Raw genomic sequence first — 42,883 nt, 5'->3', positions numbered from 1 at the left:
TCGGCATCGTGCTGCTCGCCGTCATCCTCGACCGCGTCACCAAGGCCGCGCTCGCCCGCATCAACGCGGCACAGAAAAGTTAAGGAGACCGGCATGACGACCAAGGAAAAACCCCCGGTCAAGGTACAGATCCGGAACCTCTACAAGATCTTCGGCAGCAATCCCGCCTCGGTTCTGCCTCATGTCGAGAAGGGTCTCGGCAAGACCGAACTGCTGGAACAGCACCAGCACGTGCTGGGCCTCAACGACATCAACGTGGATGTCCGCGAGAGCGAGATCACCGTGATGATGGGCCTGTCGGGGTCCGGCAAGTCGACGCTGATCCGGCATCTCAACCGGCTGATCGACCCCACGGCCGGCAAGGTGCTGGTCGAAGACGAGAACATCCTCGACTTCAACGAGGCGCAGCTGCGCCGGCTCCGCCAGGAGAAGATGTCGATGGTGTTCCAGAACTTCGCCCTGCTGCCGCACCGCACGGTGCTGGAAAACGCCGGCATGGCGCTGGCCGTGCGCGGGTATACCCAGGCCGATTTCGAGGACGAGGCCAACAAGTGGCTCGACCGCGTCGGTCTCGGCGGCTACGGCAGCCAGTATCCCCACCAGCTCTCGGGCGGGCAGCAGCAGCGCGTGGGCCTGGCCCGCGCGCTGACCTCGAATTCCGAGATCATGCTGATGGACGAGGCGTTCTCGGCGCTCGACCCGCTGATCCGGACGGACATGCAGGATCTGCTGCTGGAACTCCAGGCGGAACTGCGCAAGACCGTGATCTTCATCAGCCACGATCTCGACGAGGCGCTGAAACTGGCCGATCACCTGGTGATCCTGAAGGATGGCTACGTGGTTCAGCAGGGCGAGCCGCAGGAAATCCTGCTGCACCCGAACGATCCCTACATCGTGGACTTCATCAGCGACATCAACCGCGCCCGGGTGCTGCGCGTGCGCTCGATCATGGAACGGACGACCGAGCCGCCCGCCGATGCCGCGGGCGAGGTCGACCATGACGCGACGCTCGAATCGGTGATCGCGATCTCGGGCGGCGACACCTCGCATGCCTACCGCGTGATGCGCGAGGGCGAACAGGTGGGGATGCTGGACATGCAGGCCCTCGTCCGCGCCCTCGTCCCGGCCCAGGCGGCCGAGGACGGCATCCGCGCCGGCAGCTGAGCCATGGCGGGCGGCGGGCGATCAGGCGCCCGGCCGTCCGCCCGCGCGCCGCGCCAGCCAGGTCTTCAGGATTTCCGGCACCACGACGAGCGGCAGCGCCAGCGCCGCGATGGCCAGCCAGTGACCTGCCGCGAGCGGCGCGGTCGAGAGCAGCAGCTGAAGCGGCGCCCAGTAGACCGCCGCCGCCTGCACGCCCAGCATCGCCAGGAAGGCCGCGATCAGCACCGGGTTGGACGTCCAGCCGATCCGCCAGCACGGCTGGGTAAAGGAGCGGAACGCGAAGACGCTCACCTTCTCGAAGACGACCATGCCGGTGAAGGCCGCGGTGCGCGCCAGCGTCGTATCCCCGCCCCCGGCGAGGACCGCGTAGAAGATCGAGAGGCTCGCCGCCGCGGTATAGAGCCCGAAGCCCAGGATCATCAACAGCCCCGCACGCCCGAGGATCGGGCCTTCGGCCGGGCGTGGCGGGCGATCCATCTGGTCGCGCCGCGCCGGCTCCAGCCCCAGCGCGACCGCCGTCACGCCGTCGGTGACGAGGTTCATCCAGAGTATCTGCGTGGCGAGGAACACCAGCGGCCCGCCCAGCATCAGGTTCACCATGATGGCCAGCACCTCGCCGGCGTTGGACGACAACAGGTAGCGGACGAATTTCTGCACGTTGCTGAACTGGCGCCGCCCCTCGCGCACGGCGCGGACGATGGTGGCGAAATTGTCGTCGAGCAGCACCAGGTCGGCGGCGTCCCGCGCCACGTCCGTGCCGCGCTGGCCCATCGCCACGCCGATATCGGCGCGCTTCAGGGCCGGCGCGTCGTTGACGCCGTCGCCGGTCATGGCGACGATCTGTCCCTGCGCCTGCAGGATCTCGACGATCCGCATCTTGTGGGCGGGGGCGCTGCGCGCGAAGAGCGGCGCGCCCGCGAGAATCTCGCCAAGCTCCGCATCGCCGATCTCCTCCAGCTCGGCGCCGGTCAGGACCCGGTCCACCGGCATACCGAGCCGTCGCGCGATCGCGGCCGCGGTCACGGGCGAGTCGCCGGTGATCATGACGGTGCGGATGCCGGCACTGCGGCAGAGCCGGACCGCCTCGGCGACCTCTGGGCGGGGCGGGTCGATCAGCCCCGCAAGACCCAGGAACTCGAGGTTTTCCTCGGCGGTGTCGTCAGGCCCCGCGGCGCCACGGCGCGCGAAGGCGATCACGCGCAGCCCCTGCTCCGCCATCTCCGCGTAGGCATGCTCGATCCGCACCCGCGCCTCGGGGTCCAGCGGCGCGGTCCCGCCCGCCCCGCGATAGCGCCGCGAGACCGCCAGCACCTGCTCGGGCGCGCCCTTGACCAGCAGCGCGTGGCCGCCCTCGCCGTCGCGCATCACGACGCTCATGCGCTTGCGGTCGCTGCTGAAGGGGATTTCCGCGACGATCGCGCCCGCGCGGGGCAGCGGGGTCCAGCCCTTGTAGGCCAGCGTCATCAGCGCCCCTTCTGTCGGCTCGCCCAGCATGCGCCAGTCGTCGCCGGCACGCTCCAGCCGGGCGTTGTTGCAGCCGGCGGCGACCTCGAGCAGCCCGCCCAGGTCGGCGTCGTCCCCATGCCGGACATGGCGGCCGTCGCGCTCGATATGGCCCGCGGGATCATAGCCGGTTCCGGTCACCCGGTAGCGTCCGCCCGGCAGCCATATCTCGGCCACAGTCATCTTGTTCTCGGTCAGCGTTCCGGTCTTGTCGGTGCAGATGACGGAGGCCGCGCCCAGCGTCTCCACCGCTTGCAGGCGCCGCGCCAGCGCCTTGCGCCGCACCATCGCCGAGGCGCCGAGCGCCAGGGTGATCGTCACCACCGCCGGCAGACCCTCGGGCACCACCGCCACCGCGAGCGACAGCCCGGTGAGCACCATGTCGATCGGGGGACGGCCGCCCAGGAAACCGAGCGCGGCGATCAGCCCGCCCAGGGCAAGCGCGGCCAGCCCCATCTGGCGGGCCAGCCGCGAGAGCTGGCGCTGCAGATGCGTGGGCTGCGTGCCGACCGACCCGGTCAGCACGGCGATCTCGCCGAACCCGGTCCGGCTGCCGGTGGCGGTGACCACGCCCTCGCCCCGGCCCGCCACGATGGAGGTGCCCATGAAGACCTCGGCCGCCGCGCCGTCCTCGGCGGTCTTGGGGACAGGCAGGGATTCGCCGGTGAGCGCACTCTCGTCGGCCTGCAGGGTCATCGCGGTCGAAAGCCGGATATCGGCCGGCACGCGATCGCCCGCCTCGAGGATGACGACGTCGCCGGGCACCAGCGCGCGGGTCTCGACATAGGTCTCCTGCCCGTCGCGCACGACACGGGCCCGCGGGCTGAGCATGCCGCGCAACGCGGCCAGCGCCGTTTCCGCCCGCCATTCCTGCACGAAGCCCAGAACGCCGTTCAGCAGCACCACAAGCGTGATCGCCACGGTGTCGATCACCTCGCCGAGAAAGAAGGCGACCGCGGCCGCGACGATCAGGATCAGCACCAGGAAGCCGGTGAACTGGCGGGCCAGGATGGCCAGCGCCGAGACAGGCTGCGCCTCGGCCAGCGTGTTCGGGCCATACTCCGCCAGCCGTCGCGCGGCCTCGGCGCTGGTCAGCCCCGCGCGGTCCGCCGCCGCGCCGCCTGCCGTTTCGGTCTCGCCCTGCATCGCCCGACCCGTCTGCCCCTCGCCGCGCATCTTACCCGGATTCGGCGAGGAGTAACGCCCCCTCGCCGCATTTCGGGGCCGGGGATGGTCTCAGCGCCGGAACCGGCCGAAAACGATGGGCGCGAGCAGGATCACCACCATGATCCGCAACAGGTGATGGGTCACCACGAAGGCGAGATCGGCCCCGGCGAGGATCGCGATGATCACCATCTCGGCCTGCCCGCCCGGCAGGAACGCCAGCAAGACCTCCAGCGGTTCGGCCGGGCTGAACTGCAGCACGATTTCCACGATGGTCAGGCTGACCAGCGCCAGGATCACGGCATAGCCCAGCCCGGCGGTCACGTCGCGGCGCAATTCGCGCGCGGTGATGCCGGCATATTTCGCGCCCACCGCGATCCCGATGAAGAACTGCGCGGCCCAGATGATTTCCGCCGGCGGGCGGTGCTCGATCACGCCGGCAAGGCTCAGCAGCGCGGTCAGGATCAGCGGGCCGAGGATCGAGGCCCCGAAGAGCCCCACGCGTTCGCCGATCTTCCAGCCGGCGACGCCGGCGGCGGTCATCACGGCGATTTCCCAAAGCGGGATGGCGCTGGCGGGTTCCCCCGGTGGACGGGTCAGGTCCAGGTCATAGGCCAGCGTCAGGACGAAGGGTGCGGCGGTCACGATCACCAGCACCCGCGTCGCGTGCACCAGCGACAGCGCGCGCGGATCGCCGCCCGCCTCCTCGCCGAAGACCAGCATGTCCTGCAGGCCGCCCGGCATCGCCGAATAGAAGGCCGTGGGCGGGTCGAACCCGGCCACCCGCCGGAAGAAGACATAGCCGGGCAGACCCGTGGCGACGACCAGGACCGGGATCACCGCCAGCGACGCCGCCATGCCGGGCACCTGCCCCAGAACCTCGGGCGTGATCGAGGCGCCGATGGCGACCCCCAGGAAGGTCCGCATGAAGACGCCCGCCACGCCCATGCCGGCCATCCGCGCGCCCGACAGGGCGAAAACGAGGCAGCCCGCCATGGGGCCCAGCAAGAGCGGCAGCGGCAAGCCGGCCAGCAGGAAGGCCGCGGCCCCGAGGACCGCGGCCAGCAGCGCCGTTCCGCGTTTGCGCCAGAGCGCGCGGGTGGTCTCAGTCACCGTCGGCCACGCCTTTCGCCCGGGCCCGTGCACGGCGGGCGCGATAGGCCGGCACCACCACCAGCAGCAGCGCCAGCACCAGCAGCGCCAGCGTCATCGGCCGCTCCATGATGAACCCCGCCCCGTCATAAAGCTGCATGGACCGGGCGAAGTTGTCCTCGAGCATGCGGCCGAGGATGAAGCCGATCAGCAACGGCGCCAGCGGGTAATCGGCAAAGCGCAGGATGGTGGCGACGACGCCGATGCCCACCAGCAACAGCAGTTCGGTCGCGTTGTTCTGCCCGATATAGCTGCCCATCATCGTGAAGAAGAGCACGAAGGGAATGAGGAAGTTCCGCGGTACCGAGAGCAGCTTGGCGATGTAGGGGATCAGCGGCAGGTTCAGGATCAGCAGGATCACGTTGCCGAGATACATCGAGATGATGACCGCCCAGAAGATCTCGGGGCTGTCCACCATCAGCCGCGGCCCCGGCGTGACGTTGAGCGCGATCAGCGCCCCGAGCAGGATCGCCGTGGTCCCCGAGCCGGGAATGCCGAGCGTGAGAAGCGGCACGAAAGAGCCGGTGGAGGCCGCGTTGTTGGCCGATTCCGGCGCAGCTAGCCCCTTGATCGAGCCCTTGCCGAACTCCTTCTGCTCTTCGGTGGAGGCGATGTTGCGCTCCACCGCGTAGCCGAGGAAGGAGGCGATCGTCGCGCCCGCCCCCGGCAGAACCCCGATCAGGAACCCCTGCACCGACTGGCGCCCGACGACCGGCGCGATCTGGCGGGCCTCGTCGCCGGTGATCCGGAGCCCGGTGATCTTGCCGCCCTTCTCGCCTTGGGGCGTCTTCGACCGGGACGGGTCGAGCACGAGGAAAATCGCCTCGGGCAGCGCGAAGATGGCCATGGCCAGGGTGATGAAGTTGAAGCCCGACTGCAGGTCCATCAGCCCCATGGTGAAGCGCGGCATGTTGAACAGCGCGCCCTCGCCCACCGTCGACATGATCAGCCCGGCCACGGTCATCAGCAGCGCCTTGCCAACCTGCCCGGTCCCGGCGAAAGCCGCGATGGCCGAGAGCCCGACAACCATCAGCGCGAAGTATTCGGCCGAGTGGAACAACAGCGCGACCGAGGCGAGCGCCGGCGCGAAGATCATCAGGAGCACGGCGCCGATGGTGCCGCCCGCGAAGCTGGAAATCGCGGCGATGGTCAGCGCCTTGCCGGCCTTGCCGGCACGCGCCATCGGGTAGCCGTCGAAGCTGGTGGCCACGGTGCCGGCCACCCCCGGCGCGTTCAGCAGGATCGACGAGGTCGAGCCGCCGAAGATCGCGCCGTAATAGACGCCCGCCAGCAGGATCAGCGCCGCGGAGGGGTCGCCGATCCCGATCGCGACCGGGATCATGATGGCGATGATCGACATCGGCCCGAGCCCCGGCAGCATCCCGATGAAGGTGCCGATGAGGCAGCCGCCGATGACCATGAGGATGTTCGTGACGGAGAAGGCCGTGGACAGGCCGATCAGGATGCCTTCGAGCATGTCTCTCTCCTCAGAGGAAGGCGGGGAACGGGCTCAGGAAGATGCCCAGCACCTCCTGGACCAGGTACCAGACGCCGCCGGACGCGACGGCGGAGGCGACCAGCATGGTGATCCAGCGCCGTTCGCCCAGAAGCGCGCTGGCCAGCACCAGGAAGAGGAAGGTCGCGGCCAGGAAGCCGATGGGGCGCAACAGCAGCGCGTAGGCCACCATCATCACCATCAGCCAGATCGCCTGCCCGAGCTCGTATTCGTGGAGGCGCCGCCAGTTGATGTCGGTCGGGCTGTCCTCCTTGGCGCCGCCGGGCTTCTCGATCCCGGTCAGGATCACCAGCGACACGACCACGCCCAGCACGGAAAGCACCTTGGGAAAGGTGGAGGGCCAGACGGGGTTGCGCTGCATGAAGGGCGGCAGGAAGGCGTCCATCAGCATGAAGGCCGAGTAGCCGTAGACGAGGCAGATGATCAGGAATATCAGCGCGATCCAGCGATCGAGGGCCATCGCGACGCTCCTTTTGCGGGTCGGGTTGGCAGCGGCCCTCCCCCGCATCCGCGGGGAAGGGTCCATTGGCAGTCAGCCGGCGGGATCGATCAGAGGAAGCCGAGCTTCTTCATCAGGTCGCCGATCTGCTTTTCCTGCTTTTCGAGGAAGCTGCGGAACTCGTCGCCGGGGTTGTGGATGTTCACCCAGCCGTTCCGGGCGCGCACTTCTTCCCAGGCGTCGGTCTCGTACATGGCGTCGATCGTCTCGAGATAGGCGTCGAGCTTTTCCTGCGGTAGGTCCGGCGCCGCGAAGAAGCCGCGCCAGTTGACGAAGCTTGCGTCGATGCCCTGCTCCATCATGGTCGGCGCGTCCCCGTAGGTCGGCACGCGCTCCTCGGCGGTCACGCCCAGGATCTTGACCTCGTCCTGCCGCGCCAGGTCGACGGCCTCCGAGAAGCCGGTCGAGAGCGCGTCGATCTCGCCCGACAGGAGCCCGGCCATGGCCTTGCCGCCGGCGTCATAGGCGATGTAGTTGAACCCGGTCGGATCCTCGCCCGCGGCTTCCATGACCATCGCCGCGACCAGGTGATCCATGCCGCCCGGCACCGACCCGCCGCCGATCGCCATGTCGGCCGGGTTCTCACGGTAGAGCGCCAGCAGGTCGTCCATCGAGTCAAGGTCGCTGTTCTTCGGCACGACCAGGGCGGCGTAGTCGCCGATGGTCCCGGAGACCAGCGTCAGGTCGCGGAAGTTGTAGGGAAAGACCCCGGTGAGCGAGCGGATCACGATGGGCGTGGAGTTCACCATCAACGTGTCCTCGAGGCTCTCGGCGTTCTCGATCATGTAGTTGATCGCCTTGCCGCCGCCGCCGCCGGACATGTTCTCGTAGGTCGCGGTGCCCACGAGCCCGGATTCGGTCAGCGCCTCGCCGGTGCCGCGCGCCGTGCCGTCCCAGCCGCCGCCGGCCCCGCCGGGGATCAGGAAGTGGACGCTGTCCATCATCTGGTGGCCGTCGGCGAAGGACGGGGTTGCGAAGGTGAAGGCCGCAGCCGCGGCCAGCACGACCCTGCGGGTCACGCTTTGATGTTTCATCGGTATTCCTCCCATTTTGCGCGGGGCCGCATGGCCCTTGCATTCGCCACACTGGTCCGGGAATCTGACATCAACCTGTCAAACGGGAAAATCCGATGCGGTTCCTGCTGATCGAGGACAACGACGAACTGGCCCGCGCCGTGGCCGACCGGCTGGCGCTGGACGGCCACGCCGTCGACATCGCCCGCGATCTGGCGACGGTCGAGGACTGCATGGCCGGCGCGAGCTACGACCTGGTGCTGCTCGACATCATGCTGCCCGACGGCGACGGGCGCAGCTTCCTCGACCGTCACCGCGCCAGCGGGCGCGAGACTCCGGTCATCGTGCTGACCGCGCGCAGCCAGGTGTCCGACCGCGTCTCGATGCTGGATCTGGGCGCGGACGACTACATCACCAAGCCCTTCGACTTCACCGAGCTGGAGGCGCGCTGCCGCGCCGTGCTGCGCCGGCGCCAGGGCACCGCGCGCAACGAACTGAGCTTCGGCGACCTGGTCTTCGACCCGCTGAACGCCGTGGTCACCGTGGCGGGCGAACGCCAGGACCTGCGCAACCGCGAACTGCGCCTGCTGGAAGTGTTCCTGTCCGCGCCCGGGCGGGTATTCTCCAAGAGCCAGCTCGTCGACCGGCTGTTTTCCTTCTCCGACGACGTGTCGGAGAACGCGATCGAGGTCTATGTCGGACGGCTTCGCAAGAAGCTGCGGGCCTCCTCGGTGCAGATCGAGACCATGCGCGGGATCGGCTACCGGATGACGGGCCCGTGACGGAGCCCCTGCGCGCCAGCGTCTCGCTGCGTCGCCGGCTGGTCCTGCAGCTTCTGCTGGTGGCGGCGATCCTGTCGCTGCTGCTGTATCTGACCGTCAGGACCTTCGCCCAGCAGACCGCGCAGGAGACGCAGGACAACGTGCTCGGCGCCTCGGCCACCTCCATCGCCGAGGAGGTGCGCGCCGAGGACGGCGAGGTGCTGGTCGATATCCCCTACGCCGCGCTGGCCATGCTCGGCACGATTTCCGAGGACCGGGTCTTCTACCGGATCGTCGCCGACGGAACCACCCTGACGGGCTATGGCGACCTGCCGCTGCCGGAGGCTGCCCCCCGGCCCGGCGCGCTCGGCTTCGAGACGCTGGATTATCGCGGGGAACCCGTGCGCATCGCGCGCATGACCCGCCGCATCTCGGTCGAGACCCGCCCGGTCGACGTGGACGTCCTGGTCGCCCAGACCCGCAACCGGCAGGAAGAGATCTCGGCCAATATCTCCAACTCGGCCGCGGTGCTGGGCGTCGGCTTCTTCCTGCTGGCCGGCGGGCTCAGCTGGGCGGCGGCGCAAAGCGCGCTCCGCCCGCTGAACCGGCTGGCCGGATCCGTGCGCCGCCGCGGCCCGCACGACCTGCGCCCGGTGCGCAGCGAGGCGCCGAAGGAACTCCTGCCGCTGCTCGTCGCGCTCAACAGTTTCATGGATCGCCTGCGCGGCGCGCTCCGGCGGACGGAGGATTTCATCGCCGAGGCCGCGCACCGGGTCCGCACCCCGCTGGCCACGGTGCGCGCCAAGGCCGAGATCGCGCTCCGCCAGTCGGAAAGCGAGCCCCAGCGCCAGGCGCTTCGCGACGTGATCCGGGCCGTGGACGAAAGCTCGCGCTCCGCCGGGCAGCTGCTCGATCATGCGATGGTCACCTTCCGCAGCGACCAGATGGCGCGCGAGCCCGTCGACCTGGAAGCTCTGGTGCGCGAGGTGATCCGCGGCCTCGCGCCCACGGCCGACATGCGCGACATCGAGATGCGCTTCGAGGCGCCGCCCGGCACCGTGACCGTCGAGGGCGATCCGATCCTGTTGCAGGGCGCGCTGAGGAACCTGCTGGACAACGCGATCAAGTACTCGCCGGCCGACAGCGCGATCAGCCTGCGCATGGTGGTGTCGCCCGCCGAGGCCGGGGTCGAGATCCGCGACCGTGGCCGGGGCTTCGGCGACGTGCCGCTGGACGCGCTGCGCCGGCGCTTCGGGCGCGGCGCCAATGTCGCGGACGTGGTCGGCTCGGGGCTGGGTCTGACCATCGCCGAAGAGGTTGCCGCCGCCCATGGCGGCCGGCTCGACCTTGCCCACAACGAGGAGGGACAGGGCGCATGCGTTTCGCTCATCTTGCCGCGGGCCTGATCCTGGCCTGCCTGCCGAGCTTGGCCACCGCCTTCGAGATCGAGGAAGAGCGCCGCTTCGCCGCCGGCGACGAGGCGGTGGAGCTGCGAATCCTCTCCACCGCCGATCTCGCGGTCTTCGCGCCGGTGGTCGAGGCGTTCCGCACCCGCCGCCCGGAAATCGCGGTGCATTACCGGACCGTTTCCTCGGCGGTGCTCTACGAGGTGATCCGCGGCGGCACCGCCGAAGCCGACATCGCCATCTCGTCGGCCATGGACCTGCAGACGAAGCTGGCCAATGACGGCTTCGCCCGGCGCTACCGCTCGTCGCTGACGGATGCCCTGCCCGGCTGGGCCACCTGGCGCAACCAGCTCTTCGCCTTCACCCAGGAGCCGGCGGTGCTGATCGCCGCGCCCGCCGCCTTCGAGGGGCTGGAGATGCCGGGCAACCGGCAGGAACTGATCGCGCTCTTGCGCGACAATGCCGAGCGGTTCCGCGGGCGTGTCGGCACCTACGACCCGCGCGAAAGCGGGCTGGGCTATCTCTTCGCGACCCAGGATGCCCGGCAGTCCGAGGCCTTCTGGCGCATGGCCGAGGTCATGGGCAGCCTCGACGCGCAGCTCTACGGCAGCTCGGGCGACATGATCCGCGATGTCGAGTCCGGCCGCCTCGCGCTGGCCTACAACGTGCTGGGCTCCTATGTGGGCCTTGGTCCCGGCGTCGAGGTGGTGGAACTGGCCGACTACACCCACGTGATGCTGCGGACCGCGCTCATTCCCGCCAATGCGCAGCGCCCGGCGCTGGCCGGGGAATTCGTCGATTTCCTGATCTCTCCGGCGGCGCGGGAGGTGATCGCGGACCGCACCGGCCTGCCGCCGCTCGATACCGACGACCTGCTGCGAAACCCCGCTTTCCGCCCGATCCGGCTGGGACCCGGGCTAATGGTCTTCCTCGACCAGCTGAAGCGCCGCAGCTTTCTCAGTGCCTGGGTCTCGGCGGTCGTTCAGCCCTGATCCTCGGCAGCCGGACCGGTATAGGTCCAGCGGTATCGCGGCGGGGTCGGCCCCTTGTTCCGACCGCCCTCGCCCTGCTGTTCCCAGGCATGGGCCAGGATGCCGACGGACCGCGACAGGCAGAAGATTCCGCGCGCCAGCGGCGCGGCGAAGCCCAGCTCGGCGAAGATCACCGCCGTCGCCCCGTCGATGTTCATCGGCACGGGCTTGCCCTTGCGCGCGGCCAGTTCAGCCTCCACCGCGCGGCCGATCGCCGCGAAACGCCCCGCGCAGACGCCGTCGGCCGTCGCGTCATCCACGAGCCCCAGCAGCCGCGGCGCGCGCGGATCCGCGGGCTTGTGGAAGCGGTGGCCGAAGCCGGGAACGAACCGGCCCCGCTCTGCCTGCCAGCGGTCGATCTCGGCCCCGGCCGCCCCCGGGCCGCCGGCCGCGTCGATGGCGGTGTAGAGCTCCACCGCCTGCTCGCCGGCCCCGCCATGCACGTCGTCGAGCATGTTGACCGCGCTGGCCATCGCGCCGTTCAGCGGCAGCCCGCAGGTCACGGCCATGCGCGCGGCGGCGATCGACGGGGCCTGCGGCCCGTGATCCACCGCCGCGACGAGCGCGGCTTCCAGCAGCCGGGCCTGCCCGGCGGTCGGGATCTCGCCGCGCAGCATCAGCCAGATCATCTGCGGGAAGCTGAGCCGCCCGATCAGGGTCTGGATCTCGTGGCCCCGGATCGAGATGCGTCCGGGTTCCATGTCGATGATGGCGGTCTGCCACCAGTCCGCGACGTCGCTCATATCACCCCCTCGTCCTTGAGCCGCGCCAGTTCCGCGGCCGCGATGCCAAGCTCACCGTAGACGCTTTCGTTGTCCTGCCCCAGCTCCGGCGGCGGGCTGTCGACCGCTGGCGGCGCGCCGTCCAGCTTCACGCCGGTCCGCACCACGTCGATGCCGCGCCCGACGCCCGGCACGTCGTCGAAATGCCCGAGCATGCCGCGCCCGGCCACCTGCGCGGATGCCAGCACCTCGGGCACCGACAGCACCGCGCCCGCCGGTACGCCGATCCGGTTGAGCGCACGCGCCCAGTCCCGCGCGCCCCGGGCGGCCAGCGCCTCTTCGAGATCGGCGCGCAGCGCGTGGCGGTTGCGCTTGCGATCCTCGCGCGTGGCATACTCGGCCCGCTCGAGCAGGTCTTCGCGGTCAAGATGACGGGCCAGCAGCTCCCACTGCTCGTCCTTGTTGGCAGAGATGTTCAGCAGCCCGTCGCCCGTGCGAAAGGTTCCGGAAGGGGCCGAGGTGGGATTCTCGTTGCCGTTGGGCTGCGGCGTCTGCCCGGCGATCAGGTGGTTGGACACCACCCAGCCCATCGTGGCGATGGTGGACTCCAGCATCGAGGTATCGATGACGCAGCCGCGTTCCGGCGCGTTCAGCGCCGCGGCAACGGCGAAGGCCGCTGTCATCCCGCCGATTGTGTCGGCGATGGGATAGCCCACCCGCAGCGGCGCGCTCTCGGCGTCGCCGGTGATCGACATCACCCCCGACGCGCCCTGGATGATCTGGTCATAGGCGGGGCGATCGCGCCAGGGCCCGTCCTGCCCGAAGCCCGAGATCGCGCAATAGACAAGCCGCGGGTTCACGGCGCGCAGCGTTTCGTAGCCCAGCTCCAGCCGGTCCATCACGCCCGGGCGGAAGTTTTCCACCAGCACGTCGGCGCCTGCCACCAGCCGCTTCAACAATGCCTTGCCCCCGGGCGCCTTGAGGTTCAGCGTCACCGATTTCTTGCCGGCGTTCTGCGCGAGGAACGACACGCCCATGCCGCGCGCGTTCAGCGCCGGGTCGGCCCCGAGCTGGCGGGCGAGGTCGCCGCGGCCCGGGGCCTCCACCTTGATGACCTCCGCGCCCATATGGGCCAGCTGGTGACAGCAGAACGGCCCGGCCAGGACGTTCGTTAGGTCGAGAACCCGGATCCCCTGCAACGGTGTCGGCGCGCCCATGATCCCCCCTCTGCCGGCTATGCGGCCGCACCATCCGGCGTCAAGCTGACACGGACCTGTCGCCGCGGGCCTTCTGCGCCCCGCGATGGACGCCCCGGCGCCGAACGACTACCAAGGGATGGTCGGGCGCGCTTGGGGATCGCGGCATGCGGATCGTCAGTTTCAACGTTCAGAACCTCCGGCTCCGCCAGCGCGCGGAGGGGCCGCACCTGGACGGGGCGCGCGACAGCGACGTGCCCGGGGATGCCGGCGCCGCGGCCGAGGCGCTGGACCCGGTCGACCGGCGGCTGACGGCCGAGATCCTACGGGCCGCCGACGCCGACCTGGTCGCGCTGCAGGAGGTCTTCGACCGCGAGACGCTCGATTTCTTCCACGATCGCTATCTCGTCCCGTCCGGCGCGGCGCCCTATCCGCACCGCGTCTGCCTGCCCGGCAATGACGGCCGCGGGCTCGACGTCGCGGTGATGAGCCGCCGCCCGCTCGACGCCGTCGAGAGCCACGCGGCGCTGCGGCCGGCCGATCTCGGGCTCGCGCCCCCGCCCGGCACGGCCCCCGACCTGCCGCTGTTTCGCCGCGACTGCCTGCGGGTGCGGGCCGGGCGGCTCGATCTCTACGTCTGCCACTTCAAGGCGCCGACCCCGGACGCGGCCGCCGCCTGGGCCGTGCGCCGAATGGAGGCCGAGGCCGTGCGCCGGCTCATCACGCGCCGGTTCGAAGACCCGGCCGAGGCGTTCTGGCTGATCGCCGGCGACCTTAACGAGCCAGAGGCGCCGCTGCCGGGCCACGGTCCCGCGACGGCGCCGTTGACGCGGGATTTCGGCGTGGATCTCATCGACCGTCTTCCAGACGCCGAGCGCTGGTCGTTCCGCGGGCCGGAAACCGGGCATTACGGACGGCCCGACGCGCTGCTGGCCGCACCCGCGCTGGCGCGCGCCTGGCCCGACGCCATGCCCCGCATCCTGCGCCAGGGGCTGGGCCGCGAGGTCACCCGCCACGACGGCCCCAGGCTCGAAGGCGTCGGCGACCACCGACCGCATGCCAGCGATCACGCGGCGGTTCTGGTGGATTTCCCGGGGCTCTGAAGGATCAGCCGGCGGCCTCGACCACGCGGCTTTCCAGCGCGATCAGCGCCGCGTGGGTGCGGTTCTTGGCGCCCAGCTTCTGCATGAGGTTGCGCATGTGCATCTTGACGGTCACCTCGCTCAGCTCGAGATGACGCGCGATTTCCTTGTTGCTCATGCCTTCGCAGAGCCCGGCGAGCACCCGGCGTTCCTGGCCTGTCAGCCCGCTGGCCGCCTTGCCGGTGGCCTGCACGGTGCCGTCGTCCTCGTGGATGCTGGACGGCAGGAAGACCTCTCCGGCCAGCACGAAATTGACGGCATTGATCAGCGCGCGGGGCGACAGCGATTTCGGCAGGAACCCCTTGGCCCCGGCCGAAAGCGCCGCGAAAACGACCTCGCGCGACGCGTTGCCGGACAACAGAACCACCGGTTCGGGATGGTTCAGCTCGACCGTGCGCGCCACGTCGGGCACGCCGCGGACGCCCGGCATGGCGAAGTCCAGCAACACCGCGTCGAAGGGGCCGTCGCGCTCGATGGCGGTATGCACCTCTTCCAGCGTGCTGCAGGTCGATGTCACGAAACCGGACTGGCGGTTGAGATAGAGCGCGAGGATGTCCCGCACGAGCGTCTCGTCGTCGGCGATCAGGATACGCCGGCGCTGCGCCGTATCCGCGGCATCGATATCGGAAAAAATGTCACCCAAGGAACCTGAGCCTCCACGCTCTTATAGCCTTAGGGCAGTTAGCCCGATTTGCCGCATGGCAGCCAGCCTGCATTTCGTGGGCAGCCGGAAACTCTTTAGGGTGTATTCGACACTAATTTGATTTCTTGAGGCAGGTATGTATATCGCCGCAAATGGGGGCGATAGATGCTAAGGAACACAGCGGGGAGATACCTCTTGGAAACCGATACATTGCGGCCGACCAGCCGTGGCCTGGCCGCGCTGGCCGCGCTGGCCCTTGCGACAGCGGTGGTGTGCGGCGGACAGGCCCGCGCCGAGGAGCCGTTGCTGACGATCACCGCCGCGGACGGCGCGGCGGGGGCGGCGGATTTGACCCGCGCCGACCTCGTGGCGCTCCGGCAGGTGACGTTCGAGACCGGGACGATCTGGACCGAGGAGCCGCGCAGCTTCACCGGACCGCCGCTCTCGGCCGTTCTGGACGCGGCCGGGGCGGCGGGCGGCGAGATCCGGCTCGTGGCGCTCAACGATTACGCGATCTCGATCCCGATGTCCGAGATCGGCGCGGATTACCCCATCGTCGCGCACGAGATCGACGGCGCGCCCTTCCCGGTGCGGCAGAAGGGTCCGCTCTGGGTGGTCTACCCCTACGACCAGGACCCCGCCTACCAGAGCGAGGTCGTCTACGGCCGCAGCATCTGGCAGCTCCGCGAGATCACGGTCCAGCCCTGAGCCATGACCGGCGCCCCGGATAACGCGCCGGCCCGCCCCGGTGCCGGGGCGCGCCCCGTCCCGCGCCGGGCGATCCTGGCCGGGACGGTCCTGCTTTTCGTCGCGGGGCTCGCGGTCCTGGTCTACGCCCTGGTGCGGATCGACGAGCAGCTGGAGCGTGCCGCGACGGCCCAGTCCGACAACGCCACCTGGGTGCTCGCCCAGCTCGAGGTCGATTACCTCAACTTCCTGCGCGCGATGGACACGGCCGAAGAGGCCGGCGATCTCGGCGAGGTGCGGCTGGCCTTCGACATTCTCTACAGCCGCGTCGCGCTGATCCGGAACAGCGATGCGCTCGACCGGCTCATCGGCGAGGTCGGCATCCTGAGCCAGCTGGACAGCGTCATGGCCTTCCTGGACAGCCAGACCGCCGCCATCGACGGCCCCGACGCGGGGCTCGCCGCGGCGTTGCCGGAACTCCAGCGCCGCACGCTGGCCTTCGACACGGTGATGCGCGAGGTTCCGGTCGCGGCCATGAACGCCATCGTGGCCGTCTCCGAGACCCGGCGCGCCCAGCTTTCGACCCTGCTCAAGACGTTTTCGGTCTTCGCCTTCATCCTTCTGGTGACGATGGCGCTCTTTGCGCTCTGGACGCTGCACCAGCGCCGGATCGCCAATGAGCGCGCGATCCAGAGCGAACGGACATCGTCCAATTTCCGCACCATGATCGAGGCCTCGCTCGACGCCGTGATCGTCAGCGATGCCGACGGGCGGGTGACCCATTACAACAGCGCCGCCGCCAAGATCTTCGGCTACCCGGCATCGCAGGCGATCGGCGGGCAGATGTCCGAGATGATCATTCCCGAGGCCACGCGCCCGATGCACGACGCCGGCATGCGTCGCTTTCTCGCCGGCGGGCCGTCGCGGGTCATCAATGCCGGGCGGCTGACCCTGACGGCGATGCGCGCGGGCGGCACGGAGTTTCCCGCCGAGGTCACCGTCGCCTCGGACACCGACGAGGTCGGCGCGCCGATTTTCATCGGCTATGTCCGCGACATCTCCGAGCGCGTCGCCACCGAGCGCCAGCTGACCGAGGCCCGCGACGCCGCCCAGCGCAGCGAACAGGTCAAGTCGCGCTTTCTCGCCGTCATGAGCCACGAACTGCGCACGCCTCTCACCGGGCTGACCGCGGCGCTCGACCTCGCGCTCGACACCGCCCCGTACGACCCGGTGCTGCAGAACTACCTCTCTACCGCGCGGCTCTGCAGCGACTCCGCGCTGGAACAGATCTCGGACATTCTCGAGCTGATCCGCCTCGAGGACGCCGGTCGCGACGAGCCGCGCGCGAGCTTCGACGCCGTGGCGGTCCTCGAGCAACTGCTCGCGCAGATGCGCCCGCTGGCACAGGAAAGGAACACCCGGATCAGGCTGAGCCATCCGGCCGGGACGGTTCCCGTCTTCGGCGTGCGGCGGCTCTATTCCAACGCGCTGCGGAACCTGCTCAGCAACGCGGTGAAGTTCACGACGGACGGCGAGATCCACGTCGCCCTGCATATCGACCGCGAGGGCGACACGCCCCGTCTCCGCGTCGAGGTGGCCGATACCGGGATCGGTATCCCGGCCGACCAGGTGCACCGGATCTTCGAGAATTTCGAACGGATCGACACCGGCTACAGCCGCGCGACCGAAGGCAGCGGCCTGGGCCTGTCCATCGCACGCCGCGCGGTCGAGCGCATGGGCGGCGCGATCCAGGTCGAAAGCGCCGAGGGCCAGGGCAGCCGGTTCTGGTTCGACCTGCCCCTCGGCGACCCTGCCCCGGACCTGCCGGAGACCGACCTCGCCCCCGTGGCCGATGGCGCCGCCGCGCCGCGGGTCACCGGGCCGCGGCGGGTTCTCGTGGCCGAGGACAACGACATCACGCGCCGGCTTCTGGCCGATATGCTGACCGGCATGGGCCACGTCGTGCTGCAGGCCCGGAACGGCGCCGAGGCGGTCGACAAGGCCGTGGCCGACCCCCCGGATGTCGCGTTGCTCGATATCTCGATGCCGGTGGTCGACGGGCTCACGGCCCGCGCCGAGATCGCGGCGCGTTTCGGCCCGGCGGCGCCGCCGATGATCGCCCTGACCGCCCACGGCATGCCCGAGGACCTGGCGCGCTTCCGCGCCGCCGGTTTCGACGATGTCGCGGTCAAGCCGATCAAAAGGGCGGCGCTGGCGGGCCTCGTCGCCGGCGCCGCATCCCGGACCGGGACCGCGGCCGCCGCGGCCGGGACCGGGACAGACGACACGTCCCGGCCGATCCTCGACGAGGAGATGGTGGCGGATATGCGCGCCCACCTGGACGCGGCCACCTTCGCCGGCTTCGTCCGGCGTTTCGTGGCGCATGCCGACGGGGCGCTGCCGGGCGCGCTGGCCCCGGATGCCGGAACCCCGGCCGAAACGCTGCATGCGCTGGCGGGCGAGGCCGCCATGCTCGGGGCCGCGGCCTTCGCGGACGCGCTCCGCGCCGCCGAGACGGACACCCGGGCCGACGCCTCCGCGGTCAGGCAGGCACATGCCGAGACCCTGCGTGCGGTCTGGGCAGAGACCCGGCGCGTCTATTCCGAACGCTTCCCCGGCTCCGAGGAACCGGCCGAAACGTCCTGAGCCATCGCGCGGGCCTGCTGGCGCCGCTCCCGGTGGAAGACGTAGAAGCCCGACGCCAGGATGATCGCGGCCCCGAGCCAGGTCAGCCGGTCGGGAAACTCGCCGAACACCAGGTAGCCCATCAGCGTGGCGCCGATGATCTCGAGATACTGGAACGGCGCGAGGATACTGGCCGGCACGCGCCGGAAGGCCTCGGCGATCATCAGGAAGCTGATCCCCGAGAGCGCCCCCATCAGCGTGAAGTAGGGCCAGATCCCCGGATGCGCGGCCAGCGCCGCCCAGGAGAACCACCCCAGCCCCGCGCCGACCGTCAGCCCCGCGCCCAGGATCAGCGTGGCGTAAAACGACATGCCGCACTGGATCTCGAGCCCCGAGAGGCGCGGCGCGAGCCGTCGGATCAGGATCATGTTCAGCGCGAAGGCCAGCGCCGCGCCGAGCGGCAGGATCGCGTAGACCCCGAATGTCGACCAGCTCGGCCGGATCACGACCACCGCGCCGGCCAGCCCCACGGCAACCGCGAGGTAGCGCCGCCAGCCTGTTTTCTCTCCGAGGATCCAGGCCGAGAGCAGCGTCAGGATCAGCGGCTCGACGAAGAAGATCGAGATCGCCGTTGCGATCGGCATCACCGTGAAGGCCGAGATCAGGAAGACCAGCGTCGCCGCGCTGGTGATCCCGCCCAACGCGAGACCCGGCGCCAGCGCGCGGCGCGGCAGCGCGCCGGTCAGGGCCACGGTCACCGCAAGAAGGATCACGCCCTGGAACAGGAACCGCCAGAACGCGATTTCCACGGGTTGAATCCGGTCGGTCAGCAGCTTGGACATGACGTCGTTCATCGGGACCAGCAGCATGGCCAGTGCCATCAGCACGAAGCCGGCTTCCTTGGTCTGCGGAATGACGCCGATCCAACGCCGCCGCGTCCCGGACGCTGACATGCGAACCTCCCCCGGTTTCACCTGGGCCGCGCCGTTCCCCCGCGCAGGCCCCCGGCAGAGTGGCCGCTGGGCCGACCGGGTGCAAGGGCGCTCAGAGCAGGACGTCGATCACCAGCTTGGCCGCCGTCGCCGCCAGCAGCAGCAGCACGATCCGGTCGAAGGTTCGTGCCGACATGAAGCGCGCCAGCGCATTGCCGAGCGGCATCGCGCCCGCCAGCGGCACCAGCGCGAGCAGGCCGTAGAGAAACATCTCGCCGGTCATCAGCCCGAGCCTGGCCAGAACCGGCACCTGGATCGCCGCCATCACGGCGAAGAAGACCGAGATCGTGACGATGAACTGGGGCCGTGCCAGCCGCATGGCGTTGAGGAAGGTGATCGCCACGGGCGCCGAGATCCCCGTCGCCCCCTGCAGGATGCCGGCCGTCAGGCCCGCCGGCGCCGCAAGCCGCCTGGCGATCGGGAAGGCCAGCGCCCAGCCCGGGTGCAGGAACCGCACCAGGATATAGATCACCACCGCCACGGCGACCGTGATCGCCAGCACGTCCGGCGACAGCGCAACCAGCGCCAGCGACCCGAGCCCGACCCCGACGCCGCCGGCCAGCGCGAAGGCCAGCGTGAACCGGTCCGGCAGGCGATCGGCCCGGTAGCGCCAGATCTGCACCAGGTTGGTCATCAGGTTCGGCACCACCATCAGCGTCACGGCGAAGCGCACGTCATAGGCGGCGGCCAGCACGGGGATCGCGACCACCGGCGCCCCGGCGCCGGTCGCGCCCTTGACCATGCCGCCCAGCGCCAGCGCGAGGAAAACGAAGATCATGATGTCCGCCCTGGCCCCGCTGGCGGGGCGGCGGATCCGGTCTGCACGGCGCGGTTCATGCTGCGCCGCGGGTCGAAAGATGCTGTATCATGCGCGCACTGTCTTACGATGCGGCGCGGAAGTCCACGCCCTGCCGGGTCATTCCGCCGGCCGCCCGGATCGGCCGGCATCATGTCGATGGCCGCGGCCCGGCTCAGAGGCCGAGCACCAGCCTGCCCCCGGCCGCGCGCGAGCAACAGGTCATCATCCGGTCGCCCGCCGCCCGTTCCGCGCGGCTGAGCACCTTGTCGCGGTGATCGACCGCACCGTCGAGCACGGCAACTTCGCAGGTTCCGCACAAACCCTCGCAACAGTCCGACGGCACGTCGATCCCGGCCGCGCGCAGGGCATCGAGCGCGGTCTCGCCCGGCCCGACGCGGACCGTGAGATCCGAGTCCTTCAGCACCAGGTCGAAGGCATGTTCCTTCTCGGGATCCAGCGTGGCCGCATCCGACGTGAAATGCTCCACATGCAGGGTGTTCTCGGGCCAGGCGGTGGCGCGGGCCTCGAGATCTTCCAGCAAACGCTCGGGTCCGCAGGCATAGACCTGTACCCCCGGGGGAAGATCGCCCAGAAGCGCGTCGAGATCCATGCGACGCCCCTCTGCCCGGGGATAGAGATGCAGCGCATCCCCGTGGTCGCGCGCCAGACGGTCGAGATAAGCCATGGAGGGCCTTGCCCGCCCGCCGTAATGGATCGCGTAGGGCTTGCCGAGCGCCTTGAGCCGATCCGCCATCGCCAGGATCGGCGTGATCCCGATGCCGCCGGCGATCAGAAGGTAGCGCGCGGCGGTCTCGTCCAGGTGGAAATGGTTCTTCGGCCCCGCGACGCGCACCTCGCTGCCCGGCGCGAGGGTGTCATGGAAATGGGCCGAGCCGCCCCGGCCCTGCGCTTCGCGAAGGATGGCGATTTCCAGGCGCCCTGCATCGTCCGGGGCCCCGCAGAGCGAGTACATCCGCGAGACCGCGCCGTCGGCCAGGTCGATATGCGACCCGGCGCTCCATTTCGGCAGGGCGCGGCCGCGCGGGTCTTCCAGGACGTAGGCCCGTACGCCGTCGGCCTCGTCGCGGATCTCGGCGACCCGCAGCCGGCGCGCGACCGCGGCCTGTTCGGGCGGGCCGATGGGAAAGCCGCGCGTGGCGCCGCGCAAAGCGGGATCGCGGCGCTCGGGGTTGTCTTCGGGAGTCCAGCGCACGCGCAGCCGCTGCGGCCCGCGGAACGACGTGTTCGGCAGGTAGCGCAGCGCCTGGTCCGGCACCAGCTCCATGTGGGGCAGCCGGCGGGTGAATTCCTCGAGGAAGATCCGCATCTCCATCCGGCCGATATTCTTGCCGAGGCACTGGTGGCTGCCATAGCCGAAGGTCAGGTGATCGGCGGTATTCGCACGGTAGATGTCCAGCTCGTCCGGGTTCTCGAAATGGCGCGGGTCGTGGTTGGCCGAGGCCTGCACGATCAGCAGTTTCGCGCCTTCGGGAATCGGCACGCCGCCGATGTCCGTGTCGCTGGTCGCGCGCCGGCGCCAGGCCACGACCGACCCCGCGTAGCGCAGGCATTCCTCGGCGGCGTTGGGGATCAGCGCGGGATTCCGGCAAAGCTCTTCCCAGGCATCGCGGTTCCGCAACAGCGCGTTGAAGGCGTTGAGAGAGGCATAGGACGTCGTCTCGTGCGCGGCGACCAGGATCGCCATCATCATCGAGTGCAGGTAGGAATCCGTGATGACGTCCGGGTATTTCTTCTGCTGGCGGATGGTGAACTGCATCCAGCCATCGCCGGAGGGATCGGCGCGCATCTTGTCGAGGATCCGGCCCGCGGCCTGCCAGAACCGCCCCACGGACTCCGCGACCGCGAGTTGCTCCTCGGGGGCCGGGCGCCCCCAGGTGTTGACGGTATGAGCCGCGGAGAACTGCTTGAGATCCTCGATGTCGTCTTCCGAAACCCCGAGGAAATGGAGCCCCACGACCAGCGGAATCTCCCAGAACACGTCCTCGACGAGATCGGCCTCGCCCCGGTCGATGATACGGTCGACCGCGCGGCGGGTCAGGTCGCGGATCATCGGTTCGTGGCGCGCGAGGTTCTCGGGGGTGAAGGACTCCAGCAGCGCCCGGCGCCGTTCCATGTGATCGGGCTCGTCCTCGTTCACCAGGGTCCGGTTCAGCTTGTAGCCGTATCCCTTGAGGATCTCCTCGGCCTCCTTCGGCGCCGGGGTGATCTTTTCCAGCGCGATCGACGGCGAGAAGGTGATGTTGTCGCGGAACACGGCCTTCACGTCGTCGTAGCGGCTGACCACCCAGTAGCCAAGCTTCGGGCTGTAGAAGACCGGCTCTTCCTCGCGCGACCAGCGCAGCGCCTCGGCCGGGTCGAGCTGGTAGGGCCGGTCGAAGGGATCGAAGGCCGCCGCCCGGGGCGAGACCGGGCAGCCGTTCGGCGCCGACCCGGAAGCGGGGCAGCCGGCCGCGGCGGCGGCGTCCGACTGGGGCTGGGCGGGGGCGTCTGTCATTGCGCACTCTCCATGCGGGTCCGCCGGCGCCGCGGCCGGGGCCGGGGCCGGTGTGATCTGTCGGTTGTGCGCTCTGCGCACAGTATGCGCGTTATTGGTAACTTTCTCGATGATCCGAAGTCAAGCCGGCTCGACCCGCGCCGTCAAATCGCCTAGCGTCCAGCCGGCACCGGAGGTGGAGACGCACGCGCATGAACACCCTTCAGACCCTGGATCGTGGCCTCAGCGCCCTTGAAATCATCGCGCGGCGGCGCGACGGGATATCCATCGCGGACCTGTCCGAGGAGCTGGGCATCCACCGGGCCGTGACCTATCGCGTGGTCGCCACGCTCGAGGCCCATGGCCTGGCGACCCGCGGCGGGACCGGGGCGATCCGGCTGGGCGCCGGTGTCATGGCGCTGGCCGGCCGTTTCCGCCCGCAGCTGCGCGCCATTGCCCAGCCCTTCCTGGGGAAGCTGGCCGCGCGCACCGGTGCCACCGCCTTTCTCTCGGTGGCCGAAGGCGAGGATTGCGTGGTGATCCTGGTCGAGGAACCCGAGGCGGGCGTGCTGCGGGTCGGGTACAGGACGGGCAGCCGCCACCCGCTGTCGCGCGGCGCGGCCGGGATCGCGATCCTCTCGGGCCGCCCGCCCAGGCAGGACGACCCCCCGGCGATCCTGCAGGCCCGGGCGGACGGATACTCGGTGACCCGCGGTCAGATCCAGCAGGGGGCGATGGGCGTGGCGAGCCCGCTGCGGGACATGACGGGCGCCGCACCGCGGCTCGAGGCGGCGATCGGCGTGGTAACCATCGGCGATCTCGACGTGGCCCCCGCGGCGGAGGCCGTGAAGGCCGGCGCCACGGAATTGTCGGACCTGCTGCTCGACGGCACCCGCGCCGTGGGCTGATCGGCGCGCCATCCTTTCGGAGGGCGGCCATACCCGTTTCGCCGTATGGAGCACCGCCGGAACTGCGACGTAAGCTGGGCGCGTGTGTTTTCACACGGATCGCGCCGGACTGTTCCCGGTTTCCAGGTGCTACGGCGCGGTTCCCCTGCGTCCGATGCCGGTGGCCATCCTTGCACCGGCCGGACGATCCTGCGGATCAAACTGGCATCGGAGCGTACGCTTCGATGCCTTTTTTGACCGAAAACTCCCGGGGAACAGGGCACCGCGGCGGGTCAAGGGCCCCGCCTGCCCCCTGTCACCGGCGCCTTACTTGCAGGTGGCGTTGCCTACGTTCTTGCTGTTGCCCTTGCCGTTGTTGCCACAGTTTTCGGCAACCTCTTCGGCTTCGGAGTCGTTGCCGCTGTTGCCGTTGCCGTTGCCGCTGTTGCCGTTGCCGCTGTTGCCGTTGCCGTTATCGCTGTTGCCGTTGCCGTTATCGCTGTTGCCGTTGCCGCCGCCGTTGTCGTCGTCGTCGTCGTCGCTGTTTCCGTTGCCGCCGCCGTTGCCGCCCGACGTGTCGTCCTGGTCACCAGCCCCACCGGCGGCAGGTGCCTCGACGGAAGGGGTCGACCAGACCATGCTTCCGCTGATGCCCTCCCATTCCTCAGTCACCGTGTCGGAAAACCCGTTCACGGCCACCAGCCCGGCCACGGCGATCCCGCCCAGCATGATCACGTATTCGGTCAACGAGGTGCCGTCCTCGCGGCGCCAGAAATCCTTGAACGACATTCCATCGATTCCTTTTCGTTTCGAAATACCCGCTGGCGACCAGAAAGATCGACCTACAGAATCGTTCGATAACTTAGAGAATTGGTTAACGATCAGAACCCTATCCTTCGGGTGTATTTTTCCCTTCGGATAGGGGCGCTTACCGGAACGCGGCCGACGCCGCGCCCTACTTCAAGACGTCGATGCTGACCGCATCCGCGGCGCGCGAGGCCGATACGTCGGATACGCTGGTCACGATGATCACCGCGAGCGCGCACAACACCGCCGTGAGAATGACCCAGTCGACCGTGACCGCGCCGCTTTCGCTGCGCGCAAAGCTTGATTGTTCGTTCCGTTTCATGACGACACCCCGTCCTGGTTAAATGATCCTTGCGGCGCACACTCGCCGCGAAATCGGGCGAAAACTTGGTTCGGAGAGCCGAAAAACCGTTTCAATAGAATGGCTTGTAAAATCATTTGGATGGTTACAGACCATTCGGACGCACCCGTTGCCCCGATCGGGTGGGGTGGCGGTGCCGGTCCGCCCGGTTCCCCGCGCGGAATCGGGGCGCGCATGTCATAATGATTGAATGACAATGCCGGTTTACGACCGGGAAAAAGACATAAATAACCTGCATAGCATAGAAGTGATATCAGTAGACCGAGGACGCATTTCTTTATGTCCGATCAAGACGACAGCTTTGACCGCCCCTTCGATGCCGCCCCCACCCGCGTGCTCGTGGCCGACGACGATGCGCTTGTGGGCGATATGCTGGCGCTTTACCTCAACCGCCAGGCCAGCTTCGCCGCCGCGACCTGCAAGTCGCTGGGCGAGATGGACAGCCTGATCCGCCGGGACGGCGTTTTCGATCTCGTCCTGCTCGATTACGGCATGCCCGGGATCCGCGGCATCAACGATGTCACGCGGGCGATCGGGATGAACGCCCCCCACCCCGTGATCCTGCTCTCGGGCAATATCTCGCGGGCCAATGTGCGGGCGGCGATTTCCTCGGGGGCGCGGGGCTTCATCCCAAAATCCCTTCCGCCACGGACGCTGGTCAATGCCGTGAACCTCGTCCTGTCGGGCGAGACGTTCCTGCCGTCGTGGTTCCATGACGAAAGCGACGGCGCCGCGCACCGGCACGGCCTGCCCGGGTCGCTGACCCCGAAAGAGCGGGACGTGCTCGCGGGGCTCTGCGAGGGCATGTCGAACAAGGAAATCTCCATCCAGCTCGACATCAGCCTCGAGACGGTGAAGATGCATGTCCGCAACCTCATGAAGAAACTGGGCGCCAAGAACCGCACCCATGCCGTGCTGATCGCGCTGGAGCACCGCCAGAACCTCTGACCGGGCGGGCTCAGGCGCTGTCGGTGCCCTCGGTCTCGATCTTGAGCGGCGCGCCGCAATGCTTGCAGTGGATCGCGTCCGGATCGTGCCGCGTGAGACCGCAGTCCGGGCATTTGTAGTGCACCTTGGACGGCTGGAAGATCGCCCGGGCCAGCTGCACGAAAAGCGCGACGCCCACGACCATGATGAACACCGACAGCAGCTTGCCCTGCGGCGTGGTCATGGTGATGTCGCCGAACCCGGTGGTGGTCAGCGTCGCGACCGTGAAGTAGAGCGCGTCGATATAGGCGGCGGGGCCGGTCTGGTCCTCGAAGGCCAGGACGAACACGAAGGACGTCGTGACGAAGACGAAGACGAACAGGTTCACCGCCGCGTAGACCGCCCCTTCGTGGAGGCGGAAGAACCGGCTCTCGCGGCGCAGGTCGCGGATCAGGTGATAGGAGTGGATCAGGCGCAGTCCGCGCAGGATCCGCAGGAAGGCCAGTTCGCCGCTGAAGAAGGGCGCAAACAGCAACGACGCCACCACGACGATGTCAGCCAGCGTGTAGACCCGCAGCAGTTCGCGCCGGCGATGCTCGGAAATCCAGAGCCGCGCCGAGAGATCCAGCAGGATCATCACGCCCAGCGCCGCGTTCACGAGCGTCACCCACCCCGTCTGGGGCAGCGCGGCGGTGAAGATGAAGAAAAGGATCGTGGCCGCGTCGAAGGTGATCAGCGCGTAACGGAACCGCCGGGCCTTCTGGCTCCGGCCCGTGTAGAGCAGGCGGATGGCACGGTGCAACTCGTCCATGTCCCTTCCCTACCCGATCCCGTTTCGGGTTGGCGAGTCGGTTTCGCCCAACGCCGCCTTCCCGGGGCGCGCAGGCCACGACCGGCCGCCGTGACGCGTCTGCGGCACCCGCCGTTCCCCGCCGTCGCGCGGGGGCCGCAGGCTTCCAAAGTAAATTAGTCAGGTTTTCCTTGAAATCTGCGTGTCGGCTGTTATCAGACAAAAACACTAAGGAATGAATCACGGGAGATCCTCATGACCCTGACGACAAGAACCTCGGTTCTGGCGCTCACCATCGCCAGCCTCGCCGCCCCGGCCTTCGCCAATGGCGAACTGAACCTCTACTCGTCGCGCCACTACGATACCGACGAGCGCCTGTATTCCGATTTCGAGGACATGACCGGCATCACGATCAACCGGATCGAGGGCAACGCGGACGAGCTGATCGCCCGCATGCAGGCCGAGGGCCGCAACAGCCCGGCCGACATCCTGCTGACGGTCGACACCTCGCGTCTCGAGCGCGCCAAGGACGCGGACCTCCTGCAATCCGTGGCCAGCGACGTGCTGGAGCAGCGCATCCCGGCCTATCTCCAGGACGAGGACAACCAGTGGTTCGGCTTCAGCCAGCGGGCGCGGATCATCTTCTACGACAAGGCCGACGTGGCGAACCCGCCGCAGAGCTATGTCGATCTCGCCGACCCGGCCTATGAGGGCATGGTCTGCCACCGCTCGTCCACCAACGTCTACTCGCAGACGCTGCTCTCGTCGATCATCGAGAACCACGGCGAAGAGGCCGCGCGCGACTGGGCCGCGGGCGTGGTGAACAACTTCGCGCGCGATCCGCAGGGCGGCGACACCGACCAGCTGCGCGGTCTCGTCTCGGGCGAATGCGACATCTCGATCTCGAACACCTACTACTTCGCCCGCGCGCTGCGGAAAGACGTCGAAGGCCTGTCGGACAGCACCGACACGATCGGCTGGGTCTTCCCCGCGCAGGACGCCGAGGGCGCGCATATGAACCTGTCGGGCGGCGGCGTGGCCGCGCATGCGCCGAACCGCGAGAACGCGGTCGCCTTCCTCGAATACCTCGCCTCCGACCAGGCGCAGCAGTACTTCTCGGCCGGCAATGACGAGTATCCGGCCGTGCCGGGCGTGGCGATCAGCGAGTCCGTCGCGCAGCTCGGCATGTTCAAGCCCGACGATGTCGATCTCGGTGCGGTCGCCGACAACGTCGCCACCGCGCAGCAGATCTTCAACGAGGTCGGCTGGGAGTAAGCCCGGCCCCCAAGCGGCCTTGCGGGGGCGCGGTCCATGCGGACCGCGCCCTTTTTCCGTGCCCGCGCTACTTGCGATGCAGCGCGACCTGCCGGCAGAGCAGGATGACCGGCAAAAGCCCCACGGCCACGATCACCAGGCTGGGCACCGCCGCCCCGTCGAGGCGTTCGTCCGAGGCCAGCCTGTAGGCCTGAACGGCGAGGGTGTCGTAATTGAAGGGCCGCATGATCAGCGTCGCCGGCAGCTCCTTCATCACGTCGACGAAAACGATCAGCGCGGCGGTCAGCAAGCTGGGCGTCAGGATCGGGACATGCACGCGGCGCAGCAGGCCGAAGGCGTTCAGGCCAAGCACCCGGGCCGCGGAGTCGATATTCCCGCTGATGGCGCTGATCCCGCCCTCGTAGGCGCCGATCGCGGCCGCGAGGAAGCGGATCATGTAAGCGACGACGAGCAGCCAGATCGAGCCCGTGACAAGCAGGCCCGTGGCGATGCCGAAGGTATCCCGCATCCAGGCGTCGAGCGTGTTGTCGAATGCCGCGAAGGGCACCAGCAGCCCGACCGCGATCACACCGCCCGGCACCGCGTAGCCCAGGCGCGCCGTGTAAAGCACCGTGGACGAGGGAACGCCCGGCCGCATCCGGTTGTAGCTGCCCACGATCACGGCCGCCGCGACCGTCACCAGCGCGGTCGCGGTCGCGAGCGTCAGGGAATTGCCGATGAACCCGATATACCGCCCGCTGAACAGGTTCTGTTCCGAGCCGATCGCCATCTCCGACAGCGCGACCACCGGAACGATCACGCCGAAGAGAACCGGGACGAGACAGGCCGCCAGCGCCGCGCCCGCGCGCGCGCCGCGCAGCTCGATGCGGGACATCGTCTCGACACGCCGGCCGTAGTCGTAGCGGGCCCGACCGCGATTGGCCCGCTCGAGCCCGGCCAGCAGCAGCGCAAAGGCCAGCAGCCCGAGCGAGATCTGCGCCGCGGCGGCGCGGTCGGCCATGGTGAACCAGCTCGTGTAGATGCCGGTGGCGAGGGTCTGCACGCCGAAATAGGCCACCGTGCCGAAATCGGCGATGGTCTCCATCGCGGCGAGCAGGACACCGGCCATGATCGCCGGGCGGGCCATGGGCACCGACACGCGCAGGAACGCGCCGAATGGCGACTGCCCCAGCGCACGCGCGGCGTTGAACGTCGAGGCCGACTGCGCGACGAAGGCCGCGCGCGCCAGAAGGTAGACATAGGGATAGAGCACCAGCGTCAGCATCGCCGCCGCCCCGCCCAGCGACCGGATCTCGGGAAACCAGTACTCGCGCGGGCCCCAGCCCATCACCTCGCGCAGCGTCGACTGCACGATGCCCGGGTGATCGAGGAGATGCGTATAGGCATAGGCCAGCACGTAGGCCGGGAAGGCGAGCGGTATGACCAGCGCCACTTCCAGCAGGCGCCGCCCGGGAAACTCGGTCATGATGACGAGCCAGGCCGCGCCGGTGCCGATACAGAAGGTGCCGATCCCGACAAGCACCACCAGCGTGGCCGTCGCAGCCATGTAGCGCGGCAGAACCGTGTCCATCAGATGGGCAAGCGTCTCGCCCGTGCCGCCGAGGGCCGCGAAGAGCACGCCCAGATGCGGCAGGACACAGATCAGCGCCAGCAGCGATGCAATCACCACCATGACGCGGTCCGCCGATATCCGGCGCTGCCGCGGTGTCGCGTCCGCCCCCATCATGACCGGCCAGCGCCCTCTCGGCCCGTCGGCGTGGCGGTCCTGCGGCACGGCCGGTGCGCAGACGACGCGCGGCATTCGGTCGTGAAGTGCATCTTCGTTGGGTGCCCCGGGCTGATATCGGATATCCTGACTCTGCGGACCGGCGCCGCCTGGCAGCGATCGCGCAAGCGGATGCACCGTGACCAAGGCGCCCGGGAATGTCAATGTTGAGCAAAACGCTCGGATGAAGCGCGGCGTCGCACCGGCCCGCCCGCGGCAGGGGCGGCACCGGGGCGCGACGCGCGTCCCTGCGCCCCCCGGGCACCACCTTTTCCGCCATTCGCCGACCGGTGCCGCGCGGCACCGATTTTCCGGCGCCAACCCACTTGACGCCCCCGCGCGCTTCGCTTACCTACCGCCTCGCTCTTGGCGGAGTAGCTCAGTTGGTTAGAGCAGAGGAATCATAATCCTTGTGTCGGGGGTTCAAGTCCCTCCTCCGCTACCATCGCCCACCTGGACATGCCGTGGCGCCCCTGTTTTCACGGGGTCTTGCACCGCGCGGGGCGTCGCCCGCCCCGCCGTCGCAACCGGTCTTCGTTGTCCCGGCACCGAAGGCGACGGGACCCCCGGTCATCGCGCCGCGGACGCGGTCACGGGTCGCATGCCGCGGTGACGATGATTTCCACTTTCAGATCGGCCCGCGCGAGCCGGGCTTCGCCGCAGGCCCGCGCCGGGGCATGGCCGTCCGGCACCCAGGCATCCCAGACCGCGTTCATTTCGTCGAAATCCGCCATGTCGGCGAGCCAGACGATCGCCTGCAGGATCCGCTCGCGGGACGAGCCGGCCTGCGCCAGCAGGCCATCCACGCGGGACAGGCAATCCCGGGTCTGCTCGGCCACGCTCTGCCCGGCGCCGACCTGTCCGCAAAGATAGGCCGTCCCGTTGTGCTTGACGATCCGGCTCATCCGCGGACCGGGGTCGATACGTTCTATCATCTCTGTCCTCATCTTCCGTCCACGGCCATGACGGCGGGATCCTCCGCGGGGGGTTCCTCCATCGCCGCCAGTTCACCCAGCGTCACCGGCTTCAGCGGGGGGCGGATCCGGTAATAGCCGGTCTCGTCCATGCCCTGGCCGGTTTCCGCGGCGAGGATCGACACCACGGTCAGGCCGCAATATCGCCCCTGGCACGGGCCCATGCCCGGCCGGCCGAACGCCTTGGTCTGGTTCGGTCCCTTGCAGCCGAGCGCGGCGTACCCGCGGATATCGCCCGCCGTCACCTCTTCGCAGCGGCACACCACGGTCGCATCCGCAGGCTGCAGCGCCGCGGCATAGGGCGGATAGGCACGATCGAGGAACGGGCGCACGGCCAGTTCGCCGCGCAGCGCCGCGCGGACAGGCGCGGCCGCGCGGTCGCGCGCATCGGCGCTGATCCGGTCCAGGTCCCGCGCGGCCTCGAGGGCGGCGAGACGGCCGGCCTGCTCGGCCGCCTTGGCGCCGCCGATCCCGGCGCCGTCGCCGGCGATGAACACGTTGGGAATCTCGGTGCGCCCCCAGGGGTCGGTCTCGGGGACGAAACAGGCCTGGGCCGCATTCCACCGGTGCGGGATGTCCAGCGACCGCGCCGCCTGCATGTTGGGCACGACGCCGTGATGGAGGAACACCGTCTCGCAGGCGATCCGATGCCGCTTGCCCCCCGCGACGAAAGACAGCGCCTCGGCCCGGTCGGTGCCCGCGACGGCGATGTCGGCGGCAGCCGTGTAGCGCGGAACGCCGGCGCGCCGGATTTCGGCAAGCATGGACAGCCCCTTGACGAGATAGCGCCAGCCACGCAGCGCCCCGGCAAGATGGCGCAGGGCGGCGACGGTATCGCGCCGGGACTGGGTTTCGACCAGCGCAAGCGGCGGCGTCCCCGCGCGCACCATCTGCGCCGCGATAAGGTAGAGCAACGGCCCCGATCCCGCGAGCACCGCGCGCCCGGCCACCACGCCGGATTCCTTGATCAGGATCTGCCCGGCGCCGGCCGTCATCACCCCCGGAAGGGTCCAGCCCGGCACCGGCATGGGCCGTTCCAGCGCGCCCGTCGCCAGCAAGACCCGGCGGCCGTGCACGATCGCGCCACGTCCATCGACGGAATAGGCGACGGCGCCGTCGGGCGCGATCTGCCAGACCGTCGCCCGCGTCACATGCGTGATCGACGGCTGCTCCAGCCCCGCGGCAAGCGGCAGCCCGGCGCTGTAATCCTGCCCGAGGATGTCGCCGCGCCGCGCCGCGCTGCGCGTGACATCACGATAGATCTGGCCGCCGGCCCGCGCCTGCTCGTCGAGGATGACGACCGAAAGCCCCGCCTCGGCCGCGGTTGCGGCCGCGGCCATCCCGGCCGGGCCGGCCCCGATGACGACAAGGTCAGCTTGCATCGGCGCTCTCCGCGGTGGCGGGACCGGCGCGCAGGATCTCCAGGCCTTCCTCGACGGTGAGGAGGCAGGCCTGGCGGGTCACGCCGTCCACCTCGACCAGGCAATCGAAACAGGCGCCCATCATGCAGAACGGCCCCCGCGGCGCCCCGGAAACCGGCGTGTGCCGGAACACGGGCACGCCGGCGGCGAGCAACGCCGCGGCAAGGTTCGCCCCCGCGGGCAAGGAGAGATCGGCACCGTCGAGCCGCACCGTGACGCGCGCGGCATCCGCGTCGATCTCATGAAACGGCGAAGCGGTCTTCACTGAATACCTCCAGATCCGGCGCGTCCCCGGCGCCTTCGAGCCAGGACGGCAGGATGTGCCCGTGCACCGCCGCGAGGGTTATGCCGCTGTGGCAGGTGACGAGATACGCCCCCGGCGTTGTGACGCTTTCCTGGTAGATCGGCAGGCCGTCGGGCGACATGACCCGCAGCGCCCCCCAGCTGCGCACGAGTTGCGCGCGCCCCAGCACCGGGTAGGCGGCCACGGCCTCCGCGGCGAGACCCGACAGGCCCGGCTGGGTCACGCTGTCGTCGAGCCCCACCTCCTCGTTCGTGGCCCCGATCTGCACCCCGCCTTCGTCCACCTGTCGGGCAATCAGCGAGGGCCGGTTGATGAACCTGGGCAGCTTTTCAGTGATCATGACCTGCCCGCGCTGCGCCCGGATCGGCGCCTTGAAGCCGAGCTTCGGTCCCAGCTCCATCGCACCGAGACCAGCGGAGAGAACCACCTTCCCGGCCTCGACCGTCGCGCCGTCCGCGCAGGTGACCCGGAAGGCGCCGTCCCTCTTCTCGACATCGGTCACGGTCTGCCCGGTGATCACGCGCCCGCCCCGGCGCCGGACATCGTCGGCCAGTGCCAGCAACAGGCGCAGCGGGTTCGCATGGCCGTCCTGGTGATGCAGGATCGCCCCGACCACCTTGGGCCCGATATGGGGTTCTTCCTTCCTGAGCGCGTTGTGGCCCAGCACCTCGAACGGATAATCTCCGCCGAGCTTCGCCTTCAGCGTCTCGTATTTCTCGACGGTCTGCTGCAGGGTCTCTTCCGAGAAATGCAGATCGTAGCCGCCTTTCTGCTCCAGCCCCAGGTCGCGGCCCGTCGCCTCGCCCAGTTCGGCGGCGAAGTCGCCCCAGGCGGCGGCGGATTGCTGCGACCAGCGCGCGTAGCGCGGCTGGTTCATGCCCTTGGACTGCACCCAGACCAGGCCGAAATTCCCGCGGCTGGCGCGGAAGGATCCGTCGCCCCCGTCCAGCACCGTCACCGAGCGGCCGCGCCGGAGCAGACCCCAGGCGACCGACAGGCCGACGACACCGCCGCCGATGATGGCGTAGTCCGAAAGCATTCAACCTCGCAGGCCTGAGTGGCGCCTCTGCCGGGACGGCCCGGAAGCCGCCCCGCGCAAGCCGGCTTACTTGCCGATCTCGTCGAGGATGGACTGGCCCCATTCTGCGCCGACATCCTGCAGGACCTCGGGCCAGACATCGGCGCGGACCTTCTCGGCCATGGCGGCGAGCTGCGCGTCGGAGAGTTCGACCACGTTGGTCCCGAGCTCATCCGCGAGCCGCTGCTCCCATTTGCCCTGGTCGGCCTCGGCCACTTCCCAGCGCGTCGCCTCGAAATCGGCGGCGGCCTGGGTCAGCGCGTCCTGGTCCTCGGCGTCGAGCTCGGAAAGCGCGCTGTTGGAGATGATCATGTACCACACCTCGAAATGGGTGTTGGCCGGGATATAGGCCTGGGTCACGTCGCGGAAGGACGCGTAGTAGCCCTCGGCACCGGAGCCGATCACCCCGTCGACCACGCCGGTCTGGATGGCGGTGAAGGCCTCCGAGAACGGGATCGGCGACGGGATGTAGCCCAGCGCCTGGCCGGTCAGCTGGAAGCTCTTGATGCCGGGGACACGCACCTTGATCCCGTTGGAGTCCGACGGGTCGCCCGGGTTCACCGGCTCGGTGTTCAGCGAGATGCCGCCGAAATAGACCGGGTAGGCGGCGAGCATGGTGATGTCCTGCTCGGCATAGAGATCGGCCATCACCTCGCGCACCGGCCCGTCGGGGCCGTAGATCGCGCGCGCCTCGTCCCAGCTGTTGGCCAGGTAGGGGAACGAACTGATCTGCATCCGGCGATCCGCCCCGGTGGCGGCGGGCTGCGTGGCCATCTCGATCGCGCCGACCGAGACGCGCTCTTGCACCGTCGTGTAGTCGCCCAGCGCCGAGGCCGGGAAGATGTTGATCGAAACGTCGCCGTCCGTCGCGGCGCTGACGTTTTCCGAGAACGCGCGCAGTTCCTTGTCGATCGTGGCGTCCTGCGGGCGGACATGGCTCATTTTCAGGTCGGCCGCGTCAGCGATGCCGCCGAAGGCCAGAAGGCCGAGCGCGGCCGTGCCGAGAAGCATGTGTTTCATCTTGGGTCTCCTTGTTGGATGCTTGGTCTTGGGTTGGTGGTCGGGTCAGTAGCCGAACAGCCGCGGCAGGAAGAGCGACAGGTCGGGCCAGAGCGAGGTCAGCAGCACGACGGGCACGTAGCCGGTCAGGATCAGCAGCATGGCCGGCGGGATGACCTTGGTGACTTTCACGTTGCCGATCCGCGCGCCGAGGTAGAGGATCGAGGCATAGGGCGGCGTCACGCCGCCCATGGCCGTGTTGACGCCCATGATCGCGGCGAACTGCACCGGGCTCACGCCGATGGCGTTCATCAGCGGCAGCAGCAGCGGCGCGATCAGGATGATCGCGGTGACGTCGTTTACGACCATGCCCACGAGGAAGAGCAGGATGTTGATCAGGATCAGCAGGATCACCTTGTTCTCGGTGATCTCGAAGATCGAGCTGACGATCTTCTGCGGGATCGCCTCGTAGACGAACATCTGGCTGAGGATCATCGAGAACAGGATCATCAGCATGATCGCGCCGACGGCGGTGGCGGCCTCCTTGCCGGCGGCAAGGAACGTGCTCAGGTCGAGGCCCTTGTAGATCAGGAAGCCCACGGGCACCGCGTAGATCACCGCGATCGCGGCGGCCTCGGTCGGTGTCATGATGCCGCCGTAGATACCGCCGAGGATGATCACCGGCATCAGCAGGGCCGGCGCGGCGTAGGTGCCGCGGCGGGCGACATCGCCGACCAGCCCGGTGAAGCTGGGCTTTTCGTCGAGCACCAGGTTGAACTTGCGGCTCATCCAGAGGTTCATGAGCGAGAAGTTCATCATGATCAGCAGACCCGGCCCGGTCGTCGCCAGGAAGCAGGCGAGGATCGAGGTGTCGGTGACCCAGCCATAGACGATCATGGTGACCGAGGGCGGGATCAGCAGGCCGAGGATCGAGGAGTTGGCGATCAGCGCGGTGGCGTATTCGCGCGGGTAGCCGCGCTTTTCCATCTCGGGGATCAGGAGCGGGCCGACGGCCGCGATGCCGGTCAGGCCCGAGCCCGAGATCGCGCCGATGATGGCGCAGCTGACCGCGGCGACGACGCCGAGGCCGCCCCGCACATGGCCTATGAAGGCGTTGACGAATTGCAGCAGCGAGGCCGCGATGCCGCTGGCCGACATGATCGTCCCGGCCAGAACGAAGAGCGGGATCGCCAGCAGCACGGGGTTGCCGAGTTGCTGGAACCCCCAGAGCATCATGCCCTTCATGGTCACGCCGCCGGCGAAGTACATCACCATCAGCGCGCCGCCGAAGCAGTAGGGCAGCGGCACGCCCAGCGTCAGGAAAATCACGAGGACCGCGATGGCGAGAAGGGCGATTTCGATCATCTCACGGCCCTCCGGCGCAGGTCCTTGATATGGCCGTACATGTTGATGGCCGTGTAGAGCATCATCAGGGCGAGCCCGATGACCAGCGCCACGTCCGAGTAGAAGGTCGGGATGTAGAGCGTCGGGCTCTCCTTCCAGACGCGCCAGGCGTACCGGGTGAAGTCCCATGCCCAGCTCAGCAGCCAGAGACCGACGACCAGGCTTATGACCTCACCGACGATCGCGAGGATGGTGTGCTGGCGATCGGTCTTGAGAAAGATCTCCAGGACATTCGCGCGGATATGGGTGTTCTCGCGGGAGGCATTGACCGCGCCCAGGATGTAGAGCCAGAGCGTCGGATAGAGCATCGTCTCTTCCAGGCCCATGACCGGCACCTGCAGGATGTATCGCGTGACCACCTGCACGAACTGGCCGAGCGCCACGATGCAGATGAGCGTCGTCAGGAGATATTTCGCGAAACGGTCCATGTCCCTCCCCGGTCGCGGCGTTTCGACCGCTGACGAAGAGCTTGACGCGCCGCACCCTATAAAATCAAATTCAAAAAAATGCTGATCTCATAGATTTTCCTTATGGAGGCGCCGTGAACCTGTCCATCCGTCAACTGATGACCTTTCGCGAGGTCATGCGCAGCGGGTCGATCAGCCAGGCCGCCCGGACCCTGGGGCGCACGCAGCCCGCGGTCAGCGCGATGATCGCGAGCCTGGAACGCGAGCTCGGCTTCCGGCTCTTCCATCGCGAGCAGGGCAAGCTGCTGCCAACGCCGGAGGCCCGGTTCTTCCTGGAGGAAGCCGAGGAGATCCTGTCCCGGCTGGAACAGACGAAACGGACATTGGCCGGCGTCGCCTCGCTCGAGCGCGGGCGCCTGCGGGTCGCCTGCCACCCCGCCGCCTCCGGATTCTTCATGCCGCGGGTCCTGACCGGCTTCCTGTCCGAGCGACCGGACGTCGAGGTCGCGCTGATGATGCGCTCGTCGCGCGTGATCGAGGAACTCGTCGCATCGCAGCAGTTCGACGTCGGCTTCGCGGAAACCCCGCGGCCGAGGGACGCCATAAGCCAGACCGATTTCGACCTGGAATGCGTCTGTGTCCTTGCCGCCGATGACGCGCTGGCCGGGAAGGCGATCATCAGCCCGGCCGATCTCGACGGGGCGGACCTCGCCATGCTATTTTCCGAGCACGAAACCTTTCAACAGACCCGCAAGGCCTTCGACGACGCCGGCTGCAGCTTTCGCCGGCGCTTCGAATTGCAGACGTTCCTGCCGGGGCTGCAGTTCGTGGCCTCGGGGATGTGCTACATGATCTGCGACATGATCACGGCACACGGGTTTCTCCAGCGCGGCGATGCCGACATGCCGCTCGTGTTCCGGCCCTTCCGGCCGCGCATCAGCAGCAGCATCTCGATCCTGAGACCCGCGCATCGCCCCAGCTCCGCCCTGGCCGACGCATTCTGCGCGTGCATTGCCGGGCAAATCGAACGGATGCGAAACGATATCGAGAGCGGTCGGCGGAATTGACGCCGCGGAAAACGCCTTGACGATCCGGCCCGCTTTTCGGAACGTCTGGGCGATCGAACGAAAGCGGGGCAGGCATGCCTTTCGGCCGCGCCAACGGAGAGACTGCATGAAGTACCGGGTTGCCCCAGCGCTGGCCCTTGTCCTGGCACTGGGGGCCTGTGCGTCCGGGACAGGCTCCGATACGTCGCGGAACGCCCTGATCGAGGAGCTGCCGGAAGCGGTGCGCGCGCTCGCCGCGCCCCACCAGGACCTGACCGCCGTTCGGTTCGGGCCCGAGGGCCGGTGCTACTGGTATCGCCACGAGGGTCCGGTCGAGACGACGTTTCTGCCGCTTCGCACGCGGGCGGGCCGGCCGATCTGCGCCCGTCCCGCCGCCCCTCCGGCCGAAGAGGCCTGACGCCCGCGGATCGCCGGCGCACGGCGTCCCCGCCTGACCTGGTCAGGTGCTGGCGGTGACCGCGTCTTCCGCCGGGTGGAGATGCGCCGTCGTGCCCAGCTCGACCTGGTCGTAGAGCCCGATGATGTGGGCCATCACCATCCGCACGCAGCCGGAACTGGCGCGCCCGCCCACGGACCCCGGGTAAGGCGTTCCGTGGATGCGCAGATAGGTGTCCCGGTTGCCTTCGTAGAGATAGAAGGCCCGCGCCCCGAGCGGGTTCTCGGGGCCGCCGTCCACGCCGTCTTCGTACTTGGCGTAAACCTCCGGCTCGCGCCGGATCATGTTCTGCGTCGGGGTCCAGCCCGGCCACTTCGCCTTGCGGCGAATGGTGTAGACGCCCGCCTCGTAGAGACTGCCGCGCGCGATGGCCACGCCGTAGCGCATGGCGGTGCCGTCGCCCTGGATATGGTAGAGATAGCGCGCGATGGCATCGACGTGGATGTCGCCGGGGGTCAGCCCGTCTTTCGCCTCGACGCGCCGCGGCAGGAACCGGGGCTGCAGCCCCCAGGGATTCGAGGTTCCGGGATCGTAATCCGCAGGCGTGACCTGCGCGTCCCATGCCTTCCATTTCGCGCGCAACGAGGTCGGCGCCGCCCATACCGACGTGGCGACCGGCTGCGAAAACAGCGCCGCCGAGGTCATGATGAAGTGTCGCCGGGTTACCATGGTCGCCCCTCCAGCCGGACTACGTCGATACCGATACCGCGCGCACCGCGCGCGCCCGGGAAATCGCAACTTTGGTTAAGCCATCGGCCGCCGCTGGTCCAGTCACGTCGGCGTGGGGTTGCCGCCACGGGCGCCCCCCGCGCGGGCGTGCCGCGGCTGGCGGTGGCGGACATGGAAATCGAGCTTGGGGAAATTCATGTTCGATGGTATTATCATTTTTGCAATTTTATGCGTCCTTTTCTCAATTTTTTGAAACAAATACATACGAATAGGCATATATGGAATTTCTCACCCTGATCGCCCAGCAGGATTTCGTCGTGATTGCCGGTTACGCGGGCATTCTCGGCGTGATCGTCTATCTCGGTGCTTATTTCGCGCTTCAGATCGGCTGGATCCGGGGCCAGAGCTTCATCTACCCGTCGCTCAACCTCGTCGCGGCCGCGCTGGTGCTGACCAGCCTGATCACGAATTTCAACCTCGCCTCGGCCATCATCCAGATCAGCTTCATCCTCATCAGCCTGATCGGCCTGGTGCGCATGGCCCTCGGCTCGTTCCTGGTGCGCTTCAGCGACGAGGAGAAACACTTCCTCTCGAGCAAGTTTCCGTCCCTGCGGGGGCAGCGCGCGCGACAGTTCCTCGATGCGGGCACCTGGCGCAACCTGGAGCCCGGCACAATCCTGACGCAGGAAGGCACGCCGTCCAAGATGGTCAGCTACGTCGCGTCAGGTTCCGTCGACATCTCGTCCGGCGAGCAGCTGCTCTACAAATACGGCTCCGACATCCTGGTGGGCGAGATTTCCTGCCTTGCGGGCGCACCGTCGACCGCCACGGCGATCGTGACGAAGCGCACCCGCGTGTTCTGCATCGGAAGCGAGAAACTCCGCCGCATGGTCGCCCGCGATGCGGAACTGCGGCTGAACGTCGAAGCCGGGTTCTCGCGCGACATCCGCCAGAAGATCATCCGCAAGAACGCCACCTTCCGCGAGTTCATCGAGGCGTCGACACGCAGCCCGCTGCTTGGCCCGTCCGGCGAGATGCCCGGACGCTGGAGCCATGGCCGGCACTACAATCACGCGGCCCGGCTCCACAGCTGAGGCAGGCCTGTTCCGCATCCGCCAATCCCGTAGAGTTCCCCAGTGAACGGCATCGTCACGGGAAAGGACCGGAGCATGAGCACATTCGACGAAGATCTCTTCATGAAAGGCCTCGCGCAACGCAAGGCGACCCTCGGCGCGGATTACGTCGCGCAGAACCTCGCCGCGGCCGACGACTTCACCCGGCCCTTCCAGGAGGCGATGACCGCCTGGTGCTGGGGTTTCGGCTGGGGCGACTCGGTGATCGACGCCAAGACGCGCAGCATGATGAACCTCGCCATGATCGGGGCGCTCGGCAAGATGCAGGAATGGGAAGTGCATTGCCGGGGCGCCGTGAACAACGGCGTCAGCCGCGACGAGATCCGCGCCATCATCCACGTGATCGGGATCTATTGCGGGGTACCGCAGGCGCTGGAATGCTTCCGCGTCGCGCGCAAGGTTCTCGACGCGGATTGATCCTGCGCCCCGTCGTCAGGCGCCGGCGCGCCGCGCGCCGAGGCGGCCGGCGACGCGCTCGCCCAGCACCAGCATCGCCGGCGTCACGATGAGCGTCAGCGCCGTGGCGACCAACAGGCCGCCGGCGATGGCGCTCGACAGTTCGGTCCACCACTGGGTGGAGGGCGCGCCGTAGACCACCTCGCGGCGGAAGAAGTCCACGCTGACCCCGATCACCATCGGCATCAGGCCGAGCGCCGTGGTCACCGTCGTCAGGACCACCGGCCGCAGGCGCTGCGAGCCGGTTCGCAGTGCCGCCTCGAGCGCCCCGGCGCCCGCCCGGCGCAGGTCGTTATAGGTGTCGATCAGCACGATGTTGTTGTTGACCACGATCCCGGCCAGGGCGATCACGCCGATCCCGCCCATGACCACGCCGAAGGGCCGGCCCGTCACCAGCAGCCCGAGCAGCACCCCGGCCACCGAGAAGATGATCGCGCTCATCACCACCAGCGCCTGGTAGAAGCTGTTGAACTGCGTCACCAGGATCGCGAACATCAGCCCGATGGCGGTCAGGAAGGCCAGCACCAGGAACGACTGCGCGTCCTGCTGTTCCTCGGCCTCCCCGGCGAAGCTCCAGCTGATCGCGTCCGGCAGCGCCGCGCCCTCCAGCGCCGCGCGCAGGGCGGTGATCTGGTCGTTGACCAGGAGCCCCGGCGCGACGTTGGCCTCGATCCGGACCACCCGGTTTTGATCGATGCGGCGGATCGTGCCGGTACGCGGCGCCGGCTCGAAGCTCACGAAATTGGCGATGGGCACGAGCCCGGCGCCGGTCGGCACGCGGAGACTCTGCAAATCCTCGAGCGTGCGCTCGCCGGCGGGGAAGCGGACCCGGATATCGACCGATCCCTCGGCGTCCGCGGGGCGGTAGTCGGCCACGGTGATGCCCCGCGTCAGCAGCTGCACCGCCTGGCCCAGCAGGCTCGCATCCGCGCCGAAGCGCGCGGCCTCGCTCCGGTCGAGGCTGAGCCGCCATTCCACCCCGGGCAGGGGGCGGGTGTCCGTGACGTCGGTGAAGCCGCCGATCTTCGTCATCTCCGCCAGCGCGGTCTCGACGGCCGCGTCGCGCGCATCGTCGGACCGGGCGCGCAGTTCCAGCTGCACGGGCTTGCCCTGGGTCGGTCCCTGCGACTGGGTCTGGACCTGCACCTCGATGCCCGGGATCGCGGCCATCTCGGTGCGGATCCGGTCACCGATTTCGGCGGCGGTGCGGCGCTTGTCCCAGTCGACGAGTTCCAGCTGGAGACGGCCCAGCACCTCTTCCTCGTTGCGCCGGTCGGCGGTGGAGCGGGCATAGACGTTGCGGATATCGTCATAATCGAGCAGGCGTTCCTCGACCGTCCGCACCAGCGCGTCGCGCTCGTAGATCGAGAAGTTGTCGCGCCCGCGGACGGTGACCTGCATGAAATCGGGTTCCACCTCGGGAAAGAAGATCACACCGCGACCGAACTCGGCATAGGCGCCGAAGGCCCCGATCAGCAGCGCCACGGCCAGCATCAGCGTCGCCACCGGGCGCAGCAGCGCGCGCTCCAGGAACCGCGCATAGGCGCCCGTGATGCCCGGCGCCCGCCGCGGATCGCCGTTTTCCGCCTCGTGAAGCGCCGCGCGCGCGGCCGCGTCCTGCGGCTGGCGCCGCCCGATCAGCCGGCCCGTCACCGGGATGAAGATCAGCGCCATGAACAGCGAGGCGGTCAGCGTCAGGATCACGGTGATCGGCAGGAATTTCATGAACTCGCCCACGACGCCCTCCCAGAACAGGAGCGGCAGGAACACGCTGAGCGTCGTCGCCGTCGAGGCGATGATCGGCCAGGCCATGCGCTTGGCCGCGGCCGCGTAGGCCAGCCGCGGCGGGGTGCCCTCTTGCAGACGGCGATCTGCAAGCTCGGTCGTGACGATGGCGCCGTCCACCAGCATTCCCACCACCAGGATCAGCGAGAACAGCACGACGATGTTCATCGTGTAGCCCATGGCATAGAGCACCGCGACACCCGACAGGAACGCGCCGGGGATGGCCAGCCCGACCAGGATCGCGGGCCGCACGCCCAGCGCCCAGATGATCACGATCATCACCAGGATCACCGCGGCGATGACGTTCGACTCGAGATCGTCGAGGATGGTCTGGACCTGCTCGGCCTGGTCCTGGAGGTAATCGATCCGCACGGTGGACGGCCAGTCCGCGCGGCTCTCGGCGACGACCCGTTTCACCGCGGCGACGGTCTCGATGATGTTGGCGCCCGCGCGCTTCTTGATCTCGAGCGCAAGCGCCGGCTGCCCGTTGATCCGGGCGTATCCGTCCGGATCCTCGAAGGTGCGCCGCACCGTGGCGACATCGGCGAAGGTGACGACCGTGTTGCCGCGCACCTTCACGGGCAGTTCCATCACGTCCTCGACGTTCTCGATCAACCCCGGCACCTTCAGCACGATCCGGCCCGCCCCGGTCTCGATCGCGCCGGCCGCGATCAGGCGGTTGTTGCGGGTGATCTGGCCGATCAGCTCGTCGAAGGAGATGTTGTAGGTCTCGAAGACCGTCGGATCGATCAGCACCTCGAGCAGCGCGTCGCGCGCGCCGCCGATCTCGACCTCCAGCACGCCTTCGAGCGCCTCGACGTCATCCCTCAGCGCTTCGGCCAGGTCGTTCAGCGCGCGTTCGGGCACCGGCCCGGACAGCACCGCCGTCAGGATCGGGAAGAGCGCGGTGTTGACCTCGTTGACGCTGGGATCGGTCGCGTCCTGCGGCAGGTCGGTCCTGGCGCGGTCGACGGCCTCGCGCACGCTGTCCAGCGCCTCGTCGGAGTCGAAGCCGGGTTCGAATTCCAGCGTGACCGACCCGAAGCCCTCGCCGGCGCTGGCGCGCATCTCCTTCAGCCCCGACACCGAGGCCAGCTCGGTTTCCAGCGGTTCGACCAGCAGCCGCTCGCTGTCCTCGGGCGAAATGCCCTCGAGCGTGGTGACGACATAGATGGTCGGGATCGGGATCTCGGGCGTGCTTTCCTTGGGGATCGCCACATAGGCATAGGCCCCGGCCGTCAGGATGAAGACCAGCGCGAGCGCCACGACTCGGGCGCGCGAGAAGGCGGCGTCGATCAGGCCGCTCATTCGGCGCCTGCGCCGGTATCCGGCGCCGCGGGTGGCGCCCCGCGCCGCGCCCCGGTCCCGAGCGCGTCCTCGGGGCGCGGATCGACGGTTTCGCCGTCGCGCACGAATCCCTGGCCCACGG

General features: G+C 68.7%; 39 protein-coding genes and 1 tRNA gene (1 of these 40 running past the window's edge). 15 read left to right on the top strand and 25 right to left on the bottom strand.

The genetic code is table 11. The features are described from left to right. Positions 1-93: 93 nt before the first annotated feature. On the top strand, positions 94-1,164 hold the full coding sequence (locus ACQ5SP_RS09725) for a quaternary amine ABC transporter ATP-binding protein (protein ID WP_430938162.1): 1,071 nt from the start codon (positions 94-96) through the stop codon (positions 1,162-1,164). Positions 1,165-1,185: 21 nt separating this feature from the next. Here ACQ5SP_RS09725 and ACQ5SP_RS09720 read toward each other — a convergent pair whose 3' ends face one another. The 5 genes from ACQ5SP_RS09720 to ACQ5SP_RS09700 all read right to left on the bottom strand — a co-directional run bounded on the left by ACQ5SP_RS09720 (position 1,186) and on the right by ACQ5SP_RS09700 (position 8,032). Next, on the bottom strand, positions 1,186-3,813 hold the full coding sequence (locus tag ACQ5SP_RS09720) for a cation-translocating P-type ATPase (RefSeq protein WP_430938161.1): 2,628 nt from the start codon (positions 3,811-3,813) through the stop codon (positions 1,186-1,188). 90 nt (positions 3,814-3,903) lie between these two features. Continuing rightward, on the bottom strand, positions 3,904-4,944 hold the full coding sequence (locus ACQ5SP_RS09715) for an AbrB family transcriptional regulator (protein ID WP_430938160.1): 1,041 nt from the start codon (positions 4,942-4,944) through the stop codon (positions 3,904-3,906). Continuing rightward, positions 4,937-6,460, bottom strand: coding sequence for a tripartite tricarboxylate transporter permease (locus tag ACQ5SP_RS09710; RefSeq protein WP_430938159.1), 1,524 nt, complete (start codon positions 6,458-6,460; stop codon positions 4,937-4,939). Before ACQ5SP_RS09710 ends, ACQ5SP_RS09715 begins: the two co-directional genes overlap by 8 nt. 10 nt (positions 6,461-6,470) lie before the next feature. After that, complete coding sequence (locus ACQ5SP_RS09705) at positions 6,471-6,959, bottom strand: tripartite tricarboxylate transporter TctB family protein (RefSeq protein ID WP_430938158.1); 489 nt, start codon at positions 6,957-6,959, stop codon at positions 6,471-6,473. 89 nt (positions 6,960-7,048) lie between these two features. After that, the gene (locus ACQ5SP_RS09700; RefSeq protein WP_430938157.1) at positions 7,049-8,032 is read right to left on the bottom strand and encodes a tripartite tricarboxylate transporter substrate binding protein; all 984 of its coding nucleotides are present in this window, start codon (positions 8,030-8,032) and stop codon (positions 7,049-7,051) included. 95 nt (positions 8,033-8,127) lie between these two features. Here ACQ5SP_RS09700 and ACQ5SP_RS09695 point away from each other — a divergent pair, with 95 nt between their 5' ends. From ACQ5SP_RS09695 to ACQ5SP_RS09685, 3 genes are read left to right on the top strand one after another with little or no spacing between them, the layout of a single operon-like run. After that, positions 8,128-8,793 carry a response regulator transcription factor gene (locus tag ACQ5SP_RS09695; RefSeq protein ID WP_430938156.1) on the top strand — a complete coding sequence of 222 codons (666 nt, stop codon included), beginning with the start codon at positions 8,128-8,130 and terminating at the stop codon, positions 8,791-8,793. Next, positions 8,790-10,178 carry a sensor histidine kinase N-terminal domain-containing protein gene (locus tag ACQ5SP_RS09690; RefSeq protein ID WP_430938155.1) on the top strand — a complete coding sequence of 463 codons (1,389 nt, stop codon included), beginning with the start codon at positions 8,790-8,792 and terminating at the stop codon, positions 10,176-10,178. Before ACQ5SP_RS09695 ends, ACQ5SP_RS09690 begins: the two co-directional genes overlap by 4 nt. Beyond that, positions 10,148-11,170 carry an extracellular solute-binding protein gene (locus ACQ5SP_RS09685; protein ID WP_430938154.1) on the top strand — a complete coding sequence of 341 codons (1,023 nt, stop codon included), beginning with the start codon at positions 10,148-10,150 and terminating at the stop codon, positions 11,168-11,170. The genes ACQ5SP_RS09690 and ACQ5SP_RS09685 overlap by 31 nt, the downstream gene beginning before the upstream one ends. On the opposite strand, the gene ACQ5SP_RS09680 is transcribed toward ACQ5SP_RS09685, so the two are convergent. Together ACQ5SP_RS09680 and ACQ5SP_RS09675 are read right to left on the bottom strand one after the other, a co-directional pair. Next, positions 11,161-11,952, bottom strand: a complete 792-nt coding sequence (locus ACQ5SP_RS09680; RefSeq protein ID WP_430938153.1) for a citryl-CoA lyase — start codon at positions 11,950-11,952, stop codon at positions 11,161-11,163. The genes ACQ5SP_RS09685 and ACQ5SP_RS09680 overlap by 10 nt on opposite strands. Continuing rightward, the gene (locus tag ACQ5SP_RS09675; protein WP_430938152.1) at positions 11,949-13,148 is read right to left on the bottom strand and encodes a CaiB/BaiF CoA transferase family protein; all 1,200 of its coding nucleotides are present in this window, start codon (positions 13,146-13,148) and stop codon (positions 11,949-11,951) included. Before ACQ5SP_RS09675 ends, ACQ5SP_RS09680 begins: the two co-directional genes overlap by 4 nt. A gap of 146 nt (positions 13,149-13,294) precedes the next feature. On the opposite strand from ACQ5SP_RS09675, the gene ACQ5SP_RS09670 reads away from it, so the two are divergent. Further along, positions 13,295-14,230 (top strand): endonuclease/exonuclease/phosphatase family protein, encoded by a 936-nt coding sequence (locus ACQ5SP_RS09670; RefSeq protein WP_430938151.1) that lies wholly within the window; start codon positions 13,295-13,297, stop codon positions 14,228-14,230. Between the two features lie 4 nt (positions 14,231-14,234). Here ACQ5SP_RS09670 and ACQ5SP_RS09665 read toward each other — a convergent pair whose 3' ends face one another. Beyond that, positions 14,235-14,912, bottom strand: coding sequence for a response regulator transcription factor (locus ACQ5SP_RS09665; RefSeq protein ID WP_430938150.1), 678 nt, complete (start codon positions 14,910-14,912; stop codon positions 14,235-14,237). 195 nt (positions 14,913-15,107) lie between these two features. On the opposite strand from ACQ5SP_RS09665, the gene ACQ5SP_RS09660 reads away from it, so the two are divergent. Beyond that, complete coding sequence (locus ACQ5SP_RS09660) at positions 15,108-15,620, top strand: hypothetical protein (RefSeq protein WP_430938149.1); 513 nt, start codon at positions 15,108-15,110, stop codon at positions 15,618-15,620. A 3-nt stretch (positions 15,621-15,623) separates the two neighbouring features. Beyond that, positions 15,624-18,245 carry a hybrid sensor histidine kinase/response regulator gene (locus ACQ5SP_RS09655; protein ID WP_430938148.1) on the top strand — a complete coding sequence of 874 codons (2,622 nt, stop codon included), beginning with the start codon at positions 15,624-15,626 and terminating at the stop codon, positions 18,243-18,245. Here the strand turns inward: ACQ5SP_RS09655 and ACQ5SP_RS09650 are convergent. The 3 genes from ACQ5SP_RS09650 to ACQ5SP_RS09640 all read right to left on the bottom strand — a co-directional run bounded on the left by ACQ5SP_RS09650 (position 18,197) and on the right by ACQ5SP_RS09640 (position 22,530). Continuing rightward, a complete protein-coding gene (locus tag ACQ5SP_RS09650; protein WP_430938147.1) occupies positions 18,197-19,177 on the bottom strand; it encodes a DMT family transporter in 981 nt (326 codons plus the stop codon). The genes ACQ5SP_RS09655 and ACQ5SP_RS09650 overlap by 49 nt on opposite strands. A 91-nt stretch (positions 19,178-19,268) precedes the next feature. After that, positions 19,269-19,994 carry a sulfite exporter TauE/SafE family protein gene (locus ACQ5SP_RS09645; protein ID WP_430938146.1) on the bottom strand — a complete coding sequence of 242 codons (726 nt, stop codon included), beginning with the start codon at positions 19,992-19,994 and terminating at the stop codon, positions 19,269-19,271. A gap of 193 nt (positions 19,995-20,187) precedes the next feature. Beyond that, positions 20,188-22,530, bottom strand: a complete 2,343-nt coding sequence (locus tag ACQ5SP_RS09640; protein WP_430938145.1) for a cytochrome P450/oxidoreductase — start codon at positions 22,528-22,530, stop codon at positions 20,188-20,190. A gap of 191 nt (positions 22,531-22,721) precedes the next feature. On the opposite strand from ACQ5SP_RS09640, the gene ACQ5SP_RS09635 reads away from it, so the two are divergent. Continuing rightward, positions 22,722-23,417 carry an IclR family transcriptional regulator gene (locus ACQ5SP_RS09635; RefSeq protein WP_430938144.1) on the top strand — a complete coding sequence of 232 codons (696 nt, stop codon included), beginning with the start codon at positions 22,722-22,724 and terminating at the stop codon, positions 23,415-23,417. 306 nt (positions 23,418-23,723) lie between these two features. Here ACQ5SP_RS09635 and ACQ5SP_RS09630 read toward each other — a convergent pair whose 3' ends face one another. Both ACQ5SP_RS09630 and ACQ5SP_RS09625 read right to left on the bottom strand, forming a co-directional pair. Then, positions 23,724-24,185 (bottom strand): Flp family type IVb pilin, encoded by a 462-nt coding sequence (locus ACQ5SP_RS09630; RefSeq protein WP_430938143.1) that lies wholly within the window; start codon positions 24,183-24,185, stop codon positions 23,724-23,726. 166 nt (positions 24,186-24,351) lie between these two features. Then, positions 24,352-24,525, bottom strand: a complete 174-nt coding sequence (locus tag ACQ5SP_RS09625) for a hypothetical protein (RefSeq protein WP_430938142.1) — start codon at positions 24,523-24,525, stop codon at positions 24,352-24,354. A gap of 318 nt (positions 24,526-24,843) precedes the next feature. Between ACQ5SP_RS09625 and ACQ5SP_RS09620 the strand changes: the two genes are divergently transcribed. Continuing rightward, positions 24,844-25,512 carry a response regulator transcription factor gene (locus tag ACQ5SP_RS09620; protein WP_430938141.1) on the top strand — a complete coding sequence of 223 codons (669 nt, stop codon included), beginning with the start codon at positions 24,844-24,846 and terminating at the stop codon, positions 25,510-25,512. Between the two features lie 10 nt (positions 25,513-25,522). Here the strand turns inward: ACQ5SP_RS09620 and ACQ5SP_RS09615 are convergent, their stop codons facing one another. Further along, positions 25,523-26,302: an ion channel gene (locus ACQ5SP_RS09615; RefSeq protein WP_430938140.1), complete on the bottom strand. Its 780-nt coding sequence runs from the start codon at positions 26,300-26,302 to the stop codon at positions 25,523-25,525. Between the two features lie 234 nt (positions 26,303-26,536). On the opposite strand from ACQ5SP_RS09615, the gene ACQ5SP_RS09610 reads away from it, so the two are divergent. Continuing rightward, positions 26,537-27,556: an extracellular solute-binding protein gene (locus ACQ5SP_RS09610; protein WP_430938139.1), complete on the top strand. Its 1,020-nt coding sequence runs from the start codon at positions 26,537-26,539 to the stop codon at positions 27,554-27,556. Positions 27,557-27,623: 67 nt separating this feature from the next. On the opposite strand, the gene ACQ5SP_RS09605 is transcribed toward ACQ5SP_RS09610, so the two are convergent. Next, positions 27,624-29,228 carry an ABC transporter permease gene (locus ACQ5SP_RS09605; protein WP_430938170.1) on the bottom strand — a complete coding sequence of 535 codons (1,605 nt, stop codon included), beginning with the start codon at positions 29,226-29,228 and terminating at the stop codon, positions 27,624-27,626. Between the two features lie 461 nt (positions 29,229-29,689). Here ACQ5SP_RS09605 and ACQ5SP_RS09600 point away from each other — a divergent pair. Continuing rightward, positions 29,690-29,766 (top strand) — tRNA-Met (locus ACQ5SP_RS09600). 145 nt (positions 29,767-29,911) lie between these two features. Here ACQ5SP_RS09600 and ACQ5SP_RS09595 read toward each other — a convergent pair. The 7 genes from ACQ5SP_RS09595 to ACQ5SP_RS09565 all read right to left on the bottom strand — a co-directional run bounded on the left by ACQ5SP_RS09595 (position 29,912) and on the right by ACQ5SP_RS09565 (position 35,929). Further along, on the bottom strand, positions 29,912-30,256 hold the full coding sequence (locus ACQ5SP_RS09595) for a RidA family protein (RefSeq protein WP_430938138.1): 345 nt from the start codon (positions 30,254-30,256) through the stop codon (positions 29,912-29,914). A gap of 8 nt (positions 30,257-30,264) precedes the next feature. Then, on the bottom strand, positions 30,265-31,677 hold the full coding sequence (locus ACQ5SP_RS09590; protein ID WP_430938137.1) for an NAD(P)/FAD-dependent oxidoreductase: 1,413 nt from the start codon (positions 31,675-31,677) through the stop codon (positions 30,265-30,267). Then, positions 31,667-31,981 carry a (2Fe-2S)-binding protein gene (locus ACQ5SP_RS09585; RefSeq protein ID WP_430938136.1) on the bottom strand — a complete coding sequence of 105 codons (315 nt, stop codon included), beginning with the start codon at positions 31,979-31,981 and terminating at the stop codon, positions 31,667-31,669. Before ACQ5SP_RS09585 ends, ACQ5SP_RS09590 begins: the two co-directional genes overlap by 11 nt. Next, complete coding sequence (locus ACQ5SP_RS09580) at positions 31,956-33,059, bottom strand: NAD(P)/FAD-dependent oxidoreductase (protein WP_430938135.1); 1,104 nt, start codon at positions 33,057-33,059, stop codon at positions 31,956-31,958. The genes ACQ5SP_RS09585 and ACQ5SP_RS09580 overlap by 26 nt, the downstream gene beginning before the upstream one ends. 66 nt (positions 33,060-33,125) lie before the next feature. Beyond that, positions 33,126-34,118, bottom strand: a complete 993-nt coding sequence (gene dctP / locus ACQ5SP_RS09575; protein WP_430938134.1) for a TRAP transporter substrate-binding protein DctP — start codon at positions 34,116-34,118, stop codon at positions 33,126-33,128. A gap of 45 nt (positions 34,119-34,163) precedes the next feature. Continuing rightward, a complete protein-coding gene (locus tag ACQ5SP_RS09570) occupies positions 34,164-35,462 on the bottom strand; it encodes a TRAP transporter large permease (protein ID WP_430938133.1) in 1,299 nt (432 codons plus the stop codon). Then, positions 35,459-35,929, bottom strand: coding sequence for a TRAP transporter small permease (locus ACQ5SP_RS09565; protein WP_430938132.1), 471 nt, complete (start codon positions 35,927-35,929; stop codon positions 35,459-35,461). Before ACQ5SP_RS09565 ends, ACQ5SP_RS09570 begins: the two co-directional genes overlap by 4 nt. Positions 35,930-36,042: 113 nt before the next feature. On the opposite strand from ACQ5SP_RS09565, the gene ACQ5SP_RS09560 reads away from it, so the two are divergent. Together ACQ5SP_RS09560 and ACQ5SP_RS09555 are read left to right on the top strand one after the other, a co-directional pair. Continuing rightward, positions 36,043-36,975 (top strand): LysR family transcriptional regulator, encoded by a 933-nt coding sequence (locus ACQ5SP_RS09560; protein ID WP_430938131.1) that lies wholly within the window; start codon positions 36,043-36,045, stop codon positions 36,973-36,975. Between the two features lie 106 nt (positions 36,976-37,081). Continuing rightward, a complete protein-coding gene (locus ACQ5SP_RS09555; RefSeq protein ID WP_430938130.1) occupies positions 37,082-37,372 on the top strand; it encodes a hypothetical protein in 291 nt (96 codons plus the stop codon). Between the two features lie 42 nt (positions 37,373-37,414). Here the strand turns inward: ACQ5SP_RS09555 and ACQ5SP_RS09550 are convergent, their stop codons facing one another. Further along, entirely contained in the window at positions 37,415-38,080 is a 666-nt protein-coding gene (locus tag ACQ5SP_RS09550) for a L,D-transpeptidase (RefSeq protein WP_430938129.1), read from the bottom strand. Positions 38,081-38,358: 278 nt separating this feature from the next. On the opposite strand from ACQ5SP_RS09550, the gene ACQ5SP_RS09545 reads away from it, so the two are divergent. Continuing rightward, the gene (locus ACQ5SP_RS09545) at positions 38,359-39,174 is read left to right on the top strand and encodes a Crp/Fnr family transcriptional regulator (RefSeq protein WP_430938128.1); all 816 of its coding nucleotides are present in this window, start codon (positions 38,359-38,361) and stop codon (positions 39,172-39,174) included. 75 nt (positions 39,175-39,249) lie between these two features. Beyond that, on the top strand, positions 39,250-39,630 hold the full coding sequence (locus tag ACQ5SP_RS09540) for a carboxymuconolactone decarboxylase family protein (protein ID WP_430938127.1): 381 nt from the start codon (positions 39,250-39,252) through the stop codon (positions 39,628-39,630). 15 nt (positions 39,631-39,645) lie between these two features. Here the strand turns inward: ACQ5SP_RS09540 and ACQ5SP_RS09535 are convergent, their stop codons facing one another. Together ACQ5SP_RS09535 and ACQ5SP_RS09530 are read right to left on the bottom strand one after the other, a co-directional pair. Beyond that, positions 39,646-42,762 (bottom strand): efflux RND transporter permease subunit, encoded by a 3,117-nt coding sequence (locus tag ACQ5SP_RS09535; protein WP_430938126.1) that lies wholly within the window; start codon positions 42,760-42,762, stop codon positions 39,646-39,648. Continuing rightward, positions 42,759-42,883, bottom strand: partial view of an efflux RND transporter periplasmic adaptor subunit gene (locus ACQ5SP_RS09530; protein WP_430938125.1) — the 3' portion only. The gene runs 1,060 nt beyond the window's last position; the window shows 125 of its 1,185 coding nt (coding positions 1,061-1,185); its start codon lies beyond the right edge, outside the window — the gene reads right to left on this strand; its stop codon occupies positions 42,759-42,761. The genes ACQ5SP_RS09535 and ACQ5SP_RS09530 overlap by 4 nt, the downstream gene beginning before the upstream one ends.

The organism is Rhodovulum sp. YNF3179 (genome assembly GCF_050586465.1).
GTDB lineage: Bacteria > Pseudomonadota > Alphaproteobacteria > Rhodobacterales > Rhodobacteraceae > CAJXYS01.
The sequence above is the reverse complement of the archived record's forward strand: the minus strand, read 5'-3'. Positions and strand labels throughout refer to the sequence as shown.

Coding starts and splice junctions, on each gene's coding strand:
- ACQ5SP_RS09725 (WP_430938162.1), top strand. CDS start 94: ATGACGACCAAGGAAAAACCCCCGGTCAAGGTACAGATCCGGAACCTC.
- ACQ5SP_RS09720 (WP_430938161.1), bottom strand. CDS start 3,813: ATGCAGGGCGAGACCGAAACGGCAGGCGGCGCGGCGGCGGACCGCGCG.
- ACQ5SP_RS09710 (WP_430938159.1), bottom strand. CDS start 6,460: ATGCTCGAAGGCATCCTGATCGGCCTGTCCACGGCCTTCTCCGTCACG.
- ACQ5SP_RS09705 (WP_430938158.1), bottom strand. CDS start 6,959: ATGGCCCTCGATCGCTGGATCGCGCTGATATTCCTGATCATCTGCCTC.
- ACQ5SP_RS09700 (WP_430938157.1), bottom strand. CDS start 8,032: ATGAAACATCAAAGCGTGACCCGCAGGGTCGTGCTGGCCGCGGCTGCG.
- ACQ5SP_RS09695 (WP_430938156.1), top strand. CDS start 8,128: ATGCGGTTCCTGCTGATCGAGGACAACGACGAACTGGCCCGCGCCGTG.
- ACQ5SP_RS09685 (WP_430938154.1), top strand. CDS start 10,148: ATGCGTTTCGCTCATCTTGCCGCGGGCCTGATCCTGGCCTGCCTGCCG.
- ACQ5SP_RS09680 (WP_430938153.1), bottom strand. CDS start 11,952: ATGAGCGACGTCGCGGACTGGTGGCAGACCGCCATCATCGACATGGAA.
- ACQ5SP_RS09675 (WP_430938152.1), bottom strand. CDS start 13,148: ATGGGCGCGCCGACACCGTTGCAGGGGATCCGGGTTCTCGACCTAACG.
- ACQ5SP_RS09670 (WP_430938151.1), top strand. CDS start 13,295: ATGCGGATCGTCAGTTTCAACGTTCAGAACCTCCGGCTCCGCCAGCGC.
- ACQ5SP_RS09655 (WP_430938148.1), top strand. CDS start 15,624: ATGACCGGCGCCCCGGATAACGCGCCGGCCCGCCCCGGTGCCGGGGCG.
- ACQ5SP_RS09650 (WP_430938147.1), bottom strand. CDS start 19,177: ATGTCAGCGTCCGGGACGCGGCGGCGTTGGATCGGCGTCATTCCGCAG.
- ACQ5SP_RS09645 (WP_430938146.1), bottom strand. CDS start 19,994: ATGATCTTCGTTTTCCTCGCGCTGGCGCTGGGCGGCATGGTCAAGGGC.
- ACQ5SP_RS09640 (WP_430938145.1), bottom strand. CDS start 22,530: ATGACAGACGCCCCCGCCCAGCCCCAGTCGGACGCCGCCGCCGCGGCC.
- ACQ5SP_RS09635 (WP_430938144.1), top strand. CDS start 22,722: ATGAACACCCTTCAGACCCTGGATCGTGGCCTCAGCGCCCTTGAAATC.
- ACQ5SP_RS09630 (WP_430938143.1), bottom strand. CDS start 24,185: ATGTCGTTCAAGGATTTCTGGCGCCGCGAGGACGGCACCTCGTTGACC.
- ACQ5SP_RS09625 (WP_430938142.1), bottom strand. CDS start 24,525: ATGAAACGGAACGAACAATCAAGCTTTGCGCGCAGCGAAAGCGGCGCG.
- ACQ5SP_RS09620 (WP_430938141.1), top strand. CDS start 24,844: ATGTCCGATCAAGACGACAGCTTTGACCGCCCCTTCGATGCCGCCCCC.
- ACQ5SP_RS09615 (WP_430938140.1), bottom strand. CDS start 26,302: ATGGACGAGTTGCACCGTGCCATCCGCCTGCTCTACACGGGCCGGAGC.
- ACQ5SP_RS09610 (WP_430938139.1), top strand. CDS start 26,537: ATGACCCTGACGACAAGAACCTCGGTTCTGGCGCTCACCATCGCCAGC.
- ACQ5SP_RS09605 (WP_430938170.1), bottom strand. CDS start 29,228: ATGGTGGTGATTGCATCGCTGCTGGCGCTGATCTGTGTCCTGCCGCAT.
- ACQ5SP_RS09595 (WP_430938138.1), bottom strand. CDS start 30,256: ATGATAGAACGTATCGACCCCGGTCCGCGGATGAGCCGGATCGTCAAG.
- ACQ5SP_RS09590 (WP_430938137.1), bottom strand. CDS start 31,677: ATGCAAGCTGACCTTGTCGTCATCGGGGCCGGCCCGGCCGGGATGGCC.
- ACQ5SP_RS09580 (WP_430938135.1), bottom strand. CDS start 33,059: ATGCTTTCGGACTACGCCATCATCGGCGGCGGTGTCGTCGGCCTGTCG.
- dctP (WP_430938134.1), bottom strand. CDS start 34,118: ATGAAACACATGCTTCTCGGCACGGCCGCGCTCGGCCTTCTGGCCTTC.
- ACQ5SP_RS09570 (WP_430938133.1), bottom strand. CDS start 35,462: ATGATCGAAATCGCCCTTCTCGCCATCGCGGTCCTCGTGATTTTCCTG.
- ACQ5SP_RS09565 (WP_430938132.1), bottom strand. CDS start 35,929: ATGGACCGTTTCGCGAAATATCTCCTGACGACGCTCATCTGCATCGTG.
- ACQ5SP_RS09555 (WP_430938130.1), top strand. CDS start 37,082: ATGAAGTACCGGGTTGCCCCAGCGCTGGCCCTTGTCCTGGCACTGGGG.
- ACQ5SP_RS09550 (WP_430938129.1), bottom strand. CDS start 38,080: ATGGTAACCCGGCGACACTTCATCATGACCTCGGCGGCGCTGTTTTCG.
- ACQ5SP_RS09545 (WP_430938128.1), top strand. CDS start 38,359: ATGGAATTTCTCACCCTGATCGCCCAGCAGGATTTCGTCGTGATTGCC.
- ACQ5SP_RS09540 (WP_430938127.1), top strand. CDS start 39,250: ATGAGCACATTCGACGAAGATCTCTTCATGAAAGGCCTCGCGCAACGC.
- ACQ5SP_RS09535 (WP_430938126.1), bottom strand. CDS start 42,762: ATGAGCGGCCTGATCGACGCCGCCTTCTCGCGCGCCCGAGTCGTGGCG.